We start from the raw sequence: 57,671 nt of genomic DNA, 5'->3' as shown, positions 1-57,671 counted from the left end.
TTTATAAAAATAAAAAAACCGGTAACTAAAAGCTACCGGCTCATTTCTTATGAAAGATTTAATTACTTTAAAATCTTGATTGATTCTGCAGCATAATTGTTTGCAGGATCTAATGCTAAAGTTTTATTGAAAAACTCAATTGCTTTTGCTTTATCAGAATTGGCAAAACTTGCAGCCATATTGTTGTAAGCTTCAATAAACTTCGCTTTTACAGCAGGTTTAGCAACTTCTGCTTCACCTAAAGCAGAAATTTTTGAAACATACTCTTGATAATTCTGAACCATCACATCGTCTTTTTCTAATAATCTATTAGCACGCGCTCTGTAAAGGTAAGCTTCGTTGTATGTTGGACTTGCAACAAGAATTCTCTCAAACGCAGCATCAGCTTTAGCCATACCCTCTTTATCTACTTTACCGTCTTTAGCTTTATTAGCATTAGCATAGTAATGTGATAAACCAAAATACACATTATCATCAAGGAAGCTAGTTGACTCTTTGGTATTTGCACCAAATTCGAAAATAGCAGCAGCTTCATTATAAAGTTTTTGAGTAAACAATTTTTTACCAACTTCGCTTAAAGCTTGAACGGCCAATGGCTCCATATCAATTGCTCTCTTAATATCAGCAACACCAGCAGTAAATGCAGCATTGTCAATTGAAGCACCATCAGCGGCAGTCCCTTTCTTAATTCTACTTAAACCTAAATTCAAATAATCTAAGGCGATTACTTTGTTGCCAGGAGTATTAATGAAATTTTCAAGAGATTTAATAGCTACATCAGTATTACCATTTTTATAGGCTGCATAACCTAAGTAACGATAAATTCTAGGATTTACTTTATCTAACTCAATCATTTTATTTGCCTCAACCTCCAATGCAGCATAATCTTCTATCAAGATTAAAAAGTCAGCACGACGCATTCTAGACTGAATAGAATAATCTGTAAATGACATGTATTTGTCATAATTCTCTAAAGCAATCTTGTAATTTGCAGCAGCTGTTGAAGGTTTATTACGTGCAATTTTGTAATATGTTTCAGCCAATTCTCTGTAAACAGGTCCATAACTTGGATTAATAGCAATAACTTCATTGTACGCTTTCAAAGCCTCATCATAAGACTTAGCACCTTTTAATAATACACCTAGTTGCATTTTGGCTTTCAATAAAGAACTGTCTAATTGAAAAGCACTTCTATAGGCAACATACGCCTCGTTTTGTTTACCATCTCCATAATATGCATCACCTAAAGCCAATTGCAATTGTGCATCTTGATTGTTCTTGATAGCAGGATTTGTCAAGGTTGCAATGGCCGCTTTATAATCTGGTTTCTCAGCATTCATATACGCTCTTGCAACATATACAAATTCTTGCACATCCTTTTTCTTCATGTCTTTTAACGCCAAGGCGAATTTTGCTTGAGCAGCAGCAATATCCTTTTTGTCTAAATCCATCTGACCTAAACCGATATTGTTTAATCTACCGTCTTCAGATGCAACAAGACCTTTATCAAAAGTAATCTTAGCAGAATCTTGAATACTTTGTGTTAGATAAATATTACCTAACGTGAAATAAGCATTACCATTTGAAGGTTTAGATTTTATGATCGATTTTAATATAGACTTCGCACTTTCGTATTGCTCAGCATCTATTGCTTTTTTGGCTTGTGCTATATCCTGGGCTTGTGCCGATAAAGCTGTAGCTAAAAAGGCAACGCTGAATGTTGTTAATTTGTTCATTTTAATAGTAGTTAATTTATTTATCATCATTTTGATTATTTGTGATTGTAAACTTTCTAGTAGGTATCCTAATAGGCAACAATCCCGATTTTAATACAATTCGTTGTCCAATATCTCCTCCTACAAACGAGGCAAAGCCCATTCCTAAACCAGAGTATCCTTGACAATTGATTATATACAAATCGCGTGCCAAAGGATATTTCTTTTCGGCTATATCATTTTGCGATGGCAAATAATAACCATTCCCTTTAAGACCTTTAACACGTAAGGTAACTAAATTATCAATAAACTGTTTCATAGCAGGTTTAGGCTGTGACAACCAATTAACACCAACCACTCCTATTAAACCGTCATTGTCAGAAACGTGCTTAATTACTTCATCATTAGTCTTGAAAGAAAAAATTCCTTTTTGTGGAATATCTTTCAACCCCGCCAACTCTCGCAAATACCTAACAGTACTGGAATTAAGATTGTCAAAAACCAAACCTTTGATACCAGCAACCTCTTGACCTTTCATGAAAGATATTACATCTTGCAAAGCAACTAGTGTATCTTTACTATTTCTATTTACGACAAATGCAATAGCATCAGTAGCGAAAGGAGTAACCTTAGGACTAATTTTTCTTTGCTTGAAAATTTTTAGTTCATCGGCTGTTAAATCTCTTGCTAAAATTGCAATACCGCCCTTTGCGTTTACTAAAGAAACAACTGTTTCTGCTTCTGACTGCGATTGTAGTTTTATCTTAGCTTGGTATTCACTTTCAAAAACAGCAACCTGATCTTCAACAATTGGTGTAATAGTTTCATCAACAAACACTGTTGCTTGACCTTTCAAAATTGTTTCAGGCGAATCAGCACTTTTGTTTTGATTGCATGAAAATAGCACTAAAAACAAAGAAACACAAAGAACAGCGAATAGTTTAACAAAATTTTTCATCTCTTAAGTATTGTTATCATTAATAATCCTGAAGAATCGGAAGGAAGCATAAGCAATTAAAATCGCACCAAAGGCGACTCTTGCGATCGGCGGCATGTCTAGCGGAAAGTTCTTCATGAATATTATAAAACTGCCTAAAACGACATACAATACCAAAAACAAAATTCCTAAAACAAGAAGAAATCGCTCTCTAAGCGATTTCTTCTTAATATTATTATATATGTTATTCAACATTATTCTTGTGCTTGAATCACAATTGGAATAGAATAAAGAACACGAACTGGTTTACCATTTTGAATACCAGGAGACCATTTTGGAGATTTTTTCAAAACTCGAATAGCTTCTTTACCAGTACCATAACCTACGTCTCTAGCTACTTTAACATCCGTTAAAGATCCATCTTTCTCAACTACGAAAGTAACATACACTTTACCACTTGGAGCATCTTCAGGAGTTGTATAATTATCACCAATAAATTTGTAAAACTTATTGATTCCACCAGGAAAATCTGGTTTTACCTCGATACCTGCCGTGTTATAAATTGTATTATCTGGAGCTTCTTCAACTACTGCAGCAGTTCCTGTACCAACTGGTTCTACAGTTAAAACTGCATCTGGATCTCCTTTAATAGTTTCAGCACCTAACTTTTTATCTTTCAACTCTACCATCTTAGGTGGTTCTTCAGTCACCTCTTCTGCTTTTGCAACAACAGGTTTCACGAATTTTACTTGATCCACCTTAGGCGGAGGCGGTGGAGGTGGTGGAATATTTTTCTTAACTTCTTCTTTTTTAGGAGGTAACTTAATACTAACAATTTTAGTATCTAAAGCTGCCTCATCTTCAGAAGAATCAGGAAGTAAGCCTAGTATTAAAGGCATACTTATAGCAACAGCAAATACAATGGCCCCAAAGATCATAGCCTTCGTTGTTGTTTTATTATTCGACTTTCTAAGTTCGTAAGCGCCATACGCTTTATTTCGACCTTCGAATACAATGTCAAGCCATCGGTTTGTAAATATGTCTAATTTCATCTTTGTTCATTTTTTGGTTATCAATAAGTAATTTGATTACTTATCTCCTATCAATTTTAATTCCTCCGGTGTAATATCATTTACAATAGCATTTGTTGGGACACCAACGATAGCCATTTCATCAAGAATATCAACAAGGTTACGGTAATTTGATTTTTTACCTGGCTTGATAATAACAATCAAACCTTTGTCTTTATTACCTGTGTATTCAACTACAGATGCTTTTCTTTTTAAAAGTTCGGCACGAATTCCTTCTTTGCCGTAAGCGATTTCTTTTGGACCAGCTATCGGAGTAGCTAATAAGCCCATGTAGTAAACCATTTTATCATTATCTCCCAATAAAACAGTTAACGTACGATTTTCATCAACCTTGATATCCTTGTTTTTGGTATCATCTTCATCTTTATCTGGCAAACCCAAAGGCATGGATTGAGGTTTAGACAAAGTTGTCGTAAGCATGAAGAATGTAATTAATAAAAACGCTAGATCCACCATTGCAGTTAAATCTACTTTCGAGTTTGATTTTTTACTTCTTACTTTACCACCTTTTTTGCCACCACCGTCGCCGGTATTTAATTCAGCCATTTTAGTGTGTTTTTAAAATTATTTGGTAGTTGCTCTAAGACCGGTTACCAAATTAAAGTTATTGATTTTTTGCTCTTGTAATATATCCATCACCTTTTTAATAGCTGGATACTCTTCTTTTGAGTCACCTTTGATTGCGACTTGCAATTCTTTGTCATTTACGTCAATATTTGCTTGACGTGAAGTGTAAATCCAATCTTTTAATTGATTGTCCAAAGAATCTTTAGGCACACCTGGCTGAACACCTGGTTTGTTTCTGTCAGCAGTCTTCATCGCAATCAATTGTTTTAGGCTAGTAATTGGAACACCAATTCCCTCCATCAAAGCAAAAGTTTCAGATTCAGTTTCTGTAAACTGTACACCATACTTTTCACCCATCAATTCAAGTGCTTTTTTTCTAACTTCTCTACCTTTTAAATCATAGAAAACTTTTCCTTTTCCGATTGTAATAGTAGCTAAATTATCTTCTGGCAACTTAGACTGAACTGTCGACGCAGGAGTATCAACTGGCAAGGCTTCAGGTATTTTTGCAGTTGCTGTCATTACGAAGAAAGACAACAAAAGAAAAGCTACGTCACACATTGCAGTCATGTCCGTAGACCCTGCTTTTTTCTTCATTTTTATAGCCATCAATATATATTTTAATTTTTACAAAAAGGTAACCTACACAGGGTTACCTTCCTGCAAAATACATTATTAATTATTTTTGAGCACTTCTGAAGTGTCTGTAAGTATTTACAATTGTATTACCTGCCTCGTCAATAGAGTAAGTTAATGTATCAATTTTAGATGTAAAGAAGTTGTAAGCGATAATTGCTAAAGCAGAAGTAGAGATACCTGTTGCAGTGTTGATCAATGCCTCAGAGATACCATTTGCAAGAGCTGCTTGGTCAGGAGTACCTGCTGCAGATAACGCACTAAATGCTTTAATCATACCTGTTACTGTTCCTAATAATCCTGCAAGAGTCCCTAAAGATACCATTGTAGAAAGTACAGTCATGTGCTTCTCTAACATTGGCATTTCTAATGAAGTAACTTCTTCAATTTCTTTGTGAATAGTTTCAGCTGCTGCTTCACTATCTAAACCTTCTCTTTTTACTTCTTGGTATTTCAATAAAGCAGATTTGATTGGGTTAGCAACAGAACCTTTTTGTTTGTCACAAGCTGCAATTGCACCTTCGATGTTTCCAGATTTGATATCTTTTTGCAAGTTAATCATGAAAGTATCTAAATTTCCTGTTCCAGCTGCTTTTGAAATTACAGCAAAACGCTCAAATGAGAATACAACTACCATTAACAACAATCCTAACAATACTGGTACAATTGGACCTCCTTTGTAAACCATTGCCAACATATTACCTGGTAGTGGGTGACCTGTATTAACTCCACCTTCGAAATTAGCACCATTACCCATTATGAAATTCCAAATCAACCATCCAACAAAAATACATGCTACAATAATGATTCCTGAGATCATTCCTCCTCCGTTTGCCGCTTTTTCTTTTTTAACGTTTGCCATTTTTTTTTTAATTTTAATAGTTTTAAATAAATTATCTTAGTTATATTAAACTTGTAGTTAGGCAAATTTATATTTTTAGTTCAAATAAAAAAACTTTTTTTTATTTAATTGTCATTAAATTTATTTCAAAAACACAATTATCAGAGCCACGCCTTGATTTTCATCAATATCATGACGTGTAATCGTATTCTAGATATATAAATGTCATTTATTTATGATTATTTTTTATAATTCATCAAAAACAAAGCAATTAAGAAGAAAACTACAAATTCATCAATTTAGCAACAATTAAACAGTAACACTGCAGGAAAAGCGGGAATTGGTAATATTCTAAAAATACAATACCTTGCAAAAGCATAAAAACAAAGTCCAACTATGAGTACAACATTAGATTTTAAGACACATATTACATCTGGTTACAGCCATAAAGGCGGAAGCATTACATTGGGCGGAGGGATTTTAAACGGTATTCCCGTTCCCGATACCTTTGTTACTATTCCGCTCAAAACAATGAATAGACACGGCCTAATTGCAGGAGCAACGGGAACCGGTAAAACAAAAACAATACAAGTGCTATCAGAGCAACTCTCACAAGCTGGCGTTCCAGTGTTGATGATGGATATAAAAGGAGACTTTAGCGGAATTGCAAAAGAAGGAGAAGTTAAAGACTTTATACAAGAGCGTCACGCAAAAATCAATATTCCATATAGTAATGCAAGTTTTCCTGTTGAACTTTTGACCTTATCGGAGCAAACCGGTGTTCGTTTGCGTGCTACCATATCAGAGTTTGGACCAGTATTATTTTCTAGAATTCTAAACTTAAATGATACTCAGGCTGGAGTAGTTTCGGTTATTTTTAAATACTGTGACGATAATGCTATGCCATTGCTTGATTTAAAAGACATCAAAAAAGTAATCAACTATATTACTGAGGAAGGTAAAGAAGAAATCGAAGAATTATACGGAAAAATTTCTACTTCGACTACGGGAACTATTTTGAGAAAAATAATTGAACTCGAGCAACAAGGTGCTGATTTGTTTTTTGGAGAATTATCATTTGATATCAACGATTTGATGCGCATCAATGAGGAAGGAAAAGGCTACGTCAATATCCTGCGATTAACAGACATTCAGGATAAACCAAAGCTGTTTTCGACCTTCATGCTAAGTATGCTTTCTGAAATTTACCAGCAGATGCCTGAAAAAGGTGATGCTGAACAACCGGAATTGGTAATTTTTATAGATGAAGCCCACTTAATATTTAGCGAAGCTAGTAAAGTTTTGCTTGAACAAATCGAAACTATTGTCAAATTAATTCGTTCCAAGGGCATTGGTATTTATTTCATTACTCAAAACCCGATGGATATTCCAAGTGGAGTGCTTGCCCAGCTAGGTTTAAAAATTCAGCATGCTTTAAGAGCCTTCACAGCAAATGACAGAAAAGCTATCAAACAAACCGCAGACAACTACCCAACATCAGAATTTTATCAAACAGACGAAATTTTGACCAGTTTAGGAATTGGAGAGGCGCTTGTAACTGCATTGAATGAAAAAGGAATCCCGACTCCACTTGTGGCTACCATGATGCGAGCTCCAATGAGCAGAATGGATATTTTAACCGAAACTGAAATTCAAGAGATCAATCAAAAGTCAAAGCTCGTTAAAAAATACAGTGAACTTATTGATCGCGAAAGCGCTTACGAAATTTTGAATCAAAAAATTGAGGCTGCAACAAAAGAAGCTTCTGAGAATACAACTTCTGAAACCGAAGAAACCGTAAAAACAGAAAAACAAGGACCAAGTACTGCAGAAGTTGTTGGTAAATCAGTACTCAAAGTTATTACTAGTGCCACCTTCATACGAGGTGTATTTGGAGTTTTAAGTAAAGTTTTCAAAAAATAACAATCGACCATAATTAAAAATGAAAAAATATTTTATTCAAACTGCCCCTTTTATTGTTCCAACTACTGACGGAAAATTAATTGAAGAGCACCATGGTTTAGCAACCACACAAAACAACGAAATATCAATTGCTCACATGGTAGCGCCACCAGGGTGGAGCGAACCTTTTCAAACTCCAGAGTTTGATGAATACACCTATATTATTAGTGGTAAAAAACAATTTATTATTGATGATGAAACCATTATTTTAGAGGCCGGACAATCCATAAAAATTGAGCGCAATACGCGAGTACAATATTCAAATCCTTTTGATGCTCCTTGCGAATACATTGCCATTTGTACACCTGCCTTCTCTATAGAAAATGTTAATAGAGAAGAGTAAAACTATTTAAATTCGTAACTTGGGGTCGACAAGAACAACAACTATGACTACTAAAAAAAGAATCATCATTATAGGTGCCGGATTTGCTGGATTACGTTTGGCACAGGATTTAGAAAACACGGATTACGATGTTCTGCTAATCGACAGGAACAATTACCATCAGTTTCAGCCATTAATGTATCAAGTGGCAACAGCAAGATTGGAACCTGCCAGTATTTCTTTTCCGTTAAGAAAAGTATTTCAACACTCTAAAAATGTAAGAATACGGATTGCAGAGGTTCAAAAAGTGGAAACAGAGCAACAAATTGTACAAACTAGTATTGGAGCATTTGAATACGATCATTTAGTAATTGCTTTTGGATGTACTACCAACTATTTTGGCAACCCGTCAATAGAGAAATTTGCTTTCCCGATGAAATCGGTACCTGAAGCAATTCAGCTTCGTAACCAAATTTTGCAAACTTTTGAAGATACCTTAATTGCCTCAGCTGATGACTTGCCTGCTTTACTCAATTTTGTTGTGGTGGGCGGTGGACCAACGGGTGTGGAACTTGCGGGCGCTTTGGCGGAAATGAAAAAAAACATTTTGCCGAAGGATTATCCAGATAAAGACTTCTCGAAACTGACTATTTATTTACTCGAAGGATCGCCAGCCATTTTAGGTCCAATGAGTCCCGACTCGCAAAAGATGTCACGTATATACTTAGAGCAATTAGGTGTAATTGTAAAAACCGATACTATTGTGAGCCAATATGACGGTACCAATGTTCAGCTACAAAGTGGCGCCATTATTCCGTCAAAAAATGTGATTTGGGCAGCAGGAATTATAGGGAACACATTGAATGGAATACCAGAAAGTACGATAACACGAGGAAACCGTTATGTTGTGAACCGAAAAAGCAATATTATCGGTCTAAACAATATTTATGCATTGGGCGATGTTGCTTATATGGAAACACCAAAATATCCAAAAGGTCATCCTCAAGTAGCTAGTGTTGCTATTGAACAAGCTAAAATACTGGCAAATAATTTTAAAAATCTATTGAAAGGACGTGCTTTGATCGATTACGAATATCATGATAAAGGAAGTATGGCAACAATTGGTAAACGAAAAGCAGTTGTTGACTTGCCTAAATTTAGTTTTCAAGGCCGATTAGCATGGTTAACATGGATGTTTATTCACTTAATGCTTATTTTGAGCGTAAAAAACAAGCTTTCCATATTTGTCAATTGGATGTTTAGCTATTTCAATAACGACAGTACATTACGGGTTTTGCTAAAACCAGCAGTAAAAAAATAAAAACGGACTCCTAATTGGAGTCCGTTTTTGTTATTGGAGTAAAGCAATAATTTTCTGTTCGACTAAATCTGAGTTCCAAATTTCTTGGATATTATCCATTTTTAAAACTTCTTGCATAATTTCATTTTGGTAATCTCCCACCGCCAAGGCTTCGGCATACGGTTGCAAACTAAAGGTAACTCTACTATACAATGGCATCCATTTATCAGGATGTTTATCAGAGAACCATTTTTCTATTTTCTTTTGAAGTAGAAAGTTTTCATCAGCTGTTTTGGCGCTCATTTCTATAAAATTACGCTCGGCTAGTTCGGCAATTGCATCGGCGTTAGGTTTTCTTGATTTCTGGTATTCTGAAAAAATGCGGCTCCAATCATCTCCATACTCCTGCATTAATTCACTTAAAACCGTGATATCTTCAAAACCAGCATTCATCCCTTGTCCATAAAACGGTACTATAGCGTGAGCTGCATCACCAATAAGGGCTAACTTGTCTTCAAATGTCCAAGGATAGCATTTCATTTTCACCAAATAGCTCGTTGGGTTTTTGAAAAAATCAACCACTAAATCTGGAATCACTTCTTTGGTATCAGGAAAATACTTTGCAAAAAACGCTACTAAATGCGCCTCATCTTTGAGTTGTTCAAATGAATTTTCGCCCTCAAAAGGCATAAATAAAGTACAAGTAAAACTACCGTCAAGGTTTGACAAGCCCATTAACATGAAATTGCCTCTAGGCCAAATGTGCAACGAATTTTTGTCAATTTTATGAGAACCATCTGGATTGGCCGGAATGTGCAATTCTTTATAGCCAATTTTCATGAACTCTTGCGAATAATCAAACATAGATTGTCGTTGCATACGATGACGAATTCTTGAAAATGCACCATCAGCGCCAAAAACTTTATCAAATTTGATTTCCGTCCACTCGCCACGCTCGGTTTCACCAACATGAAGTGATGCATCGGTTAGTGTTACATCCCAAATTTTTTGATTGAAAAAGAACTCAACACCTTCCTTTTCAGCTAAATCAATCATTTTACGATTAAGAATCCCCCTTGAAAGTGAAAAAATAGCTTCACCTTCTTTGCCGTAATTTTGTGTAATGTAGCTACCGTCCTGCATGTGAATTCCACGTTTATCAACCGGAATACCAATAGCTCGAATTTCGTCATCGAGACCAATATCACTTAATGTTTTCCATCCTCGATCAGACATTACCAAATTAATGGAGCGTCCTGAAAACTGAATATTTCGAATATCAGGACTTCTATCGTACACGTGCACCGTATGACCTGCTTTCTTTAAGTATATCGCCAAGAGCGTTCCTACGAGACCTGAACCTACTACCGCAATTTTTTGAGGAGTTTGCATTGTATTTTTAAATCAAAAGTTAAGCAAAATTACTGATTAAAAACGTCAGCCTTTCTAAAAAAGCAATTATTTACTGACTTTAAACACTAATTTTGAAGAAGTACGAACAATTTCCTCTTTGTTAAGGATCATTCTTCTGAATTTGCCGGTGTTATACAATTCAGCTTGATCGCTGTAATGACTACTCAGCACATTTCCTGATTGTCCGGTTGGTAATACGCTCCAACTATTTTCGATATCCGAAAAATCAATAACCCTACGCGTAGAAGGACCTCCTTTTACGAGATAGTTCCCATCGGCTGTGTAATCAAAAAATAAGTTGTTGATTACTTCATTAGAACCCGAAACTTCAAATGGACCTACGTTGAAAATATTACGTAAAGCAGCCACCTTCCCGAGCGGATGTTGATGCTCAACCGTATGCACTTTGTTCCAAGTCCAAGTCTTGACATCATGACCAAACTGTAATTCTAAAGCAGCTATCGCTTGCGCAAAAGATAAACTCAAAATATCTTTTCTGGATTCTTTTTTATTTTTTGTAGCGCTATTGTCCCACCAGATGGAATTTTCGGTTGCCAATTGTCTAGCCACGACTTGTTTCATTATGTGTGTTCCTAGAAAAGACTTGAATCGATCAGTACCTAATTCATCCTCGAAGGTGTTTTTCAAATAGCAAAACAAAAACTTGTTGTAAATGGTAGGCGCCACATCGTTCAGGTTGTGCGATCCTTTCCAAGTTTTTAAAATTGAAAGCGCTTCTTTTTGAATAGTTGTTGCTTTTTCATTTCCTAAAATGGGTAGTAAATTTTTAACCAAGCTGGGGGCAGTTGCTGATGTATTGTCAAAAATCATACTTCCGACACTTGCCTTGTCCCAATCAGATTTTGGATCTAGTAATAGAGTGATGCGCTTGGCTCTATCTTCGGGCAAATAATAACCGGGATAGCTAAAACCATCTACTGCCTCCGGTTGGTTGTTGGCAGAATAAACGTAGTTCCATCTTGGGTTTACAGCAGACGGATTTTTGGAAAAGTCAAGATAACTAGCAATATCGTTTTTACCACTTGCTCCATCTAAAATAAAGTTAGGATTCACTCCCGCTTGGTGCTTGTACAATTTTCCGGTAGCCCACCATGCCACATTACCTTTGGCATCGCCATACATAACATTTAAGCCTGGTGCCGCAATTAAGGAAACGCCTTTTTGAAAATCAGCTTTATTTTTTGCGTGCGACAAAATATACACAGCATCTAAAATTTGAATGGGTTGCTGAGTATAAATCCACGACATCGCGATAGGATTTTTTGACGGAAGACCTTCAATTAAATCATTTATCACAGGACCGTGTCTTGAAATTTTCACATTTAAACTTACCGATGTAGAGTCTTTTACTAGAATTGTCTTCTTTCTAACATCATATTTGCGATAGCCTGAAGGTGTTACGTAAGAATTAGCATCAGTAGGATGATTTTTTTCTTCATACAAATCAACGTCATCATTTTCAAACATCGTTAAACCGTATGCGTAGTCTCTGTTGTGACCCAGCAAAGGATAAGGAGTTCCTGCTAAATACGAACCATAAAGCTCAAATTCAGGCGTTACCAAATGCGCTTCATACCACGTTCCAGGTTGCGAAAATCCAATATGCGGATCATTTGCAAAAATAACTTTCCCATTTTTCGTTTTTTTGGGACCAATAACCCAACTATTACTTCCGATAAAAGGAGCAACAGGAGAGCGCTCTAACAGTTGCGCAACAGCTTTAGAAATAGCGGCATATTCTTGTGGCCTATCTTTGGCATTTCGAATTTTGGTGGTATTGAAAGCACCGTCTAAACCGAAATCTTTCAAATAAGCAGCACCTAAATTATCACGAATATCAGTCATCAAGGGATCTGATTTTTGCGCCATTGCAAAACTAAAAGACATGTACCCAAATATATTGTACACATCCTTCATGCTAAATTTTTGTTTTTTGATCCCCAACAAACTAAACTCAACTGGCGCAAAACCTTCATCAAGATATTGATTAACGCCATCAAGATAGGCTTGCGCAAGTTGGTAACTGGCGCTATTTGTATCTAAATCAGCTATCGCTTTTGCAGAAGCTTCTTCGATGCCTAAACCTGCAAAAAACAAATCATTTTTGAGTGCCACTGAACCAAAAATCTCAGATAAACGGCCGGGTGCAATGCGTCGCATTAATTCCATTTGCCAAAGACGGTCTTGCGCATGCACGTAACCCAAAGCAGTCATAGCATCTTTTGAACTATTGGAATAAATATGAGGAACACCAAACTCATCAAAATAAACGGTAGTCTCATTTTGAATATTTTTCAAAGCCACTTCGCCCTCGTATTTTGGTTTCAGATAAAAACCATAAAGCAACACAGAGCAAACCAGAATAAGGACAACGCCTAATACAACAATAGATAATTTACGGAGTTTAGTCATTTTTAATAAAAATTGGAAAACAAATATATAGGTTTTGAAAGGATATTAAAACAGAATTACCTTCTCTCCTATTTAATAAAACGACAAAGCTAGCACTATTTTATTTTTGTTTAATATTTTTTATTTTTTATTAAACAAAAAAGTATCTTTGTTTAAAAAACAAGACAATATGAAGCACGTTACCAAAGATACCATCGCACAAATGGAAAAAGTAGCCCGATTGAATTTAATCAATTCATGCACGGGATATAAATCAGCTAACTTAATAGCTACCAAATCAGCAGACGGAATTTCGAATGTGGCTATTTTTAGCAGCGTTACCCATTTAGGAAGTCATCCGGCGATGATTGGTTTTATTATGCGACCTACAACAGTTCCGCGAGATACCTATAAAAACATTAAAGAGACGGGCTATTTCACCGTAAATCATATCACAGAATCAATGATTGCTGACGCACACCACACCTCAGCGAACTATGAATATGGTATTTCTGAATTTGAGAAAACCAATTTGACTGAAGAGTATAAAGACGATTTAGAAATTCCTTTTGTACAAGGAAGCCCGGTGCAATTGTACTGCAAATACCTGAATGAATATTTTATTGCCGAAAATGATACTATTCACATCATCGCGTCAATTGAACATTTGTTTTATAACGACGAATTAGAGCATCCTGCTAATTGGTTGCAACTCGATAAAGCCGGTGTTGTGGCTATCAATGGTTTAGATGGGTATTGTTTACCCACTTTACTTGACCGTTACCAATATGCGCGTAAGGAACAACCAACTACTTCTTTTTTCAAAAAATAATAGATGAAAAAATTACGGTTACTATTGGGCGATCAGCTAAATGAAGCACATTCTTGGTTCGAGGAAGTCAATGATGATACGTTTTATCTTTTGGCCGAAATGAGGCAAGAAACCGACTATGTCAAACACCACATCCAAAAAGTTGTGGCGTTTTTTATGTCGATGCGTAATTTTTCTACAACATTACAAGCCAAAGGACATCGTGTATTGTACTTTGAAATCGACGCCAAAAACAATCCTCAAAATTTAGAAAAATTAATTAAAAATTGTATTCAGGAAAGCGGAATTGAAAAATTCGAATACCAACTTCCTGACGAATACCGCTTGGATCAGCAGTTGCAAAATATTTGTAGTAACTTACAAATTGCAACTGAAGCTTTTGACACGGAACATTTTTACACGAGCAGAACTGAATTAAGTACTTTTTTTGAAGGTAAAAAGTTACTGCTGATGGAAAATTTTTACCGCAACATGCGTAAAAAACATCATGTACTAATGCAAGGCGCAACACCTGTGGGAAATCAATGGAATTTTGATGCTGATAATAGAAAAAAATACAAAGGTGAAGTTCCGGTACCTGCGGAGAAAAATTTCCATGCAGATGTTACAGTAGTTTTGCAACAAATTCAAAATGCTGGCATTACCACATTTGGAGCCATCAACCCCACAGACTTTAGCTGGCCAACTTCACGAGCGGCTTGTTTAGAAGTGCTAGATTATTTTTGTAGAAAGTTGCTGCCGTATTTTGGCGACTATGAAGATGCCATGCACACTGACGAAAAATTTCTTTTCCACAGTCGTTTGTCATTTGCAATGAATAGTAAAATGCTTTCGCCAAAAGAAGTCATCGATACCGTTGTTGCACATTACTGGGCTAATGAAAATACTATTAGTATATCGCAAGTTGAAGGTTTTGTACGCCAAATATTAGGCTGGCGAGAATACATCCGTGGGATTTACTGGAAAGAAATGCCCAATTATAGCCAAATGAATGCCCTAAATAATAGCAACTCACTACCTGATTTTTTCTGGACTGGAAAAACCAAAATGAATTGTATGCAACATGCCATTCAACAAAGTTTAGATGAAGCGTATGCTCATCACATACAGCGTTTGATGGTGATTGGGAATTTCACTTTGTTGACGCAAATACATCCTGACGAAGTAGACGCCTGGTATCTTGGTGTATATATTGACGCTATTGAATGGGTTGAAATGCCCAACACCAGAGGAATGTCACAATATGCTGATGGCGGAATTATTGCCACCAAACCATATGTTTCTTCAGGAAGTTACATCAATAAAATGAGTAATAATTGTGTCAAATGCCATTACAATGTGAAAGACAAATTTGGAGACAAAGCTTGTCCGTTTAATAGTTTGTATTGGAACTTTTTGGATGAGAAAAAGAAATATTTTAAAGGCAATCAACGTATGGCGATGATGCTTAATTTATTAAAAAAAATCGATCCAGAAGAATTGTACCGAATTAAGCTCAAAGCAAACGAAATCATTAGCAACATGGATGCATATTAAACAGAAAAGGTTCCTTCTCAATTGAAAAGGAACCTTTTTTTATTTATATAAAACTAATTAGTTTTTCTTACTACCGTCGATGATAGCTCCTGTTCCAGCGCCAACTCCTGCTCCTGCAACACCACCGATAATAGCTCCTTGAACTTTTTTCTTACTGATGATCGCTCCAGTTGCTGCACCTACACCAGCACCAATTACAGCACCTTTGGCAGTGCTACTCCAACCCTTTTTTTGCGTTGTGGTTGTGGTTGTTGTAGTGTTTGGCGCTTGCTGGTTAACAACAATAACCTCTTTTTTAGTTTCTAATTTTTCTTCCTCCATTTTAACCATAACTTGTTGCATCGAGTCGATTACTCTTTGCTTTTCCATGGCTACTTTCATTGAGTCTACAGTTGCAGCTTTAGCTTTTGCTACATCGGCTTTTGTTTGATTCTGACATGAAACTACTGCTAAGGCAAGTAGCATAAAGTATACTATTTTCATAATGATATGTTTTTTAAATTTCTATGTTACAAAGATATATTAGGTTTGAAACATTTATGTTATGGAATTCTTTTTGTGATTTATATAATTCAATGATTTTACTTGCCTAGAATTCCCTTTTTCAAAATCTGACCAAATTCAAACATATCCTCAAATGAAGTATATAAAGGAACTGGAGCCAGACGAATTACGTTGGGTTCTCTCCAATCTGTAATCACGCCGTTTTTCATTAAATACTCAAATAGGCTACGACCTTCGCCATGCAGGAAAACTGATAATTGTGAAGCGCGCTCCTCAGGATCACTTGGTGTGATGATTTCAAAAGTACTATCTACTTCGCTGTCGATTTCATGCAAAACGAATTCTAGATAAGCGGTGATGAGATCGCGTTTTTCAAGGAGCGCATCCATGCCAACCTCGGCAAACATATCAACAGAGGCGAGATAGGGTGCTAAAGACAAAATGGGTAAATTACTTATTTGCCAACCATCCGCACCGTGAACAGGATCAAAATTAGGTTCCATTTTAAAACGACGTTCTTTATTGTGTCCCCACCAACCGGCAAAGCGAGGCAACTGCGAATTGTTGTGGTGTTTTTCATGAATAAAACAACCAGATGCATTACCAGGTCCTGAATTCATGTATTTATAACTGCACCACGCTGCAAAATCAACATTCCAGTCGTGGAGTTCTAATTTTACATTTCCAGCAGCATGCGCCAAGTCCCAACCTACAAAGGCTCCAACTTTATGACCCGCCGCGGTGATGGTTTTCATGTCAAAAACTTGACCTGTATAATAATTAACGCCACCAATAAGTACAAGCGCCAATTCATCGCCTACCTCTTCAATTTTTGCTAAAACATCTTCTAGGCGAATGTTATGCTCGCCTTCACGTCTTTTGATTTCAACCAAAGCCTCTTGTTTATCAAAACCAACGGCACGGGAATGAAAATCAACTTGGCTTTGAAACATGTATTGATCGGATGGAAATGCTTTTTCCTCGCAAATGATTTTGTAACGCGTTGGAGTTGGCTGGTAAAACGAAACCATTAGCAAGTGCAGGTTCACAGTGAGCGTGTTCATTACCGTAACTTCAGTTGGCAAAGCACCAACGATTTTACTTAAAGGCTCCGCAAAGCGTTCGTGATAATCCCACCAAGGCTTGTCACTGTAAAAATGACCTTCGACAGCGAGATTTGCCCAATCGTTCATAACCTCATCAACATAAGTTTTGGTACGTTTGGGTTGTAAGCCGAGTGAATTTCCGGTGAAGTAAATGACTTTTTTATCGTTTACTTTTGGAAAAATAAATTCGGATTGGTATTTATTAAGAGGATCTTGTGCGTCGAGTTGCCTTGCGAATTCAAGGGTATTTTGAAATTTCATATACAATTATTTGAAACGTAAAAGTACAAAAATCAAGCTAGTGTAACAAATGAATGTTTGAATTAGCACTACTTGAATTGAAGAAAAAAATTCTCAAAAATGCGTACTCATAACAAGTATAACTGTTTTAAAGTACACGAGAATTTACCGCTATTTGGTGTGAGGGATGGCAGCGGCATCCTTTATTTTCTTTTTTCTTTAAAAAGAAAATAAAGATAAAGCGAACAGCCCGACCCGACCTTTTTTTTGGGAGGGACACACGCAAAAAAAATCTCGCCATTGCTGACGAGATTCTTTAGATATATTAGGTATTGAATTACAAAATCAACATGGCATCGCCATAAGAGTAGAATTTGTATTTTTCTTCGATAGCCTCAGCGTAAGCTCTTTTCATTAAATCGTGACCACAAAAAGCAGAAATCATCATTAAAAGCGTTGATTTTGGAGTATGAAAATTGGTGATCATACACGTAGGCACTGCAAAATCGTGAGGAGGAAAAATGAATTTATTTGTCCAACCATCATACGGATTTAAAGTGTTTTGTGACGAAACGGAGCTTTCTACGGCGCGCATAGAAGTGGTACCTACGCAGCAAATACGTTTTCTTTTGGCTTTTGCTTCATTTACGATATCGCAAGCCTCTTGCGTGATTTTTAACTCTTCAGAGTCCATTTTGTGCTTAGACAAATCCTCTACCTCAACTGGGTTGAATGTTCCTAAACCAACGTGTAAGGTTACTTCGGCAAAATTCACGCCTTTGATTTCAAGTCTTTTTAGTAAATGCTTAGAGAAGTGTAAACCTGCTGTAGGAGCAGCTACAGAGCCTTCTTCTTTGGCATAAATGGTTTGGTAACGCTCTGCATCTTCTGGAGTTACATCTCTAGAAATGTATTTTGGAATTGGAGTTTCTCCAAGTTCAGTCAATTTATTACGGAATTCTTCGTAAGAGCCATCGTATAGAAAACGTAAAGTTCTACCACGAGACGTAGTATTATCGATTACCTCAGCAACAAGTGAATCATCGTCACCGAAATACAATTTATTACCAATTCTGATTTTACGAGCTGGATCAACTAACACGTCCCATAATCTTTGCTCTGCATTCAATTCTCTTAGCAAAAAAACTTCGATTCTAGCGCCCGTTTTTTCTTTGTTACCGTACAAACGAGCAGGGAAAACTTTAGTGTTATTTAGAATTAAAACATCACCTTCGTCAAAATATTCGATGATATCTTTGAACATTTTGTGCTCTATAGTTTGTTTTTTACGGTCAATAACCATAAGACGAGCCTCGTCTCTATTTTCGGCTGGATACTCCGCAAGAAGTTCTTTTGGTAAATCAAATTGAAAATGGGATAACTTCATTTATTTTTTTATTTAAAAGTTTAAGATTTTAAGCAGTTACTCACATTGTAGTAACTTAAAAATCTTTCGGGTGCAAATATACGATTGTGAGATAGGCGTTGTCAAGTGTTTTGGCTTTTATTTTCAAAAACAACTGATAACGTTGCATTTAAAGCTTATAAATGCGCTACTTGAAAGCCGATCGACTCCATGTCTTTCCAGAAATCAGGGTATGATTTGGAAACTACACCAGCATCCGCAATGTGCAAGGGCACTTTAATAGCCAAAGGAGCAAAAGCCATAGCCATACGATGGTCATTATACGTTGCAATAGTCACCTCTTTGTTTAGAGTAGCTGATGGCTCTAGGGTTAGACTATCATTAGTAACTGTGATGGCTGCGCCTAGTTTGGTGAGTTCGACTCTAAGTGCTTCTAGCCTATCAGTTTCTTTGATTTTTAAAGTGTGAAGACCTGTTAGGTGACAACCAATTCCTAAACCTAAACAAGTAACCACGATGGTTTGCGCAATATCAGGCGTATTGTTTAAATCGAAAGAGAGCTGTGTTGCTGGAACAAAATTAACATCCTTAGTTAATGTCATTTGGTTACCGTTAAACTCAGTACGCACACCTAATTGTTCATAGATGCTAACCAAAGCGGCATCGCCTTGAAGACTGGTTTGTTTGTAACTATTTAAAACGATTGTAGCGTGATCAGCAAGCGCTACAATACTAAAAAAATAAGATGCTGAACTCCAGTCAGACTCTACCGTCATTACTTTATTTTCAGATTCTTTTTGAGGAGCTACTGTAATGGTGTTGCCTTCAAAGCGAGTTGTAATCCCCAAATCGTTAAGTAAGGCCAAGGTCATTTTGATGTACGGAACGGAGGTAATTTCACCCACTAAAGTGATTTCGATACCATTTTCGAGTTTAGGAGCAACCAATAGCAAGGCTGAAATGTACTGACTACTCACGTTGGCGGGAATCGACACTTTAGATGCTGTAATTTTTTGCCCTTCGATTTTGATAGGCGGATAACCCGCATTCTTTTCATAAGTGATTTTAGCACCCAACTGCTCCAATGCTTCAACCAAAACTTGTATTGGGCGCTCAGTCATTCGTTGCGAACCGGTAAGTGCAACTGATGCTCCGAGCGTTACTGCAAAATAAGCTGTTAAGAAACGCATAGCGGTTCCCGCATGGTGAATGTCGACCACTTGTGGCTGCCCACTAGCTGCTGCAACTTGTTTTAATGCCTTAGCCATAACCTCACTATCATCTGAATTGGAGGTATTAGCTAAAGTAATGTTTGGGAATAGCGCTTGTAACAGTAGTAATCTATTGGTTTCACTTTTAGAACCTGTTATATCGAGCTGCGAATTGTGAATTGTAAATTGTGAATTAGTGCTTAGTCTTAAATTCATGCGTGTATTTGTAAGTTGTGAATTGCGAGTTATAAATTAAATACCCTAGCTGTGCAATTTACCACTACTCGTTCATAATTCATAATTTACAATTGACAAATTATTTCAGTTTTTCATTGTTTTTGTGACGATCTTTGTCTCTAACCGATTTCAGATCCATTTTTTTGTCGAAAGCTGCTTGCAAATCGATTCCTGTTTGGTTGGCCAAACACAAGACCACAAAAACCACATCAGCTAATTCTTCGCCAAGGTCTTTGTTTTTATCACTTTCTTTTTCAGACTGTTCTCCATAACGGCGGGCAATAATACGGGCTACTTCGCCTACCTCTTCGGTAAGTTGTGCCATATTGGTTAATTCGTTAAAATAGCGTACACCGTGTTCTTTGATCCAAGTGTCTACGTCGAGTTGTGCGTTTTTTATGTTCATTTTTATATTTTGCTTAAGATAATTTTTTCGTTTTGTTTTTCGATTACTTTTTGATAAAAAGACTTTAGTTCCGGGTAAAATTCTGCTACAAAAATAGCTCCATTTATCTCTTCATTAATAACAATTTGAATTGTATTACCTACCAATACACTATTTATTGAAAACACTACTTCTTTTCCTTGAGTTGAAATCCTGATTGCATTTGGGATTGATTCCACAGCATACCCTGCAGGGATTTCAAGGTTAAAATTATATTTTCTACTTTTTGGGTATGCAAAATATATAGGCATGTCACGCTTTTCTTGAACAAAAGGATTTATGGAACTAGTTAAAAACAACATTGGATAAATGTATAGTTTACCAGCAATAATTTCGCAGTGATTCACAGTTGAAAAATCAAATTTTTCGGTAATAGGCTGAGTAGTGATTGTTTTATTTTCTTCGATTCCGTACTCGGATATTTCAAGACCATTCCATTTATTTTCTAATCTTTCGAGATAAGTATTTTGATCCTGATTAGCCTGTTTTTCACGAAATAGAAATGACTCCGTAGTAGTATAATACATTTTTATTTTTCCTTCGATTTTTCCGTTTGGATTTATTCTTGCAAACAAATTGTGATTTATAGCCGAAGGCTTTTTGGGTACTAGATTTATTTCCTCCGAGGACCCACCTTTTCGAATCAATCTTCCTTGCCAGTTTAATAATTTTAGAGGTAAAACATCTGGCACAGCATACTTATTGGTTGCATCTAGGAGTATATTTTTGCCATCAATTGTTGCCGCTGCGATGACATAATTAAATCCTGTTCTATTTGGATATGCTGGAACTCCATGATCTACAGTACTTACCAAAACAGGGTTGGCATCAACTCCTGCTATGCGTAACATATTGATAAGAATAAAGTTGATTTCGGCGGCATTACCCGTACTATTACTGTATGCCTCTTTGACTCCTTTATCCGTATAATACCCATTTTCATTATTCCAATTCATTCTTTGCTGCACATATGAAAAAATACGCTGCATTTTGGTCTCTGTTGTGAGTTCAGTGTTGGAATCGTTTTTTATAATTTCTTTTACATGATCTAAAAAGAAAAGACCAGATTCTAACTGTTGACCAAATTCTTTTTCGCTAAAAATTGAAGTAGTAACCCCTTCCCAAGTTGATGAAAAGTCTTTTTCAGCTTCTTCATAAAACTGTGTTTTTTCTAATTCGTGTTTCAAACTAGCTCTATAATTTTGTAAATTATCTACATACGGCTCTGGCTTTAAAGCAGGAATATCAACCGCAGTATAAGTGCTAATTACTTGCTCAAAATTAACATAATCTGATCTGGTGCGGTCATATTTATTAGGGAAACTAAAAGAGCCCCCAGATACTTTCTGTACTGTTTTGATTGGTACAAACCCAGTAACAAGTGCCTTGTAAACAAAAAAACCAGGTATTGCAGTGGTAAATTGAGCGAAATTTACTGGTATTTCATATTGAAAATAAAAACTTGGAAATTTGATTATGTTTTCTGATTTCAGAAAATATTTAAACTCAATTATAGAACCTACTTTAACATTAGGTAACGTAATGGACGCTTCTTTCCAGTACTCATTGATTTTTGTTATGAAATTACCCTCACTTTTAAGTTTTGATTTTTCAACAATGCCGTTCACTAAATTATAGGTAACTGCATCAGAAAATTGAACGGACTCATCATTTTTCTCTTCATAGCCAATGTAAAATGGCACCTTAAAAGTAGCCCAATTTAGTCCTTCTTTTTTATAGATTTTTACGCGAACCTGAAACTCAGTACCAATTGAAAATCCATCCTTTAAATTGTATTTAAAAGTAGTTTTAGCTTTACTAAATATGATTGCTGCTACAGCGCTCGTATCCTTGGGGTGCTGTTTTAACTTAAGTTCTTCAATAGAAACTTTACCCAATTCAAGATCTTGTGCGTTTAATTGCAGTCCAATACATGCAAGTAAAACAATAAACCATTTTTTGATCATTCTTAATTTATGATTTAACGAGGATAATTTTTTCGTTTTGCTTATCAATCATCTTTTGATAAAACTCCTTTATTGTTTGATAATAATCAGCCGAGATAATTGGCGTGTTAATTTGAGACGAAATTGAAATTTGAATCGTGTCGCCTGAAACACTTGCCAAATATTTGAACATACCGATATCATCTTGCATGGCAAGATTAGAAGTTTCGGGCACAGACTCTACTTTGTAACCCGCAGGGATTTTAACATTAATGCTGTATTTATTCATAAAAGGATATGCGAAATCAATGGGGTAAAACCTATCTTCTTGCTGGAAAGGATTTGAACTTTGACCAAAAATCAGCAATGGCTTTACATACAATTTACCTCCTATACTTTCTACAAGATTATTACTTTTAAAAGATAGTGTCTCTGTTAGTGGAGCTCCCAAATTCCTTTCGTTGGTTCTTGAATAATCTGTAACTTCTATATTATTATGTTCAGTTTCAAAATTTTCTATATAATCTTGTTCTTTGCTACTCAGGAAATTTGTTCTAAAAACCAATGCATTATGGCCGGATTGCTGGCGTCGTACTTTTGCATCTACTTGCCCTGAAGCTTCTACATTGAATTGCATGGTAACAATATCATTTGCCACTTGATTGGGCATTAAATCAACCTCTATTGATGTTCCGTCTTTACGTAATAACCTGCCCAACCAATTCAAATCTCTTATTGGTAAAGTATTTGGAGCAGCATTCAAATCAGTTGCATCTAATAAAATTAATCCTTTTTCATCCTCAATGGCTGCAATAACATAATTAAAAGCAGTTCTATTCGGGAACAAGGCAATACCGTTAGAGCGCGTACTTAACAATACAGGATGTGCAGAAAAACCAGCAAATCGTAACATTGCAGTCAGCATCAAATTGATTTCGGCGATATTTCCTGTCTTATTTTTATAAGCCTGTCTTACTCCATCATCGCAAGAATAACCATAAAAACCATTCCATTTCACAGCTCCTTTGACAAAATTAAAAATTGTAACTATTTTTTGCTCAGGAGTTTCTATACCAGCCAGCGCTTTCTTTAAATCTTCTTCAAAATAACCACTACGATTGAGTTCTGCACCAAAATCTTCCATATCAAATATTGACTTGGCTACTGCTTTCCAATCTGTTGCGAACTTTTTTAATGGCTCGCCGGGGTATTTGGTCATAGAAAGCTCTTGCACTAAACCAGAGGTGTAATTTTCTATATTGCCTACAAAAGCTTCATCATTTAAAGCCGGAATATTTTCAGCTTTGTATATAGTTCGCTTTTCTTCGTAATCTACTTTATCTACAGCATAGCTAGCAGACTGCCCTCTTTGGAAACCCGCTCCTGCAGAATTACTCATACCACTAAAAGTTAATGCTTTTCTGCCAATGGTCACCGATACCGTAGGCTGGAAATAGCCTTTTAAATTTTCATTATAAACAAAGAACTCAGGAATACTATTTTTATACTCTGAATAATTGACAGGAATTGTTTTTTGAAAATACCAATCCCTAGGGCTACCCACTCTTGGTGTCCTGATTTTATAGGAGTACTCAATAACGGAACCCACTTTAACATTAGGCATCGTTATTTTTTTCTGTCTCCAAAATTTATTAACAAACTCATCAAACTCACCATCACTCTTTAGTTTAGTTTTTTCTATTTTTCCATCAACCATATTGTAGGTTATAGCATCTGAGAAAGTAACAGTCTCTTTCACTTCGTTTGAACTGTAATACTCAACAATTTTGGTAGCCCAATCATACCCTTCTTTTTTATAGATTTTGAGTCTGACTTGCACCTCAGTTACCATATAAAACCCTTGCGATTGCGAATACTCAAATACATTTCGGCCTTTTTCGAAAAGTACGGCTGCCGACGCAGTACTATCGATAGGATGTGCTTTTTGCTGAAGTTCAGCTATGGATACTTTACCCAACTCTGAATCCTGAGCAAAAGAAAAAAAATGAACTAAGAGTAAAACTAGTAGTGTGAAATGTTGGCGCATATTATATTTTTAAATTTTCTTTAAAACAATTTTTTCGTTTTGTTTGTCAATCATTTTTTGAAAGAACTCTTTTAGGGCTGAATAATAGTCAGCTGGTATTATTGGAACATTTATTTGACATGAAACTAATATTTGAACAGTATTATCTGTTAAACTAGTTAAAAATTTAAAGGTAGCTAACCCATCTTCCATGGAGATAACTGCTGTTTCTGGATAAGACTCTATTTTATATCCGTTTGGAACTTGCACATTTACGACATATTTATCCATGAAGGGAAAAGCGAAATCAATTGGATATTCTCTAATTTCTTGTTTGAAAGGATTTACATTTGTGGAAAAAGATAATAAAGGTTTGATGTAAATGGCATCTCCTACTTTTTCACTAAAATTAGCCCCTTTAAAAGAAAGTGTTTCAATAACAGGTAATTTAAGAGCGACTTCGTTTATTCTTTCATATCCACTAACTTCAATGTTATTGTTGTCATTTTCAAATTTTTCTAAGTAAGCATCTTCTTTGGTACCCGTCACTGCAGATCGAAAAAGCATTGCATGATGATCTGTTCTTTGTCGTCTCAACTTTCCTAAAACTTCCCCTTGATCATCGACGCTGTAATTCATCGAAATAACATCATTTGCAGTTTGCTTTGGCATCAAATCTACTTCTATTGAACTTCCATCTTTTCGAATTAGTCTACCAAACCAGTTTAAATCTCGAACAGGTAAAATATTTGGAGCGGAAAAAGCATCTGTAGCATCTAAAAGAATTAGGTTTTGACCATCTTCGACGGCAGCAATAACATAATTAAAAGCGGTTCTATTAGGAAATAAGGCTATCCCATTTGAACGCGTACTAATTAAAACAGGATTAGCTGTTAAACCAGCATGTCGCAACATTGCTGTTAACATTAAGTTTATTTCGGCAACATTACCCGATTTTTTATTATAAGCTTGCCTTACACCGTCGTTACATGAATAACCGTAATAATCGTTCCATTTCACTGTAGCTTTAACAAACTGCAAAATGGCAGTAATTTTATCCTCGGTAGAGCTTAATCCTGCTATTACTTTTTGTAAATCTTGTTCAAAATAACCTGTTTTATTTAGTTCTGGTCCAAATTCATCATAGTTATAAATCGTCTTTGCAACCGAATTCCAATCTGTAGCAAAAGTTTGCATCAACTCTCCAGGGTATTTCGTCATTGCTAATTCTTGAACTAAGGTCCCTGTATAATTACCCATATTATTAACAAAAGGCTCCTCCTTCATGGCTGGCAAATTTTCAGCTATATAAGTCTTTTTTGTTTCAACATATTCTATTTTCTCATCATTAAAAGAAGTTTGTGTAACGCGGTTTACAGTGGTTCGTTGTTTTGAAGTAAGAGTTATTGAATTACTTTTTTTCTCTACAGTAACATTTGGCTTAATGAATCCCTTGATGTTTACATTGTAGACAAAATACTCTGGAACAGTGTTGGCGTATTCAGAATAATTTACAGGAATACTATTTTGAAAATACCACTCCCTGGCGCTACTTACTCTTGGGGAATTAATTGTGTATTTGAATTCAATTACAGAACCTTCTTTTACATTAGGCATTGTGATTTTTTTTTCTCCCCAGTATTTATTTACAACCTCATTAAATTCACCATCACTTTTAAGTTTTGTTTTCTCAATTTTACCATCGACTAGATTATAGGTAATCGCATCGGAAAAAGAAACTTTTTCCCTAGCTTCATTATCGGAATAGAAACGGATACTTTTACTCGCCCATTCATATCCTTCTTTTTTATAGATTTTGATACGAGTTTTAATTTCTGTCACCATCACAAACCCTTTCTCAGGTGAATATACAAAGGTGTTTTTTCCCTTTTCAAAAAGGATTGCAGCAGTTGCACTAGAGTCCTTAGGATGTACTTTTTCTTGCAATTCAAGAATTGAAACTTTTCCTAAATCAAAATTTTGACCATTTATGATAATAGCCATAAAAAGGCAAGGAACTAAAAAAAATATTTGTTTGAATGACATAATTTATTGGTTTTTGGTAAGTATAATTTTAGCATTGTCATTTTTGGCAATCTGTTCCATAAACAATCGATAGCTATCATAATCAGAATTGGCGTAGATTCCTTTTTTGATTAAAATAGTTCTTTTGTATACTAGATTGCTATTGTCTTTTTTGATGATTTCGGTTTTATAATCTCCATATTTAGTTTTTAACTCGAAGTTTGCAGGTAAAAATTCAATTTGAAATCCTGATGGTAGCACTATTGCTATTTCATCAGTATCAAGATAACCGCGTGGAATTTCGAAGGGGTTTTTACGATTGCGTATGCGTTTAATTGTTCCTGAAAATTGGTTGTATGCGTTTATTGCAAGCATCATTTTACCTCCTGAATTAGAAGCATAGTTATCTGCACTCAGAGTAATGTTTTCAATAAATTCTATTTTATCTTTGTCATTTTGTAAATTAATTTTAGCAATTTTCAAATTGTTAATATTGGTCCAATATTGTTTGTAATGCGCATCTTTTTCGGTTGGCTGAAGCTTTTCAGTTGAAGCTTTTGAACTGTATTGAGACCCTGTTGAAACAATTTTAATTGCGCCTGTTAAATTCCCCTGTGCATCTAAACTATAGGTCCCAGTTGAAATTTGACCATTATCCTTATCGTGGTATTTTTTAGTATGAATGATTTCTCCACCCTCAGGCTTCATGACCACAACGTCACGGTCATCAGTAAAATTAGCTTGAAAACCAAAGGGATCATCCTGGCTGGTACACTCCAAAAATATACTGTCATCTGCATTTGGGACACATAAAATGACATGATTCCCTTGAACAGAGAAAAAATCTGCTTCGATGTTGCGGATGTCCCGGTCACCAAACAATTCTGTGTAATACGAAGGGACACCAACAACCTCTAGTAATGCTCTTGTGTAGTTAGAAAGAGCCTTACAGTCTCCATAACCCAATCTATCAACATCGGAAGCCAACATGGGTTTGAAACCGCCAATACCCACTTGAACACTTACATATCTTGATTTTTCTTGAACAAATTTGTAAACAATTTTAGCTTTTTTGATCGGATCAGTTTCAGTACCCACCAAAGTTTTAATTTTAGCTTTTGCCTCATCGCTTAAATTAGTTGTTCCGATGAGAATGTTTTCTGAAAACCATTTCCCATACTCTTTCCAATTCTTTGCAGTTCCGTCAACTCCTTCTAAATTAAAATTTTCTAGACCCATCATTACTCTAGGAAACACCTTAGCAGCTGGTGTATAATCCTCGTATTTTTCGGCAACAATATTTAGCGCTTCGTACTGCAATTGCGTTGGAGAATCAAATATAGTTTTGATCTTAAAATTGGCGAAATTGAATTCTTTTTTTCTAAAACCCAATGCTTGAGGCACATTGACACTGACAATGCTTTTTTCAATACTTACATTATATTCTGAAAGCAACGACCAAGTGGGAATAAACGCAGTATTAGAGGTTTCAATTTCACTTTCGTAAACAATAGTAAAAGGGTATTGTGTAGGGGTATACTCAAGATAAATAAAGCGCCCATCTGAAAAAAGTGTACTGCCGCCTGATGCACTTTGTTCTTTAAAATCTTTTCTTTTTATCTTTTTGATTTCGTTACCAAAGACATCATATACAACAGCTTCAATGTTTTTAACCGAACGTCTTTTATCAAAATTTTCGACAGCATCTATTGCTTTTAATCCCAATTCATTCAAGACGGTGACAACTCTTTTAGTTTTGATGTTCATACTCCTTTGCGACGCAATTGAGATATCCAATTGATTGAGTCTGACAACTGCATTGGCATTGTTTTTTAGACTATCTGCAATGTTAATTGCTGTGTAATTAATTTTTTGAGCGTTCAAATTAGTTGCAAAAATTGCAGCAAAAAGAACAACAAGAGTTGTAATTCTCATTTGATAGAAAATAAAGATAATGAATGATGAACCCAAGTGGGTTGTAGAAAATTACGCATTTCAAAGAAAAGCGCATTGATTGCTTGTTAAGGATTTCCTAATTCGTGGTGTTCAAAAATAGCATAAATCTCACAATGTGAACCTATTTTTATTCTTTATTTTTACTATCCATCACAATAGTTACTGGGCCATCATTTAGGAGTTGTACCTTCATGTCAGCGCCAAAAACTCCGGTTTGTACTTTTTTACCGAGATCTTGTTCAATTTGGGCGACAAATTTGTCATACAAAGGAACGGCTATTTCTGGCTTTGATGCCTTAATATACGATGGCCTATTGCCTTTTTTAGTTAAGGCATGAAGGGTAAATTGAGAGACTACAATAATATCACCACTGATATCTTTTATGGAAAGATTCATAACATCGTTTTCATCTCCAAAAATACGGAGATTGACAATTTTAGAACTTAGCCAACTGCTATCTTCTTGCGTATCCGCATCTTCAATACCAACCAATACCAACAATCCTCTTTGAATATTGGCTACAATTTGATTGTCAATTGTTACTGATGCTTGAGAAACTCTTTGGATTACTACTTTCATTAATCAGTCTTAAAGTTACAAAGTCTTAAAGTCGAAAGTAAAAAAATCTAAATCTTTCCTTAATTATGACTTTTAAAAATACTACTCTCTCGTTTTATCGCTTATGATTCTATCCTCGTTATGAATGTCAGTTCGATAATGTTCATCGTCACCTTCTAAAATTTTAAGGTAACTGTTGTAGCGTGACCAAGCAATTTCGTCTCTATCCAAAGCGTCTTTTACAGCACACTTCGGTTCTTCTTTATGCAAACAATTGTTAAATTTACACTGATCTTTTAGTTTGAAAAATTCCGGAAAATATCCGCTTATTTCTGCAGGCTCCATATCAACCATCCCAAATCCTTTGATTCCAGGTGTGTCAATAATACTTGCCCCAAAAGACAAATCAAACATTTCTGCAAAAGTTGTAGTGTGCTGCCCTTGTTTACTTGCCTCCGAAATAGTTTTAGTACGCAAATGCAATGATGGCTCCATGGCATTTACTAAAGTAGACTTTCCAACACCTGAATGACCAGAAAACATACTTACTTTACCAATCATCATTGCTTTCAATTCCTCAACACCTTTCATTTCAGTTGAGGATACGCGCAAACATTGATATCCAATTTGCTGGTATACATGCTGCATGTACAATTGCTCATCAACAGTAGCATCATCAAAAGTGTCTATTTTATTAAAAACCAACACAGTTTCAATTCCATATGCCTCTGCCGTTACTAAAAAACGGTCGATAAAATTAAAAGTAGTTGGCGGATTATTAACCGTAATCAATAAAAAAACGCGATCAATATTAGAGGCAATAATGTGCATTTGATGCGATAAATTGACCGACTTTCGGACGATGTAATTTTTACGATCGTGAATTCCGTGAATTGTACCCGTTACGGCATCTGAGGTTTCCTCTAATTCATAATCAACTACATCACCTACAGCAATGGGGTTGGTACTTTTAATGCCTTTGATTCTGAATTTTCCTTTGATCCTACATTCAATAAACTGCCCAGATTCCGTTTTTACGGTGTACCAGCTTCCTGTAGATTTGTAAACGAGTCCTGTCATGAGGCAAAGGTAAAATTTTGTTTGAAGTTTAAAGTTTAAAGTGTAGAGTTTTTTTAGAAACAAGTTCAAACAAAAAGACCGTCTGTAAAAGACGGCCTTTCATTTTATAAAATATTTGAAAAACTAGTATTTGTATCCAATTCCTTTTTTGATTGCTTGAGAACCACCTAATTGATTTGAACTTGCCCCAACAGTAGTTTTATCAGCAGTCATTAAAATAAATGGATAACCTCCTGCAGCTGCCTCTTTTTTCAATTTCATTTCTGCTTTTTTATCCGCTGTATTACCAGTATGGTAGTTAATCAAGCCTGTTTTTCCTCTTACTTCACCACCTTTTATCAAACCAGCAATATAAGACTTATCCTCTAGTATCACTACCTTTTCCCAGTCGGCATCGCTAGCTACTACAATTTTTTCAGTAACATTTTCAACACGACCGCTTTTACCATAAACAATTTTTTCAATTGCATATTTGCTCATTGTGTTTTCGGCATCTTCTCCGTCGTACTTGTAGATTACTGTAAATTCTTCCAGTTTTACAACTTTCCCTTTTACAGTTTCTCCGTTGTGCTTGGTAATTACATCAACTTGAGCATTTGCTGTTGCCATACCAAGTGTAAGTGCTAATGCTAAAATAATTTTTTTCATTTGTTTGTTTGTTTGTTATTGATTACTAATTTTTGGCAATATTACAGAAATAAAGCACAATTATAAATTTTTTATAAAATAAAATCGTACTAAAAGTAAAAATTTAATATGCAGAAAACTTAGAGCTAAAAAAAACCTCCAAAACTTCAAACTCGAAGCAGTGGAGGATTTTAACATGACTTAAAAAAAATTAAGCATTCAACACCTTATCTTGATGGCTGATACTTTCTTGGTGAATGGCCTTGAATAATTTTAAAACAAACTCTTCTGAAAGTCCTTTGGTTTCTCCATCCAAAATCATTTTACCTAAAATTTCGTTCCAACGGTTATTTTGTAGTACTGCTACGTTGGCTGCTTTTTTAACCAAACCAATTTCGTCAGCTACTTTCATACGTTTGCCTAAAAGCTCTAGCAAAGTGGCATCTAATACATCAATGTTAGCTCTTAATTTTTTCATTTTCTGAGTAAAATCATCTGATACATCGTCAATTTTACGCACTTTTAAATCAATAAAAATTTGTTTCAACGCATCGGGTGTTACTTGCTGAGCCGCATCACTCCAAGCATTATCTGGATCAATGTGCGTTTCAATAATCATCCCATCGTAATTCAAATCTAAAGCTTCTTGCGTAACCTCTAAGATCATTTTGCGATCACCAGTAATGTGCGAAGGATCTATAATCAAAGGCAAATCAGGGAATTTATTTTGCAATTCAATAGCAATTTGCCACTCTGGAATGTTGCGGTATTTGGTTTTCTCATACGTAGAAAATCCTCTGTGAATCACTCCTAATTTTTCGATTCCGGCATTGTACAAACGCTCTACTCCACCTAACCACAAAGATAAATCTGGGTTTACAGGGTTTTTCACCAAAACAATTTTATCTGTTCCCGCTAATGCATCAGCAATTTCCTGAACCGCAAAAGGATTTACCGTTGTTCTAGCACCTATCCACAATACATCAATGTCATATTCTAAAGCTAATTTTACGTGAGCAGCATTCGCTACCTCAGTTCCCATTAGCAATCCTGTTTCTTCTTTGGCTTTCTTCAACCATTTCAAACCTATTTCCCCCACGCCCTCAAATCCTCCTGGACGCGTTCTTGGTTTCCAGATTCCTGCTCTAAAAACACTTACATCCGAATCTTTCAACTCATGAGCAATTTTTAATACTTGATCTTCGGTTTCAGCGCTACATGGCCCTGCTATTACTAATGGGTGGGTCAAATTAAATGCCTCCAACCAGTTTCTCATTTCTTTCTTATTTTCCATCTTTTCTAAATTTTATTTTCTAAGTTTCGTTTTTTTTATATGTTTTCTTATGAACACTGCTAGCTGTTAACTGTGACTGAAAACTGTCAACTGTTTACTTCTTAACATTCATCCCGTTTAATATCTCTTTAATCTTATTCACACTTTCCATTTCATTGTAAATCGCCTCGTAATCCTCATTCTCTAAAAGCTCCTTAAATTTAGATAAATTCAAGATATATTCATTCAAAGTTTTTACGACTTGCTTTCTATTTTGTTTAAAAATGGGTGTCCACATCGCGGGTGAACTTTTAGCAAGACGCACGGTACTTTCAAAACCAGAACCTGCCATATCAAAGATGTCCTGTTCGTGTTTTTCCTTGTCAATGACTGTTTTTCCTAACATAAAAGCGCTGATGTGGGACAAATGCGAAACATACGCAATGTGCTTATCGTGTGATTTTGGATCCATATACCGAATGCGCATTCCCATTTCTTGAAACAATGCCAAGGCGCGTTCTTGCAATTTAAAAGTCGTTTTCTCCACCTCACAAATAATGTTTGTTTTGCCTTGAAACAACCCTTTTATCGCTGCCGATGGTCCCGAAAATTCAGTTCCAGCAATAGGATGCGTAGCTATAAAATTTCTCCTTTTGGCATGATTGGCAATACCTTCACAAATAGGTAATTTTGTAGAACCCACCTCAAAAACAATCGTTTGGTCACCTATTACCTCCAAAACTTGGGGTACAACCGTGAGCGCTACATCTACAGGAACCGAAACAATCACAAAATCAGCATGCATTAAGTCTGCAAATGTTGCCATTTCATCAATAACGCCCAACTTAATTGCCTGATCTAGATGTTTTTCATTGGTGTCAATCCCATAAATCGTGGCGTTCGGATACAAATCTTTAATATCCAACACCATCGAACCACCTATCAAACCTATGCCTATTACAAATACTTTCATTTTTTTGTTTTTTATCCGAAGCTTATCCTGCTATCCGTTGCAATCTTTCTTGCCGAACGCCGGCAGCAAAGGATTTCCACTACTATCAGGGCTAGGGAATCTCGTTATATAGAAATTTATTCTTTCATTAAACAAATTCATTTAATCATGAATAATAACTTATCACAATAAATCTCTCTGCTATTTCATTCCCCCTTTGGGGGGTCAGGGGGCTAAAATCGACTGATTGCTTCCCTAATTTTTTCTTCTTCAACACACAAAGCAAATCGAATGTACCCTTCTCCATTACTCCCAAAAATAGTTCCCGGTGTAATAAAAATTGATTTCTCATGCAAGATTCTATCAATAAACGCCTCTGCTGATGTAACTCCCTCGGGTAATTTTGCCCAAACAAACAAACCAACACCTTCTTTATACACTTTACAACCCAGTTTTTCAGCGAGTTCCTCTGTTACAATTCGTCTTTTTCTATAGATTTCATTCATTGCATCAAACCAAGATTTATCACTTTTCAGCGCTGCAACAGCTCCTTTTTGAATTCCGTAAAACATGCCGCTATCCATATTGCTTTTTACTTTCAAAACCGCATCAATAGCATTGGCGTTTCCTAAAACCATTCCTACTCTCCAGCCCGCCATGTTAAAAGTTTTACTCAAAGAATTCAATTCTAAAGCCACCTCCTTTGCTCCTTCTACCTGCAACAAACTCATCGGATTGTCATTCAAAACAAAACTATAGGGATTGTCGTTCACCAATAAAATTTCATGTTTTGCCGCAAAAGCGACTAATTTTTCAAACAACTCCAAACTACCTCGAGCTCCCGTAGGCATATGCGGATACCCAATCCACATGATCTTTACCTTGGATAAATCCAATTGCTCCAAAGCTTCAAAATCCGGCTCCCATTGGTTTCCTTCTTTTAAATCATAATACACAGGCACAGCTCCTACTAAATTGGTCACTGATGTGTACGTAGGATAACCTGGATTCGGAATCAAAACATGATCGCCTTCATTTAAAAAAGCCAGCGAAATGTGCATAATTCCTTCCTTGGAACCCATCAAAGGCAAAATTTCTGTTACAGGGTTGAGAGCTACACCATAATTTTTGGCATAAAAATCAGCCATACCTTCGCGCAACTCTGGTAAACCTTGATAACTCTGGTATTGATGCGCATTTTCATCTTGCATCGCAGCTACAATTGCAGCTACAATTGCAGGCGCCGGTTGCAAATCTGGACTCCCAATTCCCATATTAATGATGGGTTTGCCTTCGGCTGCCAGTTGCCTTACTTCTCTCAATTTGGAGGAGAAATAGTATTCTTCAATAATATGGAGACGTTTTGCTGTGGTAATCATTTGTAATTTTTTAAATCTGTATAACTTGGTAACTCGAGGCTGTTTATATTTTAGTATTCTTGTATTCTCCCAAGACTTTAAAGTATTCGGCCATAATATTCAATAATGATTTTGCTTTAGCATAATCTTCGTATTTCTCAAAAGTGACATCCACAAAAAAGGAATATTTCCAAGGAGTTTCAATTTTGGGCAAAGATTGAATCTTAGTTAAATTCAATTTACAATCGCTCATCACGTTTAAAACTGCTGCTAAACTCCCGCGTTTGTGATCTAGTTCAAATTTTATCGATGCTCTGTTGATTTCACTTTCGGGAACAAATGAGTTTTCTTTTTTGATAATAACAAAGCGCGTCATGTTGTTCTTAATCGTCTGTATTTCTGGCGCAATAATTTCCAAATCATACATTTCCGAAGCTGTTTTACTTGCAATTGCCGCTATTCCTTTCAGTTGATTTTCCTGAATTCTTCGCGCTGTTTCAGCAGTGTCTTTGTCTTCAACCAATTTGATATTGGGATATTTTTTCAAGAAATCCATACATTGTAATAACGCCATCGGATGCGAATGTACTTCCTGAATATCTTCAATTTTTTGACCTTTTAAAGCCATTAAATTTTGATGAATACTCAAATAATGCTCTCCAATTATGTGTAAATTATTCTTGTCAATTAGCGCGTAATTCGGAATAATTGGACCTGCAATAGAGTTTTCTATGGCCATCACAGCTTGATCTGACTTACCTGATAACAAGCTGTCTACCAATTCCTCAAAAGACAAACACTCGTCAAGAACAAATTCATGATTGAAATATTCTTGAGCCACTTGATGATGAAACGAGCCCGTAATGCCTTGTATTCCTATTATTGTATTCATTTTACACACTTTTAAGCAAAAAAAAATCCCGATTTGCATCGGGATTGTATATTTATAGTATCAATTTAATTTTTGAATTAAATAACCATGCAACAATCCCTTTCTACCTTCCAGAAGAAATAATAAGAGTTGCTAAAATAAAATCGGTTACTCAACATGTTGTTGTCTTTTTTGTATTGATTACTCTGCGAATGTATACATAATTTTTAACTGAACCCAAAAAAAAGTTGATTTTATGACACAAAAAAGAGATTCGCTAAAAAGTTGGTTATTAATTATGTAATGTTTAAAAAAAGGCTCTAAAAATACCATTCATACAACAGCAATTTCTGTGTTGTCAAGAAAAAACAAGACTTAGTTATCTTGTAACACACAATATTGAAAGTGATTTATACTAGTACTTTTTCAGAAAGCCATTTTTTTCCTTCTGCAATTCTTGCTACTAACATTGCCGAAATCAAATCTCCATTAGCATTTAACAAAGTTGCCATTGGATCCACCAAAGTTCCAATAATCATTGCCGCTGGCAAGGCTTGTTCCATGGGGAAACCATAAACTGTTATGGCAAGGATTTCGCCTATGTAACCGCCATTAGGAATTCCGCCCTCAACAACAGAAACCACAACTGTGATTCCTAAAGCGGTGAGAATCGTAATTGGATCCGTAAAATCCTTACCAAACATCGCAAAAATAACGGCTATCTTGATAATGGATGACATACTCGAACCGTCTTTATGCAAAGGTGCACCCAATGGAATAACGACATTCCTAATGTGAGCAGGAATATTCATTTTTTCGGCACCGTCAAGATTGGCAGGAATGGTAGCAATACTGCTGCAGGTCCCAATAGCTGTTAACGAAGGCGTTATATTATTTTTCCAAAACACTTTAAATCCTAATTTCCCACCTGCCATGTAGGCATACAAACTAAAAAACACTATGAAGTAAAAGGCACAAACAGCATAATAAAGTCCTAACGGCTTGGCATAAGCACCAAACAATTGTGGACCAAAAATACCCACCTGATAAGCAAAATAAGCACCTAAGCCTACGGGCGCTGTTTGCATAATAATGTGTAGCAATTGTTTCATTACTTCGTTACCAGATTGTAAAAACCTACTGAAATCATTGCCTTTTTCACCAGATTGCAAGCTGGCAAACCCCACTAAAAAGGAAAAAAGAATGAGCGCCAACATGTTTTTTCGGGATAACAATTCATAAAAATCACCCGCAGTAAGCAATTGGGTTATCTCAGAGCCAGTGCTACTTTCGGCTACAATTTCTAACGGAATTTTAGAAATGATAATATCTTGATGGATTGGAAAAATCAAAACTCCTACTACCATAAGAATTGCAGAAACCAAGACCGTAAACAAAAAGACTCCTATTACGATTAAGAATAACTTTCCAAGTTTTTCGGTTTTTTCTAAAGTAGCAATTGATGCCGATATGGTAAAAAACACTAACGGAATTATCGCAGTAAACAACAAATTTAGAAAAATGTCTCCCAAAGGTTTCAAAACCTCCACTTCTTTACCAAAAACCAAACCTAATATACTTCCTGCAAGGATACCTCCAAGAAGTAACATAATGCTTTTGTAATTTTTCAAGAAACCTCCTGATCCTATATCTTTCATGTGTCTTTTTAACTATTTTAAGTAAATATAGAAATCTAAATGATAGCGGTGCAATCACGGTGCTACTTTTTTATCATTTCGAATAGAAGTACTCGCCACTATTCGTGAAAAAATTATTCGTGAATTAGTGGGCAATCGAACAACAAATCCATTCATTTTCTGTTTACTTTTGCAATAAATAATTCATCATGTCAATAGCAGTAAATAACATTTCCAAAAGCTACGGTGCTCAAAAAGCATTAGATAACATTTCATTTTCAATTAACAAAGGAGAAATTGTTGGTTTTTTAGGTCCAAATGGAGCTGGAAAATCGACTTTGATGAAAATTTTAACTACCTACATAACCGCTGATGAAGGAACTGCCACGGTAAACGGGCAGGATGTAAACACCAATCCAAAAGCCGTACAACTTTCTATTGGGTACTTGCCGGAGCACAATCCGTTGTATTTGGATTTGTATGTTCGTGAATATTTAGCCTTTAATGCTGATGTGTACAAAGTTGCCAAATCTCGTATCGAAGAGGTAATTCAACTGACTGGTTTAAGTACCGAAAGCCACAAAAAAATAGGCCAACTCTCTAAAGGATACCGCCAGCGTGTAGGATTGGCCAATGCGCTACTGCACAATCCTGATGTTTTAATTTTGGATGAGCCTACCACTGGTTTAGATCCAAACCAGTTGATGGAGATTAGAAACGTAATTAAAAACGTGGGGAAAGACAAGACTGTTTTTCTTTCTACACACATTATGCAAGAGGTTGAGGCAATTTGTGATCGCGTAATCATCATCAACAATGGAAAAATTGTAACCGATAAAAAACTGGATAACTTAATTTCTGAAGATAAGGAACAGGTAATTGAAGTTGAATTTGATTTTCAAGTCGAAGAACAATTGATTTCTAAAATTGAAAATCTTGTTTCGTATGTTAACGTTCATGATATGATGTGGGAACTGACTTTTAAATCAGATAAAGACATGCGTTCTGTTGTCTTTGATTTTGCTCAAAACAATGGTTTAAAAACCTTACAACTCAATCAAAAGAATAAAAACTTAGAAGCGGTGTTTAGAGAGATAACGAAATAGTTGGCAGAAATTTAAAATCAAAAAAATATGAAAAGAACATTACTATTTATCATAATAATATTTATTCCAAATTTTATTATTGGACAAAAAACACTTTTTGACTCATTAAAAGTAGACAACTCAACAAAAATTGTTGGAAGAAATCCTCATTATGACAAAGATAAAACTTACGAAAAATATAATTTCATAATTGAAGACTCAATTAAAATTGTTGACTTTATAAAAAATATAAAATTAGGTGATGAAGTTAGAAATTCATTAGAAAATCGAAATTTTAAACTTACAATTGTAAAAAACAAAAAAGAAATCGGTTCTTGGACAATAAATCCTACACAAAAAAGTGCAATGACTCATGATGGTAAGACTTATAAATTTGATCTAAATCAGATAACGAGTTTCAACCAAACTTCTCCTCTAAAATATTATCATGAAGTAAAAGTGTTTTCTTCTAAAAAAGATTATGAAAATTATCTAATCGAACAGAAAAAAAATCCAAACTTTTTATTTGATTACTCTCCACAATTTAAATATGAAGGAAGTTTTGAAATTGAATTTAAAAAATCTTCGAAATTTTCAAGCCCAAAAGTTATAAGCGAATATTTAACTCCATACATAGAAAAGATTGTTAAAAAGGATGAATATAGTTTAAGTTATGTATTAAATGATAAAAACAGAAATAATACTGACCAATTCACAATGACAATTCGTGGCTCAAAAAATATATTTGAAGAGCTAAAAATTAAATCCTTGAAAAATGAAAATTGGGAAGAAACAGTTGAAGATGGTTATTTCTTTTATAAACAATAAACTTTTGCTAATAGGCGTTTGGCAACATTTCGAATTTTGTCGTAAATTCACGTTTATTTCTCGCAAGAATTTTTTTCTTTGATAGAAAATAATCGGTTCCGAAATTCGCAACCTCGCCAAGCGCCGGAACTTTGACAGTTTTGAGTTATATTCTCGAATAAAACACAAATTATAAAAAAAGCTTCCAGTTCTCCAAGGCGAACTGGAAGCTTTTGAAATATAAAAGATAAATTACTAAAAAAGTTGACTCGCAATTTGACGGATATTTTCTGATTTACCCATCGAATAATAATGTAAAACAGGAACTCCAGCTGCCTTTAATTCGCGGGATTGCTGAATAGCCCATTCAATTCCCACTTGTTTTACATCTGCATTTGTTTTGCATTTGTCTACTGCATCAATTAAATCTTCTGGCAAATCAATTCGGAAAATTTGCGGTAAAATTTGCAAATGTCTTTGCACCGCCAATGGCTTGATACCAGGAATAATAGGCACTGTGATTCCCATTTCTCTGGCTTTGGCAACAAATTCAAAATATTTTGCATTGTCAAAAAACATTTGTGTCACCACATAATCAGCACCTGCGTCCACTTTTTCTTTTAACCTTTTCAAATCGGACAGTAACGATGGAGATTCCAAATGTTTTTCAGGATATCCTGCCACTCCAATACAAAAATCAGCCTTATTATCAGCATGAATGACGTCATGTAAATATTTGCCTTCATTCAACAATTTGATTTGCTTAACCAAATCAATCGCAAAATGATTACCACCCGCTTTTGGCACAAAGGATTGTTCGTCCTTCATCGCATCACCACGCAACGCCATTACATTATTGATGCCTAGATAATGACAATCAACCAATAAATATTCTGTTTCTTCTTTGGTAAAACCACCGCAAAGCACGTGTGGCACCGTATCAACATTATATTTGTGTTTGATAGAAGCGCAAATCCCTAAAGTCCCCGGACGCATTCTGGTTAGCTTTTTATCCAATAAACCATTGCCTTTATCCACATAAATAAACTCCTCGCGTGAGGTTGTCACATCAATAAATGGCGGTTTGAATTCCATCAAAGGGTCAATGTTGTCATACAATTCTTGAATACTTTTCCCTTTTTGAGGCGGAATAATTTCAAATGAAAACAAAGTTTCACCTTTGGCTTTTTCTATATGTTGTGTTACTTTCATTTTATTTTTTGTTTCATGTTCCAAGTTTAAAGTTTAAAGTTCTGTCGAGTAACTTGAAACCTTAAACTTGAAACAAAATTCCTAATCGGCTATATTCGGGTTCAACCATTTCATGGCTACATCAGTGGAAACATTTCTTCTTTTGGCGTAGTCAATTACTTGATCTTCTTTAATTTTTCCGAGTCCAAAATACTTACTTTCTGGATTCCCAAAGTAGTACCCAGATACAGATGATGCTGGCCACATAGCCATACTTTCGGTTAAGGTTACTCCAATTTCTTCTGCAACATTTAATAATTTCCAAATAGTCGGCTTCTCTAAATGATCCGGACAAGCTGGATATCCTGGCGCTGGTCGAATTCCTTTATACACCTCATCAATCATATCTTCGGTAGATAAATCTTCGTCTGCGGCATAACCCCAAAATTCTTTACGCACTTTTTCGTGCAAATATTCAGCAAAAGCTTCAGCGAAACGATCAGCAAGCGCTTTCACCATAATCGAATTATAATCATCTAAATCCTTTTCGAATTCAGCCGCCCATTCGTCCACACCAAAACCAGTAGTCACACAAAAGGCTCCCATATAATCTACTTTCCCACTTTCTTTTGGAGCAATAAAATCAGCCAGAGCGATGTTTGGCGCTCCTTTTGTTTTTTGAGATTGTTGGCGCAGACTCAAAAATGTTTGTAATTGTTTTCCGTTTTCATCCGTCAGTTCAATATCATCATCATTGATTTGATTCGCCGGAAAAATTCCATAAACACCTTTTGCTGTTAACTTTTTCTCCTCCAAAATCACTTTCAACATCGCTTGTGCATCTGCAAAAACCGAAGTCGCTTGTTCGCCAACTACCTCATCAGTTAAAATAGCTGGATATTTTCCAAACAATTCCCAAGTTCTAAAAAACGGCGTCCAATCGATATAAGGTACCAAAGTTTCTAAATCAACTTCTATGATTTGCTTGCCAATAACTTTAGGTTTCACCGGCGTGAAATTATCCCAATCCAATTGCAATTTATTTTTACGGGCTTGCTCAATGGTCAAGAAATTCTTATCGCGGGAACGATTCAAAAACGTTTCTCTAAACGCATCGTATTCTGCACGAATATCACTCGCATATATTTTTCGGTTGTGATCCAATAAATTCCCCGCAACCGTTACCGCTCTCGAGGCATCGTTAACGTGAATGACAGTCGAATTGTATTGTGGTGCAATTTTCACGGCTGTATGCGCGCGCGAAGTTGTTGCACCACCAATCATTACTGGAATTTTCAGTCCTCTTTTATCCAATTCCTTAGCGAGATACACCATTTCGTCAAGCGATGGCGTAATCAATCCGCTCAATCCAATAATATCTACTTCATGTTCAATAGCTGCTGCGATGATTTTTTCTGGAGGCACCATCACACCTAAATCGACAATCTCATAATTATTACAAGCCAACACCACCGAAACTATATTTTTACCAATATCATGAACATCACCTTTTACCGTGGCCATCAAGATTTTTCCGTTACCTGATTTGTCGCCAACTTGCTTTGCCGCTTCAATGAAAGGCAAAAGATAAGCCACCGCTCTTTTCATTACACGTGCCGACTTTACCACTTGAGGCAAAAACATTTTACCCGAACCAAACAAATCACCTACGACATTCATTCCCGCCATTAAGTTGATTTCAATTACTTCAATGGGTTTTGTGGCAGCCAAACGCGCTTCCTCTACATCAATTTCTATAAACGCATCAATTCCTTTTACTAACGAGTGTGTAATTCTTTCTTGAACGGTTCCATTTCGCCATTCTTGAACTACTGCTTCATTGGTTTTTGTACCATCTCCTTTTACATTCTCGGCAAAATCAAGCAAACGTTCTGTCGCATCGTCGCGACGGTCCAGAATAACATCTTCAACATGCTCTAATAAATCTTTCGGAATCTCATCATATATCGACAACATTTCTGGGTTTACAATCCCCATTGTCATTCCGTTTTGAATGGCATGGTACAAGAAAACCGAGTGCATCGCCTCACGAACCGTGTCGTTTCCTCTAAATGAAAACGAAACGTTACTCACCCCACCGCTGATGTGAGCGTGTGGTAAATTTTCGCGAACCCACTTGGTTCCTCTAAAGAAATCCAACGCATTCAAGCGGTGCTCTTCCATACCTGTTGCTACTGGAAAAATATTCAAATCGAAGATGATGTCTTGTGGCGGAAATCCAATTCCCACCAAAATATCATACGAACGCTTGCAAATTTCGATACGTCTTTCGTAATTATCGGCCTGACCCACTTCGTCAAAAGCCATCACAATTACCGCTGCTCCGTAACGCTTTATCAATTTAGCATGATGAATAAAAGCTTCTTCGCCTTCTTTCAACGAAATCGAATTCACAACACATTTCCCTTGTACGACTTTCAAACCCGCCTCAATGATTTCCCATTTCGAACTGTCAATCATAATCGGAACGCGTGAAATATCCGGTTCGGCCGCAATCAAATTCAGGAATTTTGTCATCGCATATGCGCCATCGAGCATTCCCTCATCCATATTGATATCGATGATTTGTGCACCGCCTTCTACTTGCTGGCGTGCAATATCAAGCGCCTCATCGTATTTTTCTTCCTTAATCAATCGAAGAAATTTTCTCGAACCCGTCACATTGGTTCGTTCCCCTACATTCACAAATACACTTTCCGGCGTAATGATTAAGGGTTCTAATCCTGATAATACTAGGTTTCTTCTTTTTTCTGCCATTTCTTTATTTTGAGTTACTCCGTTACTAAGAAACTTAGACTGAGTTTTTATTTTTTTATTTATTGCAAAGTTTTCGAAACCTTACCATTTTATTTCAATTCATTTTTGGGCGTGTCCCTCCAAAAAAAGTCGGGTCGGGCTATTCGTTTCAAGTCCTCAATCAATTCCGTTAGCACTCCATTGACCAGCGGGCTTTCCACTACTATCCCTCACGCGGGCATTATGCTAACAACACACTTCTTTTTTATATTGATTCTTCCGTTTCTTTATTCTTCATTTTTTTATATTCTTCATTTTTGTCATTCTGAGGAACGAAGAATCTAAACAAGTCGCTCACATAATAAAGATTATTCATTCAGTTCGCTATCACTTGGGCGTTCGTTCCTCAAAATTGCAAGCTGTACTTTAAATAAGTTTTATCGCTGAATAAAACTATTTTACTTACCTATACTTCCTTTGACTTGCGTAATAGATGCATTGGAATAAAATATCATAATCGCTATCACTGCCATTTTGATTTTTCTAGATATCGACTAGTTACATTTCCATCGTATACATAATATTTAGTCCAAGTAAAACCATTTTTAACAAGAGTAAGGGAATCGGGCTTCAATTCTTTATCTAAAAAAATATAATTCCCTTTCGGATTATTTAAATCATACTTCACTTTGTAAAACTTATTTAAAATTTCATCTCCTCCCATCGTATTTCTCTGAGAGATAAACTTACCATCCACATAAAAGCAATAGATTAATAATCTTTGTCTACCGACCTTTTTAAACTTCGTTGTTAAACCAATTGCTTCGCCCTTAAATGTTTCTTTGTAGGTATCAAACTTTGTTTTTCTCGAGATATCAAATAAAATATATATTATTGCCAAGGTAAGAGAACATAGCAGTATCCATTTCAAATTCTTAAAATTATCAATAGTCTTTTCCTCCATTTTTTAATAAACTAAATTATCTTAACATTACATCACCGCGGTCGAAACCCTCGGTTTGTATTCCTTGGTGATATCGGCAATTAATTTGATGTGTGCTGGTGTTGTTCCGCAACAACCGCCTATAATGTTGACCAAATTATCATCGAGATATTCTTTGATAAAAGCTTGCATCTGTTCTGGTGTTTCGTCGTATTCTCCAAAGGCATTAGGTAAACCTGCATTAGGATGCGCCGATACGTTGAACGACGTATTTTGTGATAAGGTTTGTAAATAGGGTTTCAATAAATCGGCGCCAAGTGCGCAATTGAATCCTACACTCAACAAAGGTATATGCGACACCGAAATTAAGAAAGCCTCAACGGTTTGTCCCGAAAGTGTTCTTCCAGATGCATCTGTAATGGTTCCTGAAACCATTATTGGAATATCAAGATTGCGTTCGTCTTTTACTTCTTCAATGGCAAAAAGTGCTGCTTTGGCATTTAAGGTATCAAAAATAGTTTCTACCAAAAGTAAATCGCAACCACCATCCATAAGCGCTTCTACTTGTTGCTTGTAAGCAATGCGCAAATCATCAAAAGTTACGGCTCTGTAACCGGGATCGTTTACATCTGGTGACATGCTTGCTGTTCTGTTCGTGGGTCCAATGGAACCTGCTACAAAACGAGGTTTGTCTGGATTCTTGGCGGTGTATTCATCGGCTACTTCGCGGGCTATTTTTGCCGACTCATAGTTCAATTCATACACATATTCTTCCAGATAGTAATCGGCCATACCGATGGTGGTTCCTGAGAAGGTATTGGTTTCAACAATATCAGCTCCAGCTTCAAAATAAGCGGCGTGAACGTCTTTTATGGCTTGTGGCTGAGTGAGCGACAATAAATCATTATTTCCTTTTAATGGATGTGGAAAATCCTTGAAACGTTCTCCTCTAAAATCTTCTTCGGAGAAATTATAACGTTGCAACATGGTTCCCATAGCTCCATCAAGGATGAGTATGTTTTTTTTAATGGCTTCGTGAATGCTTGACATAACTTTTTATTTCTTGTAAATCACAATTTGAAATGGTGATTTTTACTTTTGATTAGTATTTCCAAAAGTTCCCAATTTTTCTTTATAGCCCTGATGGCAGCGGCATCCTTTTTATTCGCCTTTTTTCGGCGAATAAAAAGATATAGCGAACAGCAGGAACGATCATGGCTGAAAAGCGCCATTAATCTGCTCTAAAAAATTCGATATGTTGTCAAGAAAAGGTTTGAGAAATACTGTAGAAGTATTCTTGTGTTATCTATCTTTGATACTGGTTGTATAAAGTAGAATGTAGCACCTTCTTTAAAAATAAAGGGTTGCTAAGGTTTCATTGGGTCTTTTCCCTCCGCCTTTCGTGATAACTTTCAATAAATATAGGAACAGTGCAAAGGAACGACATAGCGCTAACAATTGCAAGTATTTTTTTTAAAGATTGTAGCTTAGTTTGTTGCAAAACTTTAAAATAAAAAAGGTTCTGAATTACTAAGATTTTAACCGATCTTAGCAACTCAGAACCTTTGTGACGCTGCAACTTTATTTACACGATTGCTTTTACAACCGCTTTTGGAGCTTCTTTACGAGTTCCATCAAAACCATCTACGCCTGAAACGGTAGTGTATTTTAACACATAGCGCTTGCCTGGATTAATGATTTGGTAGGCCGCTTGACACATTAAAGTGGCTTCGTGGAATCCGCACAAAATCAATTTTAATTTTCCTGGATAGGTATTTACGTCACCAATAGCGAAAATTCCCGGAATATTGGTTTGGTAATCTAAGGCGTTATTTACTTTGATGGCGTTTTTTTCGATTTCTAATCCCCAGTCGCCGATAGGACCTAACTTTGGAGTAAGACCAAAAAGCGGAATAAAATAATCGGTTTCGATGGTGCGTTGTGCACCGTTTTCCTCGACTACAACTGCCTCCAGATGCTCATCTCCTTTTAAACCTACTACTTCACCTGGCGTAATCATTTTTATTTTGCCAGAAGTCTTTAGTTCTTGTACTTTTTCTACAGAGTCTAAAGCACCACGAAACTCGTTGCGACGGTGAATCAAAGTCACTTCTGAAGCTACATTTGCCAAGAATATACTCCAATCTAGCGCCGAATCTCCACCTCCAGCGATAACTACGCGCTTGTCACGGAATTTCTCTGGATTTTTAATGAAGTATTTAATTCCTTTGTCTTCGTAAAATTCGATATCCTCAATCAATGGTTTTCTTGGTTCAAAACTACCTAATCCGCCAGCAATAGCAATAACTGGCGCATGGAATTTCTTGCCTTTGTTTGAAGTCACAATAAAGGTTCCGTCTTCTTGTTTTTCGATGGTTTCAGCACGTTCACCCAAGGTAAAACCTGGTTCGAACTGCTTGATCTGCTCCATTAAATTATCTACTAAATCACCAGCTAATACTTCTGGAAATCCAGGAATATCATAAATAGGCTTTTTAGGATATAACTCTGATAACTGCCCACCCGCTTGTGGCAACGCATCTAATATATGACATTTTAATTTTAATAATCCTGCTTCAAAAACTGCAAATAAACCTGTTGGCCCTGCGCCAATAATGAGTATGTCTGTTTTAATCATTTTGATTTAATTTAGTATCCTATGTTTTGCCTTCAGTTGTAATTGTCGGCTGTTATGGAAATTGTTAATTGTGTTTCTATGTGTTATCGTATTGAACCTAGGAGCTCAATACTTTTATTTTGAATTGAGTACAAATATCACCATTCTGTTTAGTTAAAAAAACAGAAACTGATTATTAAGAACTATTACATCTTAGCTTTTTTCTATGAACTTAAGATTGTGTCTTGTGCTTACTTTGCTTTGAGCGTCTCTGTGATTTCATTCATTTTTTGAACTTTTTCCTCAAAATTACCTTTCAGTGTTTTTCGATATTCATTGAGGTTTTCGACCATTTTATTGATATCGTCTGGAATTATTTCTTCAAAAAACTCTCGCAATCGTTTGGCTGTAGTGGGTGATTTCCCGTTGGTTGAAATGGCAATTTTCACATTCCCTTTGGTTACAATTCCGCCCAAATAATAATCACACAAAGGCGGTGTATCAGCAATATTACAAATCAAATATCTTTTTCGGGACAAATCATAAATCCTCTTGTTCACCTTCAAATCATCGGTGCAGGCAATCACCATGTGGCGTTTACGGAGCATCCAGCGATTGAATTTTTTATAGGTCAACTTCACTGTTGGGTGACTTGCCGCCAAGGTTTCTAACTCTGGCAAAAACCAAGGTGCCACTACCTCAACATTGGCATTGGGACTGGATTTCAACAGAAACGATAGTTTTTCTAAACCCACATTTCCGCCGCCCACAATGAGCACATTGAGGTTGTGTAATTTTAAAAAAATAGGATATAATTCGTTTCTTTCCACTTTTATTTTAATTCTTTGGCTATAAATTCTTCGTAAAAGCCTTTTAATTTATTGCTTTCTTTAACCACCTCGCCAATGACGATAATGGCAGGCGAACTTAATTGCTGTTTCACCACCACTTGCTCAATGGTGTTAATGGTTCCAACTCCAATTTTCTCCTGAGCGGTAGTTCCGTTTTGAATAATGGCAACCGGTGTTTCACCTTTAGATTCTTTTTGGAACAAATCGATAATCTGAGTGAGTTTGCTCATTCCCATTAAAATAACCACCGTTGCTGATGATTGTGCAGCCAAAGCCACATCATTTGATAATTTTCGATAAGAAGTTGTACCTGTAATTACCCAAAAACTTTCAGAAACGCCTCTTTTGGTCAATGAAATCCCTTGATAAGCCGGAACAGCAATCGAGGATGAAATTCCAGGCACCACCGATGTAGGTATACCAAAACTTTCTATAAAATCAATTTCTTCACTTCCGCGTCCAAAAATAAAAGGATCGCCTCCTTTTAGTCGAACCACATGCCCGTACGTTAAGGCATTGTCTACAATCAATTGGTTGATTTGATCTTGCGAATATTCATGACAGCCTTTGCGTTTCCCTACAAAAATCTTAATCGCTTTTTTGGGAGCATACGTAAAAATCTCCTCGTTGGCTAGGGCGTCGTACAATACCACATCCGCTTCTGCTAATGCTTTGGCACCTTTGATCGTCAGTAAATCCGGATCTCCAGGACCCGCACCAACTAGTGTTACGATGGGTTGTTTCTTTTTAAGCATTAGCTAAGTCTTTATTTCTATACGCTTCGATGGCATCAAAAAACACGATGGCATCTTGAATGTACTTTTTAGCAAATTCAGCAGAAGGTTCATTTTGATTGATTTGATATACAAGTTCTCGTAAAGAAGATTGCAATTGAATGCTATTTGTAGCCACAAAAACAGTATCAAACAAATCGATAATTCCCGCTTGGTGGTTTGTTTTTTGGTTTTCAGCAAGTAATAATGCTTTGGCTCCATTGACAAATCCAGCGTAAGCCAAATAAATTGCATCGGACCATTTTGCATCTTCAAAAGCTTCTTGTGCAAAAGTCAATTTTTCTTTCGCTTCAAATAATAAGGTTGCAACCAAGTCAATTACAACTCCCGCACATTCTCCAACCCCAACTGCTTTTACATAATTATCTGCATTTCCCCAGTCAATAAAATCAGCTTCGGTTAGATTGGTTACATCGGCTAATGGTTTCAAAAATTCGTAAAAATATTTTTCGCCTTGAGCGTCATAATAATTCAAGAACGATTGTCCGTTTGCATTGGCTTCGAAATCATTTAAAATCAATCGCAAAGCATCTGGTCCTCTTCGGCTCGGGATTTTGATTACTTTATCAGAGAATCTTCCGTTTCCATTTCCTAAATTTCCTCCTCCTAATAAAACTTGCAAGGCTGGGGCTACTAATTTACCCGCATTGATTGACATTCCTTGAAAACCAATTTCGGCCATATTGTGTTGCCCGCAAGCATTCATACAACCACTAATTTTAATAGTAATTTCACGGTTGTTGCTGTACTGCGGATATTCAGTAGTTAAAACACGTTCTAACTCTACCGCAATTCCGGTACTGCTCGCAATTCCTAAGTTACACGTATCCGTACCCGGACAAGCTGTAATATCAGCAATCGTGTTGTAGCCTGTGGTTACAAAATCTAATTTGGCTAATTCTTGGTAAAAGAAAGGAAGGTTTTCCTCTTTTACGTGACGAATTAAAATATCTTGACGCAACGTAAAACGCAATTCGTTTGCTGCATAATTTTTGATCAAATGCGCTAATGCCCTCGCTTTATCTTTATAAAAATCGCCTAATTGTACTTTGATTCCGACGGCCACATAACCCGCTTGTTTTTGCGGAATTACATTTGTTTTTTTCCAAGCTTCAAAAGCTGCTACATCTTCAATTTCGACTTTTGGCACTTCTAATAATGGCACTGCAATAAGGCCCTCAAAAGCAGTAGTATCGATTTCAACAGTTTGGTGAGACAAGGCTTTTTTCTCTTCGTCTACCAATCGTAAAAATTCGTCTTTCCCTATTTCCTTCAACAAAAATTTCAAACGTGCTTTTAAACGTTTGGCTCTTTCGCCGTAGCGGTCAAAAATTCTTAAAATCCCTTCGGTTGTTGGAATGATTTGATTGGCCGGAATAAACTCTGTCAGCAATTCAGCATGACTCGGTTGCGAACCTAAACCTCCGCCTAACATTACTTTGAAACCTTTTATACCGTCTACAATTTTTGGAATAAATCCTAAATCATGTAAATAACTCAAACCCGTATCTTTATCTGATGACGAAAACGACATTTTGAACTTACGTCCCATTTCTTGACAAACCGGATTTCTCAAGAAAAACTGAAACATCGCATGCGCATACGGAGACACATCAAAAGGTTCCTCTGGATCAATTCCTGCAGTTTCACTAGCGGTAATATTTCGAACTGTGTTTCCACAAGCTTCTCTTAGGGTAACATCGTCTTTTTCTAACTCGGCCCAAAGTTGCGGTGTTCTATCTAAACTCACATAATGAATTTGGATATCCTGACGTGTTGTAATGTGCAAACGCCCTGTTGAATACTCATCAGAAACTTTTGTGATGCGCACGAGTTGCTCGCTAGTTACTTTACCAAAAGGCAACTTGATACGAATCATTTGCACGCCTTCTTGACGCTGCCCGTAAACACCACGTGCTAATCGCAGACTACGAAAACGCTCGTCATCAATTTTTCCGTCACGGAATAAAGCAATTTTTCTTTCTAAATCGATTATATCTTTTTGAACAATCGGATCTTCAATTTCGGTTCTAAAACTTTCCATTTGTTATAAGCTATTCGCTATTAGCTTTGGGCTGTTAGCTGTTTATGAAATTCATTTTACATTTTTGCTGAAGGCTTAAAGCCAATAGCTAAAGGTTATTTTATAAATCCTACTCCTGCTGTTGTGTTGGTTGTTGCGTCAATTAAGATGAAAGCTCCGTTTGATTTATTATCGTTGTATGCATCAAAATAAATGGCTTTACTCAACTTAATGTTTACTTCGCCAATTTCGTTGATGGCAAGTTGAGAGGCTTCTGTAGTGCCGGAGAAATCAGTTGCAATCACATTTTTCACACTGTCAATCTTAGCTAAAACTCTGTTAGTATTGTGTTGAACATAATATTTAGCACCAGGAACTAGCTTTTTAGTGTCCATCCAGCATACGGTGGTGTTGATATCTTTCTCTACTTTTGGCAATTCAGATGATTTTACAATCATGTCGCCTCTGGTCACATTGATATCATTTCCTAATTCGATGGTGATTGAAGAGCCCACAGTTGCTTCCTCAAATTGCTTGTCAAAAAAGTGAATATTTGTCACCACTGATTCTGTTAAAGAAGGCAGCACCGTTACCGTATCACCCACTTTGATATTATTGCCATACAATTTTCCGGCATAGCCTCTAAAATCGTGGTATTCTTCTGTTTTTGGTCGGATTACGGTTTGAACAGGGAAACGCGCTTTTCCTTTTTCATAAACATCAGCTGGTTCTAAAGCCTCTAGATGCTCCAGAATGGTTTGCCCTTGGTACCAAGGCATTCCTCCTAATGATTCTACTACATTATCACCTGTCAAAGCACTTAACGGAATGTAACTCACGTTTTGTTCTTTGAAAGTACTTTTAGCATTTAAAGCTTCAAAATCCGCTTTGATTTTATTAAAAACTTCTTCCGAATAATCCACCAAATCCATTTTATTGATCGCCACAATGACCTCTTTTACTCTCAATAAATTATTGATGAAAAAGTGGCGGTAGGTTTGCTCAATTACACCTTTACGAGCATCAATTAAAATGATTGATACTTGCGAAGTAGAAGCTCCTGTAACCATGTTTCGCGTATACTCAACGTGACCAGGAGTATCAGCAATGATATAACTTTTTTTAGCTGTCGAAAAATAAATATGCGCCACATCAATGGTAATTCCTTGTTCTCTTTCGGCCACTAAACCGTCTGTAGCCAAAGAAAAATCTAAATAATCATATCCTTTTTGCTTGCTGCTTTTTTCTATTGCTTCTAATTTATCTGTTGTCAACGATTGCGTATCATACAATAACCTCCCAATTAAGGTACTCTTACCGTCATCTACACTTCCTGCTGTTGCTATTTTTAAAACTTCCATTCTACTATTTTTGTTTCAGGTTTAAAGTTTCAAGTTTTAAAAACTCCTTACCTTAAATCTTTTAATTTTTAAATCCTTAAATCTTTCAATTGGTATTCTAAAAGTATCCTTGTTGTTTTCTTTTTTCCATCGCTGCTTCTGAACGTTTGTCGTCAATTCTAGCGCCTCTTTCTGAAATTGTTGAAGATCTAATTTCGCCCACTACTTCAGAGATTGTTGCTGCGTAAGAATCAACTGCTGCGGTACAACTCATGTCACCTACCGTTCTAAAACGAACAATACGTTCCACGATTTCTTCGTTTTCTTCTTGGTAAACAAATGGAGAGTGAGACCAAATCATTCCATCACGTAAGAATACTTTACGCTTGTGCGAAAAATAAATCGATGGAATTTCAATTTGCTCTTGTTCGATATAACTCCACACGTCTAGCTCGGTCCAGTTCGAAATTGGAAAAACGCGTACGTTTTGACCGTTCTCTATTTTTCCGTTTAACAAATCGAATAATTCAGGACGCTGATTTTTTTCGTCCCATTGACCAAAATCATCACGCACCGAAAATATACGCTCTTTGGCTCTGGCTTTTTCCTCGTCACGACGTGCTCCACCAATACACGCATCAAATTTAAATTCTTCGATAGCATCTAAAAGTGTTGTGGTTTGCAAGCTATTTCTGCTAGAATATTTTCCGGTTTCTTCAACCACTTTTCCTTGATCAATGGCGTCTTGTACATTGCGAACGATTAATTCTAATCCTAGTTCTGCCACCAATTTGTCTCTGAATTCAATGGTTTCCGGAAAATTATGACCTGTGTCTACGTGCAACAACGGGAACGGAATTTTAGCCGGAAAAAAAGCTTTTTGCGCCAAGCGAACTAAGGTAATCGAATCTTTTCCGCCCGAAAAAAGCAAAACCGGTTTGTCAAACTGAGAAATTACCTCTCTGAAAATGTATATCGCTTCGCTTTCTAAAGCGTTTGTTTTTAATACTGAACTCATTATTTTTAGTTTAAGAGTTTAAAGTTTAAAGTTGAAGGTTGTTGTGACCTCGACGAAAATCTTACCACTATTATTTTTTTTTCTATTCTCTTTATTCTACTTTCTTTATTCTATTTTTGGTGCAATCCGCATTCTTTATGACTGGATTCCCACCACCATCGTCCGGCTCTGATGTCTTCATCGGGAGTGATGGCTCTTGTACAAGGTGCACAACCTATGCTTACAAATCCTTTTTTGTGTAATGCATTTTGTGGTACATTATTTTTTTCTAAATACTCTTCTACTTCTTTCAAAGTCCATTTTAAGAGTGGATTGAATTTGATAATTTCAAAATGTGCATCGTATTCAAATAGTGCTAAATCATTTCTGTTTTCGGATTGCTCTGCTCTCAAACCAGTGATCCATATTGAATTTCCTTTTAAAGCTTTGCGCAAAGGCACTACTTTTCGAATGGAGCAACATTCTTTTCTATTCTCAACCGATTCGTAAAAACTATTAGGTCCTTTAGTTTCCAGTAAATTTTCTACTGCTGCTGCCTCGGGAAAAAATACTTTGATATGTTGGTTGTATTTCTTTTGAGTTTTATGAAAAACATCATACGTTTCTTGAAATAATCGACCGGTATCCAATGTGAAAATTTGAATTTCAGCACCACTATTGGCAATCATTGCTGTAACTACTTGGTCTTCTTGACCAAAAGAAGTTGATAAAACAACTTTATCTTTATATTCGGCAGCTAAATAAACAAAGGTTTCCTCTAAACTAAGGTCCTTTGTATACTCTGCTAATGCCACTACTAATTCTTTACTCATAATCTTATTTCGTTTTACAGCAGTTTTGATAAGGTTTTTAAACTCAAAAGAATAATTAAAACACCTACTAATATCATCATTGATTTCCTTGGAATCTTATTCACTAAAAATGCGGCTAATGGAGCTGCCATTACGCCTCCTAAAATCAATCCAATAATTACTTGCCATCCTTGAATACCTCCAAAAAGCATAAATGTTACCCCACTTGAAAAAGCTACTGCAAATTCTGCCGCGTTAACTGAGCCAATTGTATATCTTGGATTTCGCCCGTTTCCTAATAAAGTAGAAGTCACAATTGGTCCCCAACCTCCACCTCCTACAGCATCCATAAAACCTCCAAAAGTTGCCAGAATACCTAATTTTTTAGTTTTCTTTTTTACCAGATTCTTTTTTAATGCTTTCCTAATAATGATTACTGCCAAACCAATCATGTACAAAGCGATGAATGGTTTTATCACTTCTCCATCAATCACATCCGACAACAAATACGCTCCTGTAATAGAACCCAAAACACCTGGAATTAACAAATGCCTTACTAGCTTTTTGTTGATATTTCCAAAACGATGATGTGAAATGGCTGACGCTCCTGTTGTAAACATTTCAGCCACGTGAACACCTGTACTACTGATGGCAGGCGGAATTCCGTACGCTAATAAAAAAGAAGTTGAAGTTGCTCCATAACCCATTCCTAACGTTCCATCTACTAATTGCGCAAATACACCAATACAGAAAAAAATTAAAAACTCTTGATCAAAACCAGCTATCAAGCCATCCACTGAAAATTCATCATGGTGGTTGTACACTAATGTTGCCAATAATCCTATCAACAAAATTGCAGGAACGAGCACCCATAAACGCTCTACAAAACTTGTTGCAGGGCTTTCGGTATTATTATTCACTTTTAATTCTTTATTCATTCCTTTCAATTCAACAAAATTTAATTTAAAAACTTTTACCCTATCGGGTTACTAGATTATTGTGCAAAAATAATATATTTACTTTAATTACGAAACATTATTTCTAATTAAAACTTAAAATGCAATATCAGCTAAACTATTATTTTCCAAAACCATAAGCGTATTATCACGCACTTCGGTCATTAATTTACGAACGGCGCAAGTGGCTTCATCAGTACAATCGTCACAAGGCTCGTAAAAATTATGACTGGCACACGGCAATAAGGCGATTGGCCCTTCCAGAATGCGATATACTTTAGCCATGCTAATGTCCTTCGGTTCTTTTATCAAATAATAACCGCCGCCTTTTCCTTTTTTGGCTCCCAGAAAACCAGAATGGCGCAACAACAATAAAATACTCTCTAAAAATTTGAGTGAGATATTTTCAGATTTGGCAATATCTGCAATCGCAACAGGAGTTTGATCTTCTCGGCGCGCCAAAAAGGTCAATGCTTTTATACCGTATTTTGTTTTTTTTGAGAGCATTTTACTGTTTTAGAATTGTATTAAAAAGATTCGCAATTATGAAACATTGCATTGTTTGAACCAAAACTACAATCTAAAATCGTTAATCCCAAATCTATCAGTTACGAAAGCGCTTGCTCCAAATCGGCAATTACATCAGTTACGGTTTCTAAACCTACAGAAACACGCACTAATCCATCGGTAATACTTACCGCCAAACGTTCTTCGACAGATAATTTACTATGCGTTGTTGAAGCTGGATGCGTAACAATAGTTCTGGTATCTCCTAAATTTGGCGAAAGCGAACACAATTTAATTTTATCTAGGAAAGTTCTTCCAGCTTCTAATCCTCCTTTAATTTCAAAAGCAACAATATTGCCACCCAACTTCATTTGCTTTTGTGCAATTTCATATTGAGGATGCGATTTCAGAAAAGGATATTTCACTTTATTCACCTGAGGATGATTCTCTAAAAACTCCGCTACTTTTAAGGCATTTTCGCAATGTCTGTCCAATCGAATGGCTAATGTTTCTAAACTTTTTGATAACACCCACGCATTAAAAGGCGATAAAGAAGGTCCTGTAAGTCGGGAAAACAAATAGATTTTCTGAATCAAGTCGGCATCGCCAACGGTTATTCCGCCCAAAACGCGACCTTGACCGTCCATTAATTTAGTAGCAGAATGCACCACTAAATGCGCTCCCCATTTGATTGGTTGCTGCAAATAAGGCGTTGCAAAACAGTTGTCAATAATTAAAATTAAATTATGCTTTTTGGCAATATTTCCTAGCAATTCCAAATCAATAATATCAACAGCAGGATTGGTTGGTGACTCTGCAAAAAGAATTTTTGTGTCAGGCGTAATCAAACCTTCAATAGTCTCGGGTTGATTGATGTCAAAATACGAGGTTTGTATGTTCCATTTTGGAAAATAATTAATAAACAGTGAATGCGTGGCACCAAAAACACTGCTCGAAGAAACAATGTGATCCCCTGAACTTAATAGAGCAGCCATAGTAGAATACACCGCGGCCATACCAGATGAAAAGGCAAAACCAGCTGCTGCTCCTTCCATAGCGCAAACTTTGCTAATAAATTCGTTGTTATTTGGGTTGCTGTAACGACTGTAAATATTCCTGTCTTTTTCTTCTGCAAAAGAGGCACGCATGTCTTCGGCATCTTCAAATACAAAACTAGACGTGAGGTACAAAGGCACCGAATGTTCTAAATATTGTGTTCTTTCTAACTGATTGCGTATGGCTTGGGTTTCGAAACCAAATTCTTGATCGTTCATTTATTTTTATTTTTTAACACGAATTGCACCAATTTGCACCAATTCATATTGTTTTAAATTTCAAAATCAAATTGACAAATCTGTGTAAATCTTTGCAATCTGTGTTTTTTTATTGGATAATTTATAATGGCAGTCCGTTCAAAACTACTTTGTAATGTATGGTAGCTGTTGGTTCTAATGTTTTGGAAACCGAACAGTATTTTTCAAATGAAAGTTGTGCAGCTTTTGCGGCTTTGTCCTCCTTGATATCACCTTCTAAATAAAACACCACATGGATGTTTTTAAATGGTTTTGCTTCTCCTACCTGAACTCTTTCGCCTTCAACCTCAGCTTTGAAAGATGTGATTTCTTGACGTTGTTTTTTCAAAATCGAAATCATATCAATGGCGCTACAGCCTGCAACTCCCATCAAAACTAATTCCATCGGACTAGCGCCCATATCATTTCCTCCATATTCAGGACGGCTATCTACGTTTACCAAATGCCCTCTTTCGTTTTTTAATTCGAAATGGAAATTGTCGTTTACTCTGTTTAATGTTATTTTCATATTATTATAAATTTTACTTATCCTCAACTCCCCCTTTTACAAAAGGAATAAAACATAAGAATTATTATCATTTCTTATTTTTCAATTGCATGAAAATTAACTTTTTCCAGGACAACTACACTACTTTCCATATCAATATTCGTAGCGCCTGACAATAATAAATAAATACCTCCCAACCAGATTAAAATCAGAAGTACTTGAATGTATTTTTTAATATTTTCATACAGTAATGTTAAAAGTGAACCTATCATTGTAGCATTCCATAAAATTGAAAATATCAGAACAAAAACTATAGAGCCATTTATATTAGGTATTATAACAGACTCATTCTTGTCATTAGGATTAACGTAAACCATAATTTTTTTACTTTCTTGTAGTTTCCTAAATAAATCCTGATGATCTTCAAAATTATTCATACTATAGCCAAAGGCTAAATTCCCACCTGAATATTTTTTTGAATTTATAATGTAGGTGTACTTTATAATAAGTTCATGTGATTCCGATCCTTTTGAATTTTTCCTCGAATCAATACTAACTTGCTCAACATTTGCAGCTGTTTGAGTCCAATCTTTAGCTTCTTGGATTTTGATTATATTTTTTAAACTAAAAAACAAAGCCATGAGACCAATGCCTAAAAATGGAATTATCAACCAAGATTTCCAACCATTTTTTACTACAAGCTCTTTAATTCTCATTATTCTGATTTACAATTAAATCCTTATATTTTTTTGTGATTTTTCAAAATCAATCAACTTAACCTTTATCAGACAATCTTAAAATATCACCAAAAACACCTCTTGCCGTTACTGCTGATCCTGCGCCAGCACCTTGAATTACAATTGGTCGGTCTCCGTAAGATTCAGTGTAAATTTCGAAGAAAGAATCAGAACCTTTCAATCCGCCCAATGCCGTATCTAATGGAACCGAAACCAATTTTACCTCGAGATTTCCTTTGTCATTTTGCAAATCACCTGACAATTCGCCTATGTAACGCAACACGTGATTTGGCTTTTGATCGGCTTTTATTTTTGCATAAATAGGATCAAACTCCGTCAATTTATTCAAAAACTCTCCCACATCTCCACTACGCAAATGTTCTGGAATTAAATTTTGAATATTAATTTCTTCAAACTCATTTTGCAAGTCTAATTCTCTAGCCAAAATCAACAATTTTCGCCCTACATCAT

Annotated in this window: 49 protein-coding genes and 1 riboswitch (1 of these 50 running past the window's edge); of the genes, 7 read left to right on the top strand and 42 right to left on the bottom strand. The window is 36.0% G+C overall.

The window, feature by feature from the left end; all coding sequences use genetic code 11:
• Positions 1-62: 62 nt before the first annotated feature.
• The 6 genes from G9Q29_RS09490 to G9Q29_RS09465 all read right to left on the bottom strand — a co-directional run bounded on the left by G9Q29_RS09490 (position 63) and on the right by G9Q29_RS09465 (position 5,808).
• Positions 63-1,736, bottom strand: a complete 1,674-nt coding sequence (locus G9Q29_RS09490; protein ID WP_166136230.1) for a tetratricopeptide repeat protein — start codon at positions 1,734-1,736, stop codon at positions 63-65.
• A 16-nt stretch (positions 1,737-1,752) separates the two neighbouring features.
• Positions 1,753-2,673 (bottom strand): PstS family phosphate ABC transporter substrate-binding protein, encoded by a 921-nt coding sequence (locus G9Q29_RS09485; RefSeq protein WP_166136227.1) that lies wholly within the window; start codon positions 2,671-2,673, stop codon positions 1,753-1,755.
• A gap of 233 nt (positions 2,674-2,906) precedes the next feature.
• On the bottom strand, positions 2,907-3,704 hold the full coding sequence (locus tag G9Q29_RS09480) for an energy transducer TonB (protein WP_166136224.1): 798 nt from the start codon (positions 3,702-3,704) through the stop codon (positions 2,907-2,909).
• 36 nt (positions 3,705-3,740) lie between these two features.
• Entirely contained in the window at positions 3,741-4,289 is a 549-nt protein-coding gene (locus G9Q29_RS09475; RefSeq protein WP_166136221.1) for an ExbD/TolR family protein, read from the bottom strand.
• An 18-nt stretch (positions 4,290-4,307) separates the two neighbouring features.
• Complete coding sequence (locus G9Q29_RS09470; protein ID WP_394367682.1) at positions 4,308-4,907, bottom strand: ExbD/TolR family protein; 600 nt, start codon at positions 4,905-4,907, stop codon at positions 4,308-4,310.
• 82 nt (positions 4,908-4,989) lie between these two features.
• Positions 4,990-5,808 carry a MotA/TolQ/ExbB proton channel family protein gene (locus tag G9Q29_RS09465; RefSeq protein WP_166136215.1) on the bottom strand — a complete coding sequence of 273 codons (819 nt, stop codon included), beginning with the start codon at positions 5,806-5,808 and terminating at the stop codon, positions 4,990-4,992.
• Between the two features lie 375 nt (positions 5,809-6,183).
• On the opposite strand from G9Q29_RS09465, the gene G9Q29_RS09460 reads away from it, so the two are divergent.
• From G9Q29_RS09460 to G9Q29_RS09450, 3 genes are read left to right on the top strand one after another with little or no spacing between them, the layout of a single operon-like run.
• Entirely contained in the window at positions 6,184-7,710 is a 1,527-nt protein-coding gene (locus tag G9Q29_RS09460) for a helicase HerA-like domain-containing protein (RefSeq protein WP_166136212.1), read from the top strand.
• A 19-nt stretch (positions 7,711-7,729) separates the two neighbouring features.
• Positions 7,730-8,092 carry a cupin domain-containing protein gene (locus tag G9Q29_RS09455; RefSeq protein ID WP_166136209.1) on the top strand — a complete coding sequence of 121 codons (363 nt, stop codon included), beginning with the start codon at positions 7,730-7,732 and terminating at the stop codon, positions 8,090-8,092.
• Positions 8,093-8,135: 43 nt separating this feature from the next.
• On the top strand, positions 8,136-9,392 hold the full coding sequence (locus G9Q29_RS09450) for an NAD(P)/FAD-dependent oxidoreductase (RefSeq protein WP_166136205.1): 1,257 nt from the start codon (positions 8,136-8,138) through the stop codon (positions 9,390-9,392).
• Positions 9,393-9,422: 30 nt separating this feature from the next.
• Here the strand turns inward: G9Q29_RS09450 and G9Q29_RS09445 are convergent, their stop codons facing one another.
• Together G9Q29_RS09445 and G9Q29_RS09440 are read right to left on the bottom strand one after the other, a co-directional pair.
• Positions 9,423-10,763 carry an FAD-dependent oxidoreductase gene (locus G9Q29_RS09445; protein WP_166136202.1) on the bottom strand — a complete coding sequence of 447 codons (1,341 nt, stop codon included), beginning with the start codon at positions 10,761-10,763 and terminating at the stop codon, positions 9,423-9,425.
• Positions 10,764-10,829: 66 nt separating this feature from the next.
• Positions 10,830-13,217 (bottom strand): penicillin acylase family protein, encoded by a 2,388-nt coding sequence (locus G9Q29_RS09440; protein WP_166136198.1) that lies wholly within the window; start codon positions 13,215-13,217, stop codon positions 10,830-10,832.
• A gap of 169 nt (positions 13,218-13,386) precedes the next feature.
• On the opposite strand from G9Q29_RS09440, the gene G9Q29_RS14830 reads away from it, so the two are divergent.
• Together G9Q29_RS14830 and G9Q29_RS09435 are read left to right on the top strand one after the other, a co-directional pair.
• Positions 13,387-14,028 carry a flavin reductase family protein gene (locus tag G9Q29_RS14830; RefSeq protein WP_187038250.1) on the top strand — a complete coding sequence of 214 codons (642 nt, stop codon included), beginning with the start codon at positions 13,387-13,389 and terminating at the stop codon, positions 14,026-14,028.
• 3 nt (positions 14,029-14,031) lie between these two features.
• The gene (locus G9Q29_RS09435) at positions 14,032-15,564 is read left to right on the top strand and encodes a cryptochrome/photolyase family protein (protein ID WP_187038252.1); all 1,533 of its coding nucleotides are present in this window, start codon (positions 14,032-14,034) and stop codon (positions 15,562-15,564) included.
• Positions 15,565-15,621: 57 nt separating this feature from the next.
• Here the strand turns inward: G9Q29_RS09435 and G9Q29_RS09430 are convergent, their stop codons facing one another.
• The 17 genes from G9Q29_RS09430 to G9Q29_RS09350 all read right to left on the bottom strand — a co-directional run bounded on the left by G9Q29_RS09430 (position 15,622) and on the right by G9Q29_RS09350 (position 37,004).
• The gene (locus G9Q29_RS09430; protein ID WP_166136195.1) at positions 15,622-16,047 is read right to left on the bottom strand and encodes a YMGG-like glycine zipper-containing protein; all 426 of its coding nucleotides are present in this window, start codon (positions 16,045-16,047) and stop codon (positions 15,622-15,624) included.
• 98 nt (positions 16,048-16,145) lie between these two features.
• Positions 16,146-17,435, bottom strand: a complete 1,290-nt coding sequence (kynU, locus tag G9Q29_RS09425; protein ID WP_166136192.1) for a kynureninase — start codon at positions 17,433-17,435, stop codon at positions 16,146-16,148.
• A gap of 316 nt (positions 17,436-17,751) precedes the next feature.
• Positions 17,752-18,801 (bottom strand): tRNA preQ1(34) S-adenosylmethionine ribosyltransferase-isomerase QueA, encoded by a 1,050-nt coding sequence (gene queA / locus G9Q29_RS09420; protein ID WP_166136189.1) that lies wholly within the window; start codon positions 18,799-18,801, stop codon positions 17,752-17,754.
• 155 nt (positions 18,802-18,956) lie between these two features.
• Positions 18,957-20,207 (bottom strand): 3-phosphoshikimate 1-carboxyvinyltransferase, encoded by a 1,251-nt coding sequence (gene aroA, locus G9Q29_RS09415; protein ID WP_166136186.1) that lies wholly within the window; start codon positions 20,205-20,207, stop codon positions 18,957-18,959.
• A 100-nt stretch (positions 20,208-20,307) separates the two neighbouring features.
• Positions 20,308-20,634: a nucleotide pyrophosphohydrolase gene (locus G9Q29_RS09410; protein WP_073244323.1), complete on the bottom strand. Its 327-nt coding sequence runs from the start codon at positions 20,632-20,634 to the stop codon at positions 20,308-20,310.
• 2 nt (positions 20,635-20,636) lie between these two features.
• Complete coding sequence (locus G9Q29_RS09405) at positions 20,637-22,640, bottom strand: DUF3857 domain-containing transglutaminase family protein (protein ID WP_166136183.1); 2,004 nt, start codon at positions 22,638-22,640, stop codon at positions 20,637-20,639.
• 7 nt (positions 22,641-22,647) lie between these two features.
• Positions 22,648-24,666, bottom strand: coding sequence for a DUF3857 domain-containing protein (locus G9Q29_RS09400; RefSeq protein WP_166136180.1), 2,019 nt, complete (start codon positions 24,664-24,666; stop codon positions 22,648-22,650).
• Between the two features lie 9 nt (positions 24,667-24,675).
• A complete protein-coding gene (locus tag G9Q29_RS09395) occupies positions 24,676-26,691 on the bottom strand; it encodes a DUF3857 domain-containing protein (RefSeq protein ID WP_166136177.1) in 2,016 nt (671 codons plus the stop codon).
• 3 nt (positions 26,692-26,694) lie between these two features.
• A complete protein-coding gene (locus tag G9Q29_RS09390; protein WP_166136174.1) occupies positions 26,695-28,605 on the bottom strand; it encodes a DUF3857 domain-containing protein in 1,911 nt (636 codons plus the stop codon).
• A 148-nt stretch (positions 28,606-28,753) separates the two neighbouring features.
• Complete coding sequence (gene dtd / locus G9Q29_RS09385) at positions 28,754-29,206, bottom strand: D-aminoacyl-tRNA deacylase (RefSeq protein WP_166136171.1); 453 nt, start codon at positions 29,204-29,206, stop codon at positions 28,754-28,756.
• Positions 29,207-29,287: 81 nt separating this feature from the next.
• The gene (gene rsgA, locus G9Q29_RS09380; protein ID WP_166136168.1) at positions 29,288-30,265 is read right to left on the bottom strand and encodes a ribosome small subunit-dependent GTPase A; all 978 of its coding nucleotides are present in this window, start codon (positions 30,263-30,265) and stop codon (positions 29,288-29,290) included.
• A gap of 123 nt (positions 30,266-30,388) precedes the next feature.
• Positions 30,389-30,913 (bottom strand): hypothetical protein, encoded by a 525-nt coding sequence (locus G9Q29_RS09375; protein ID WP_166136165.1) that lies wholly within the window; start codon positions 30,911-30,913, stop codon positions 30,389-30,391.
• Between the two features lie 190 nt (positions 30,914-31,103).
• Positions 31,104-32,186: a bifunctional 3-deoxy-7-phosphoheptulonate synthase/chorismate mutase type II gene (locus tag G9Q29_RS09370; RefSeq protein WP_166136162.1), complete on the bottom strand. Its 1,083-nt coding sequence runs from the start codon at positions 32,184-32,186 to the stop codon at positions 31,104-31,106.
• 94 nt (positions 32,187-32,280) lie between these two features.
• Positions 32,281-33,138: a prephenate dehydrogenase gene (locus G9Q29_RS09365; protein ID WP_166136159.1), complete on the bottom strand. Its 858-nt coding sequence runs from the start codon at positions 33,136-33,138 to the stop codon at positions 32,281-32,283.
• 212 nt (positions 33,139-33,350) lie between these two features.
• On the bottom strand, positions 33,351-34,496 hold the full coding sequence (locus G9Q29_RS09360) for an aminotransferase class I/II-fold pyridoxal phosphate-dependent enzyme (protein WP_166136155.1): 1,146 nt from the start codon (positions 34,494-34,496) through the stop codon (positions 33,351-33,353).
• Positions 34,497-34,539: 43 nt separating this feature from the next.
• Positions 34,540-35,367: a prephenate dehydratase gene (locus tag G9Q29_RS09355; RefSeq protein WP_166136152.1), complete on the bottom strand. Its 828-nt coding sequence runs from the start codon at positions 35,365-35,367 to the stop codon at positions 34,540-34,542.
• 389 nt (positions 35,368-35,756) lie between these two features.
• Complete coding sequence (locus G9Q29_RS09350; protein WP_166136150.1) at positions 35,757-37,004, bottom strand: dicarboxylate/amino acid:cation symporter; 1,248 nt, start codon at positions 37,002-37,004, stop codon at positions 35,757-35,759.
• A gap of 188 nt (positions 37,005-37,192) precedes the next feature.
• On the opposite strand from G9Q29_RS09350, the gene gldA reads away from it, so the two are divergent.
• A complete protein-coding gene (gene gldA / locus G9Q29_RS09345) occupies positions 37,193-38,089 on the top strand; it encodes a gliding motility-associated ABC transporter ATP-binding subunit GldA (RefSeq protein ID WP_166136147.1) in 897 nt (298 codons plus the stop codon).
• 27 nt (positions 38,090-38,116) lie between these two features.
• Positions 38,117-38,896 (top strand): hypothetical protein, encoded by a 780-nt coding sequence (locus tag G9Q29_RS09340; protein WP_166136144.1) that lies wholly within the window; start codon positions 38,117-38,119, stop codon positions 38,894-38,896.
• Positions 38,897-39,130: 234 nt separating this feature from the next.
• Here the strand turns inward: G9Q29_RS09340 and metF are convergent, their stop codons facing one another.
• From metF to thrA, 17 genes are all read right to left on the bottom strand, one after another.
• Positions 39,131-40,087 carry a methylenetetrahydrofolate reductase [NAD(P)H] gene (gene metF / locus G9Q29_RS09335; RefSeq protein ID WP_166136141.1) on the bottom strand — a complete coding sequence of 319 codons (957 nt, stop codon included), beginning with the start codon at positions 40,085-40,087 and terminating at the stop codon, positions 39,131-39,133.
• An 81-nt stretch (positions 40,088-40,168) separates the two neighbouring features.
• Complete coding sequence (metH, locus tag G9Q29_RS09330; RefSeq protein WP_166136138.1) at positions 40,169-42,844, bottom strand: methionine synthase; 2,676 nt, start codon at positions 42,842-42,844, stop codon at positions 40,169-40,171.
• A gap of 502 nt (positions 42,845-43,346) precedes the next feature.
• Entirely contained in the window at positions 43,347-43,787 is a 441-nt protein-coding gene (locus tag G9Q29_RS09325; RefSeq protein WP_166136135.1) for a hypothetical protein, read from the bottom strand.
• 27 nt (positions 43,788-43,814) lie between these two features.
• Entirely contained in the window at positions 43,815-44,816 is a 1,002-nt protein-coding gene (locus G9Q29_RS09320) for a homocysteine S-methyltransferase family protein (protein WP_166136132.1), read from the bottom strand.
• A 249-nt stretch (positions 44,817-45,065) separates the two neighbouring features.
• A riboswitch (SAM riboswitch) is annotated at positions 45,066-45,178 on the bottom strand.
• 173 nt (positions 45,179-45,351) lie between these two features.
• A complete protein-coding gene (locus G9Q29_RS09315; protein WP_166136129.1) occupies positions 45,352-46,404 on the bottom strand; it encodes an NAD(P)/FAD-dependent oxidoreductase in 1,053 nt (350 codons plus the stop codon).
• Positions 46,405-46,634: 230 nt separating this feature from the next.
• Positions 46,635-47,213, bottom strand: coding sequence for a precorrin-2 dehydrogenase/sirohydrochlorin ferrochelatase family protein (locus tag G9Q29_RS09310; RefSeq protein ID WP_166136126.1), 579 nt, complete (start codon positions 47,211-47,213; stop codon positions 46,635-46,637).
• 2 nt (positions 47,214-47,215) lie between these two features.
• Positions 47,216-47,989: a uroporphyrinogen-III C-methyltransferase gene (gene cobA / locus G9Q29_RS09305; RefSeq protein ID WP_166136123.1), complete on the bottom strand. Its 774-nt coding sequence runs from the start codon at positions 47,987-47,989 to the stop codon at positions 47,216-47,218.
• Complete coding sequence (locus G9Q29_RS09300; protein ID WP_166136120.1) at positions 47,982-50,072, bottom strand: HEPN domain-containing protein; 2,091 nt, start codon at positions 50,070-50,072, stop codon at positions 47,982-47,984. The genes cobA and G9Q29_RS09300 overlap by 8 nt, the downstream gene beginning before the upstream one ends.
• Positions 50,073-50,167: 95 nt before the next feature.
• Entirely contained in the window at positions 50,168-51,412 is a 1,245-nt protein-coding gene (locus G9Q29_RS09295; protein ID WP_166136117.1) for a sulfate adenylyltransferase subunit 1, read from the bottom strand.
• Positions 51,413-51,509: 97 nt separating this feature from the next.
• Positions 51,510-52,409, bottom strand: coding sequence for a sulfate adenylyltransferase subunit CysD (gene cysD, locus G9Q29_RS09290; RefSeq protein WP_086453338.1), 900 nt, complete (start codon positions 52,407-52,409; stop codon positions 51,510-51,512).
• 110 nt (positions 52,410-52,519) lie between these two features.
• A complete protein-coding gene (locus tag G9Q29_RS09285; protein WP_317164737.1) occupies positions 52,520-53,224 on the bottom strand; it encodes a phosphoadenylyl-sulfate reductase in 705 nt (234 codons plus the stop codon).
• A gap of 11 nt (positions 53,225-53,235) precedes the next feature.
• Complete coding sequence (locus tag G9Q29_RS09280) at positions 53,236-54,138, bottom strand: sulfite exporter TauE/SafE family protein (protein ID WP_166136111.1); 903 nt, start codon at positions 54,136-54,138, stop codon at positions 53,236-53,238.
• 114 nt (positions 54,139-54,252) lie between these two features.
• Positions 54,253-54,663 carry an RrF2 family transcriptional regulator gene (locus G9Q29_RS09275; protein ID WP_144891578.1) on the bottom strand — a complete coding sequence of 137 codons (411 nt, stop codon included), beginning with the start codon at positions 54,661-54,663 and terminating at the stop codon, positions 54,253-54,255.
• Between the two features lie 101 nt (positions 54,664-54,764).
• On the bottom strand, positions 54,765-55,937 hold the full coding sequence (locus G9Q29_RS09270; protein ID WP_166136108.1) for a trans-sulfuration enzyme family protein: 1,173 nt from the start codon (positions 55,935-55,937) through the stop codon (positions 54,765-54,767).
• Positions 55,938-56,058: 121 nt separating this feature from the next.
• Positions 56,059-56,484, bottom strand: a complete 426-nt coding sequence (locus G9Q29_RS09265; protein WP_166136105.1) for an OsmC family protein — start codon at positions 56,482-56,484, stop codon at positions 56,059-56,061.
• A 74-nt stretch (positions 56,485-56,558) separates the two neighbouring features.
• Positions 56,559-57,179, bottom strand: a complete 621-nt coding sequence (locus tag G9Q29_RS09260) for a DUF3592 domain-containing protein (protein WP_166136102.1) — start codon at positions 57,177-57,179, stop codon at positions 56,559-56,561.
• Between the two features lie 58 nt (positions 57,180-57,237).
• A protein-coding gene (thrA, locus tag G9Q29_RS09255) for a bifunctional aspartate kinase/homoserine dehydrogenase I (protein ID WP_166136099.1) crosses the window boundary here: on the bottom strand, positions 57,238-57,671 show its end. 1,981 nt of this gene lie beyond the right edge of the window; 434 of the gene's 2,415 nt are visible here — the last part of the coding sequence; its start codon lies off the right edge, out of view; the stop codon is at positions 57,238-57,240.

This window comes from Flavobacterium turcicum (genome assembly GCF_011365745.1).
Classification (GTDB): Bacteria; Bacteroidota; Bacteroidia; order Flavobacteriales; family Flavobacteriaceae; genus Flavobacterium; species Flavobacterium turcicum.
Note: the sequence above shows the minus strand (reverse complement) of the source record. Positions and strands in the feature narration are given on the sequence as shown.

Excerpts from the sequence above, each read along its gene's own strand:
- G9Q29_RS09490 (WP_166136230.1), bottom strand. The coding sequence starts at position 1,736 with ATGAACAAATTAACAACATTCAGCGTTGCCTTTTTAGCTACAGCTTTA.
- G9Q29_RS09485 (WP_166136227.1), bottom strand. The coding sequence starts at position 2,673 with ATGAAAAATTTTGTTAAACTATTCGCTGTTCTTTGTGTTTCTTTGTTT.
- G9Q29_RS09480 (WP_166136224.1), bottom strand. The coding sequence starts at position 3,704 with ATGAAATTAGACATATTTACAAACCGATGGCTTGACATTGTATTCGAA.
- G9Q29_RS09475 (WP_166136221.1), bottom strand. The coding sequence starts at position 4,289 with ATGGCTGAATTAAATACCGGCGACGGTGGTGGCAAAAAAGGTGGTAAA.
- G9Q29_RS09470 (WP_394367682.1), bottom strand. The coding sequence starts at position 4,907 with ATGAAGAAAAAAGCAGGGTCTACGGACATGACTGCAATGTGTGACGTA.
- G9Q29_RS09465 (WP_166136215.1), bottom strand. The coding sequence starts at position 5,808 with ATGGCAAACGTTAAAAAAGAAAAAGCGGCAAACGGAGGAGGAATGATC.
- G9Q29_RS09460 (WP_166136212.1), top strand. The coding sequence starts at position 6,184 with ATGAGTACAACATTAGATTTTAAGACACATATTACATCTGGTTACAGC.
- G9Q29_RS09455 (WP_166136209.1), top strand. The coding sequence starts at position 7,730 with ATGAAAAAATATTTTATTCAAACTGCCCCTTTTATTGTTCCAACTACT.
- G9Q29_RS09450 (WP_166136205.1), top strand. The coding sequence starts at position 8,136 with ATGACTACTAAAAAAAGAATCATCATTATAGGTGCCGGATTTGCTGGA.
- G9Q29_RS09445 (WP_166136202.1), bottom strand. The coding sequence starts at position 10,763 with ATGCAAACTCCTCAAAAAATTGCGGTAGTAGGTTCAGGTCTCGTAGGA.
- G9Q29_RS09440 (WP_166136198.1), bottom strand. The coding sequence starts at position 13,217 with ATGACTAAACTCCGTAAATTATCTATTGTTGTATTAGGCGTTGTCCTT.
- G9Q29_RS14830 (WP_187038250.1), top strand. The coding sequence starts at position 13,387 with ATGAAGCACGTTACCAAAGATACCATCGCACAAATGGAAAAAGTAGCC.
- G9Q29_RS09435 (WP_187038252.1), top strand. The coding sequence starts at position 14,032 with ATGAAAAAATTACGGTTACTATTGGGCGATCAGCTAAATGAAGCACAT.
- G9Q29_RS09430 (WP_166136195.1), bottom strand. The coding sequence starts at position 16,047 with ATGAAAATAGTATACTTTATGCTACTTGCCTTAGCAGTAGTTTCATGT.
- kynU (WP_166136192.1), bottom strand. The coding sequence starts at position 17,435 with ATGAAATTTCAAAATACCCTTGAATTCGCAAGGCAACTCGACGCACAA.
- queA (WP_166136189.1), bottom strand. The coding sequence starts at position 18,801 with ATGAAGTTATCCCATTTTCAATTTGATTTACCAAAAGAACTTCTTGCG.
- aroA (WP_166136186.1), bottom strand. The coding sequence starts at position 20,207 with ATGAATTTAAGACTAAGCACTAATTCACAATTTACAATTCACAATTCG.
- G9Q29_RS09410 (WP_073244323.1), bottom strand. The coding sequence starts at position 20,634 with ATGAACATAAAAAACGCACAACTCGACGTAGACACTTGGATCAAAGAA.
- G9Q29_RS09405 (WP_166136183.1), bottom strand. The coding sequence starts at position 22,640 with ATGATCAAAAAATGGTTTATTGTTTTACTTGCATGTATTGGACTGCAA.
- G9Q29_RS09400 (WP_166136180.1), bottom strand. The coding sequence starts at position 24,666 with ATGCGCCAACATTTCACACTACTAGTTTTACTCTTAGTTCATTTTTTT.
- G9Q29_RS09395 (WP_166136177.1), bottom strand. The coding sequence starts at position 26,691 with ATGTCATTCAAACAAATATTTTTTTTAGTTCCTTGCCTTTTTATGGCT.
- G9Q29_RS09390 (WP_166136174.1), bottom strand. The coding sequence starts at position 28,605 with ATGAGAATTACAACTCTTGTTGTTCTTTTTGCTGCAATTTTTGCAACT.
- dtd (WP_166136171.1), bottom strand. The coding sequence starts at position 29,206 with ATGAAAGTAGTAATCCAAAGAGTTTCTCAAGCATCAGTAACAATTGAC.
- rsgA (WP_166136168.1), bottom strand. The coding sequence starts at position 30,265 with ATGACAGGACTCGTTTACAAATCTACAGGAAGCTGGTACACCGTAAAA.
- G9Q29_RS09375 (WP_166136165.1), bottom strand. The coding sequence starts at position 30,913 with ATGAAAAAAATTATTTTAGCATTAGCACTTACACTTGGTATGGCAACA.
- G9Q29_RS09370 (WP_166136162.1), bottom strand. The coding sequence starts at position 32,186 with ATGGAAAATAAGAAAGAAATGAGAAACTGGTTGGAGGCATTTAATTTG.
- G9Q29_RS09365 (WP_166136159.1), bottom strand. The coding sequence starts at position 33,138 with ATGAAAGTATTTGTAATAGGCATAGGTTTGATAGGTGGTTCGATGGTG.
- G9Q29_RS09360 (WP_166136155.1), bottom strand. The coding sequence starts at position 34,496 with ATGATTACCACAGCAAAACGTCTCCATATTATTGAAGAATACTATTTC.
- G9Q29_RS09355 (WP_166136152.1), bottom strand. The coding sequence starts at position 35,367 with ATGAATACAATAATAGGAATACAAGGCATTACGGGCTCGTTTCATCAT.
- G9Q29_RS09350 (WP_166136150.1), bottom strand. The coding sequence starts at position 37,004 with ATGAAAGATATAGGATCAGGAGGTTTCTTGAAAAATTACAAAAGCATT.
- gldA (WP_166136147.1), top strand. The coding sequence starts at position 37,193 with ATGTCAATAGCAGTAAATAACATTTCCAAAAGCTACGGTGCTCAAAAA.
- G9Q29_RS09340 (WP_166136144.1), top strand. The coding sequence starts at position 38,117 with ATGAAAAGAACATTACTATTTATCATAATAATATTTATTCCAAATTTT.
- metF (WP_166136141.1), bottom strand. The coding sequence starts at position 40,087 with ATGAAAGTAACACAACATATAGAAAAAGCCAAAGGTGAAACTTTGTTT.
- metH (WP_166136138.1), bottom strand. The coding sequence starts at position 42,844 with ATGGCAGAAAAAAGAAGAAACCTAGTATTATCAGGATTAGAACCCTTA.
- G9Q29_RS09325 (WP_166136135.1), bottom strand. The coding sequence starts at position 43,787 with ATGGAGGAAAAGACTATTGATAATTTTAAGAATTTGAAATGGATACTG.
- G9Q29_RS09320 (WP_166136132.1), bottom strand. The coding sequence starts at position 44,816 with ATGTCAAGCATTCACGAAGCCATTAAAAAAAACATACTCATCCTTGAT.
- G9Q29_RS09315 (WP_166136129.1), bottom strand. The coding sequence starts at position 46,404 with ATGATTAAAACAGACATACTCATTATTGGCGCAGGGCCAACAGGTTTA.
- cobA (WP_166136123.1), bottom strand. The coding sequence starts at position 47,989 with ATGCTTAAAAAGAAACAACCCATCGTAACACTAGTTGGTGCGGGTCCT.
- G9Q29_RS09300 (WP_166136120.1), bottom strand. The coding sequence starts at position 50,072 with ATGGAAAGTTTTAGAACCGAAATTGAAGATCCGATTGTTCAAAAAGAT.
- G9Q29_RS09295 (WP_166136117.1), bottom strand. The coding sequence starts at position 51,412 with ATGGAAGTTTTAAAAATAGCAACAGCAGGAAGTGTAGATGACGGTAAG.
- cysD (WP_086453338.1), bottom strand. The coding sequence starts at position 52,409 with ATGAGTTCAGTATTAAAAACAAACGCTTTAGAAAGCGAAGCGATATAC.
- G9Q29_RS09280 (WP_166136111.1), bottom strand. The coding sequence starts at position 54,138 with ATGAATAAAGAATTAAAAGTGAATAATAATACCGAAAGCCCTGCAACA.
- G9Q29_RS09275 (WP_144891578.1), bottom strand. The coding sequence starts at position 54,663 with ATGCTCTCAAAAAAAACAAAATACGGTATAAAAGCATTGACCTTTTTG.
- G9Q29_RS09270 (WP_166136108.1), bottom strand. The coding sequence starts at position 55,937 with ATGAACGATCAAGAATTTGGTTTCGAAACCCAAGCCATACGCAATCAG.
- G9Q29_RS09265 (WP_166136105.1), bottom strand. The coding sequence starts at position 56,484 with ATGAAAATAACATTAAACAGAGTAAACGACAATTTCCATTTCGAATTA.
- G9Q29_RS09260 (WP_166136102.1), bottom strand. The coding sequence starts at position 57,179 with ATGAGAATTAAAGAGCTTGTAGTAAAAAATGGTTGGAAATCTTGGTTG.